57 protein-coding genes, 1 tRNA gene and 1 pseudogene (2 of these 59 running past the window's edge) are annotated in these 55341 nt (G+C 61.7%); 32 read left to right on the plus strand and 27 right to left on the minus strand.

The annotated features are described in order from the left end of the window. Positions 1–485, plus strand: the end of a protein-coding gene (locus BVG79_RS05710) for a beta-glucosidase (RefSeq protein WP_085786038.1). The gene continues 1975 nt to the left of window position 1, outside the view; the window shows 485 of its 2460 coding nt (coding positions 1976–2460); its start codon lies beyond the left edge, outside the window; its stop codon occupies positions 483–485. Here BVG79_RS05710 and BVG79_RS05715 read toward each other — a convergent pair. After that, positions 482–1351, minus strand: coding sequence for a LysR family transcriptional regulator (locus tag BVG79_RS05715; protein WP_085786039.1), 870 nt, complete (start codon positions 1349–1351; stop codon positions 482–484). The genes BVG79_RS05710 and BVG79_RS05715 overlap by 4 nt on opposite strands. 90 nt (positions 1352–1441) lie before the next feature. On the opposite strand from BVG79_RS05715, the gene BVG79_RS05720 reads away from it, so the two are divergent. Further along, positions 1442–2938 (plus strand): CoA-acylating methylmalonate-semialdehyde dehydrogenase, encoded by a 1497-nt coding sequence (locus BVG79_RS05720; protein ID WP_085786040.1) that lies wholly within the window; start codon positions 1442–1444, stop codon positions 2936–2938. Positions 2939–2965: 27 nt separating this feature from the next. Here BVG79_RS05720 and BVG79_RS05725 read toward each other — a convergent pair whose 3' ends face one another. Genes BVG79_RS05725 through BVG79_RS05735 form a run of 3 tightly spaced genes read right to left on the minus strand, consistent with a single transcriptional unit; the run spans position 2966 to position 5177 of the window. Beyond that, positions 2966–3676 (minus strand): copper homeostasis protein CutC, encoded by a 711-nt coding sequence (locus BVG79_RS05725; RefSeq protein ID WP_085786041.1) that lies wholly within the window; start codon positions 3674–3676, stop codon positions 2966–2968. A 4-nt stretch (positions 3677–3680) separates the two neighbouring features. Then, entirely contained in the window at positions 3681–4631 is a 951-nt protein-coding gene (locus tag BVG79_RS05730) for an ROK family protein (RefSeq protein ID WP_085787273.1), read from the minus strand. Between the two features lie 57 nt (positions 4632–4688). After that, complete coding sequence (locus BVG79_RS05735; RefSeq protein ID WP_085786042.1) at positions 4689–5177, minus strand: Lrp/AsnC family transcriptional regulator; 489 nt, start codon at positions 5175–5177, stop codon at positions 4689–4691. A 121-nt stretch (positions 5178–5298) separates the two neighbouring features. Between BVG79_RS05735 and BVG79_RS05740 the strand changes: the two genes are divergently transcribed. Next, positions 5299–6234, plus strand: coding sequence for a DMT family transporter (locus tag BVG79_RS05740; RefSeq protein WP_085787274.1), 936 nt, complete (start codon positions 5299–5301; stop codon positions 6232–6234). A 25-nt stretch (positions 6235–6259) separates the two neighbouring features. Here BVG79_RS05740 and BVG79_RS13895 read toward each other — a convergent pair. The 4 genes and pseudogenes from BVG79_RS13895 to rpsB all read right to left on the minus strand — a co-directional run bounded on the left by BVG79_RS13895 (position 6260) and on the right by rpsB (position 9811). After that, a pseudogene (locus BVG79_RS13895) lies at positions 6260–6956 on the minus strand (ABC transporter ATP-binding protein). After that, positions 6956–7522, minus strand: coding sequence for an iron chelate uptake ABC transporter family permease subunit (locus BVG79_RS13900; RefSeq protein WP_085786043.1), 567 nt, complete (start codon positions 7520–7522; stop codon positions 6956–6958). Before BVG79_RS13900 ends, BVG79_RS13895 begins: the two are co-directional and overlap by 1 nt. Positions 7523–8044: 522 nt before the next feature. Next, positions 8045–8953: a translation elongation factor Ts gene (gene tsf, locus BVG79_RS05755; RefSeq protein WP_085787275.1), complete on the minus strand. Its 909-nt coding sequence runs from the start codon at positions 8951–8953 to the stop codon at positions 8045–8047. A 72-nt stretch (positions 8954–9025) separates the two neighbouring features. Continuing rightward, a complete protein-coding gene (gene rpsB / locus BVG79_RS05760) occupies positions 9026–9811 on the minus strand; it encodes a 30S ribosomal protein S2 (protein ID WP_085786044.1) in 786 nt (261 codons plus the stop codon). 186 nt (positions 9812–9997) lie between these two features. Between rpsB and BVG79_RS05765 the strand changes: the two genes are divergently transcribed. The 5 genes from BVG79_RS05765 (at position 9998) to BVG79_RS05785 (ending at position 15840) form a co-directional block, all read left to right on the plus strand. Beyond that, positions 9998–10891: a PfkB family carbohydrate kinase gene (locus tag BVG79_RS05765; RefSeq protein WP_085786045.1), complete on the plus strand. Its 894-nt coding sequence runs from the start codon at positions 9998–10000 to the stop codon at positions 10889–10891. After that, on the plus strand, positions 10888–11796 hold the full coding sequence (locus tag BVG79_RS05770; RefSeq protein ID WP_198167898.1) for a pseudouridine-5'-phosphate glycosidase: 909 nt from the start codon (positions 10888–10890) through the stop codon (positions 11794–11796). Before BVG79_RS05765 ends, BVG79_RS05770 begins: the two co-directional genes overlap by 4 nt. 270 nt (positions 11797–12066) lie before the next feature. Beyond that, entirely contained in the window at positions 12067–13881 is a 1815-nt protein-coding gene (locus BVG79_RS05775; protein WP_085786047.1) for an extracellular solute-binding protein, read from the plus strand. Between the two features lie 83 nt (positions 13882–13964). Next, positions 13965–14624 (plus strand): DsbA family oxidoreductase, encoded by a 660-nt coding sequence (locus BVG79_RS05780; RefSeq protein ID WP_085786048.1) that lies wholly within the window; start codon positions 13965–13967, stop codon positions 14622–14624. A gap of 37 nt (positions 14625–14661) precedes the next feature. Continuing rightward, positions 14662–15840: an MFS transporter gene (locus tag BVG79_RS05785; RefSeq protein ID WP_236951434.1), complete on the plus strand. Its 1179-nt coding sequence runs from the start codon at positions 14662–14664 to the stop codon at positions 15838–15840. Positions 15841–15866: 26 nt separating this feature from the next. On the opposite strand, the gene hflX is transcribed toward BVG79_RS05785, so the two are convergent. From hflX to tgt, 4 genes are all read right to left on the minus strand, one after another. Continuing rightward, positions 15867–17150: a GTPase HflX gene (gene hflX, locus BVG79_RS05790; RefSeq protein ID WP_418268951.1), complete on the minus strand. Its 1284-nt coding sequence runs from the start codon at positions 17148–17150 to the stop codon at positions 15867–15869. A 6-nt stretch (positions 17151–17156) separates the two neighbouring features. After that, positions 17157–17390, minus strand: a complete 234-nt coding sequence (gene hfq / locus BVG79_RS05795; protein ID WP_085786051.1) for an RNA chaperone Hfq — start codon at positions 17388–17390, stop codon at positions 17157–17159. Between the two features lie 131 nt (positions 17391–17521). Then, positions 17522–19936 (minus strand): endopeptidase La, encoded by a 2415-nt coding sequence (lon, locus tag BVG79_RS05800; RefSeq protein ID WP_085786052.1) that lies wholly within the window; start codon positions 19934–19936, stop codon positions 17522–17524. Between the two features lie 178 nt (positions 19937–20114). Next, the gene (tgt, locus tag BVG79_RS05805; protein WP_085786053.1) at positions 20115–21245 is read right to left on the minus strand and encodes a tRNA guanosine(34) transglycosylase Tgt; all 1131 of its coding nucleotides are present in this window, start codon (positions 21243–21245) and stop codon (positions 20115–20117) included. Positions 21246–21391: 146 nt separating this feature from the next. On the opposite strand from tgt, the gene BVG79_RS05810 reads away from it, so the two are divergent. The 7 genes from BVG79_RS05810 (at position 21392) to infC (ending at position 26613) form a co-directional block, all read left to right on the plus strand. Then, a complete protein-coding gene (locus tag BVG79_RS05810; RefSeq protein WP_085786054.1) occupies positions 21392–21754 on the plus strand; it encodes an SUF system Fe-S cluster assembly protein in 363 nt (120 codons plus the stop codon). 10 nt (positions 21755–21764) lie between these two features. After that, a complete protein-coding gene (locus BVG79_RS05815) occupies positions 21765–22109 on the plus strand; it encodes a HesB/IscA family protein (protein WP_085786055.1) in 345 nt (114 codons plus the stop codon). A gap of 108 nt (positions 22110–22217) precedes the next feature. Next, complete coding sequence (gene tpiA / locus BVG79_RS05820) at positions 22218–22961, plus strand: triose-phosphate isomerase (RefSeq protein ID WP_085786056.1); 744 nt, start codon at positions 22218–22220, stop codon at positions 22959–22961. A gap of 46 nt (positions 22962–23007) precedes the next feature. Further along, entirely contained in the window at positions 23008–23931 is a 924-nt protein-coding gene (locus tag BVG79_RS05825; protein ID WP_085786057.1) for a cation diffusion facilitator family transporter, read from the plus strand. Positions 23932–23948: 17 nt separating this feature from the next. Beyond that, positions 23949–25115: a cytochrome P450 gene (locus BVG79_RS05830; RefSeq protein ID WP_085786058.1), complete on the plus strand. Its 1167-nt coding sequence runs from the start codon at positions 23949–23951 to the stop codon at positions 25113–25115. 69 nt (positions 25116–25184) lie between these two features. Beyond that, positions 25185–25973, plus strand: a complete 789-nt coding sequence (locus BVG79_RS05835) for a ferredoxin--NADP reductase (protein ID WP_085786059.1) — start codon at positions 25185–25187, stop codon at positions 25971–25973. 142 nt (positions 25974–26115) lie between these two features. Next, positions 26116–26613, plus strand: a complete 498-nt coding sequence (gene infC, locus BVG79_RS05840) for a translation initiation factor IF-3 (protein ID WP_472382587.1) — start codon at positions 26116–26118, stop codon at positions 26611–26613. Positions 26614–26664: 51 nt separating this feature from the next. Here infC and BVG79_RS05845 read toward each other — a convergent pair whose 3' ends face one another. Beyond that, positions 26665–27126 (minus strand): peptidase S1, encoded by a 462-nt coding sequence (locus BVG79_RS05845; RefSeq protein WP_085786061.1) that lies wholly within the window; start codon positions 27124–27126, stop codon positions 26665–26667. 268 nt (positions 27127–27394) lie between these two features. On the opposite strand from BVG79_RS05845, the gene pyrC reads away from it, so the two are divergent. The 4 genes from pyrC to alr are packed head-to-tail and all read left to right on the plus strand — an operon-like array spanning position 27395 to position 31715. Then, positions 27395–28438 (plus strand): dihydroorotase, encoded by a 1044-nt coding sequence (gene pyrC, locus BVG79_RS05855; RefSeq protein WP_085786063.1) that lies wholly within the window; start codon positions 27395–27397, stop codon positions 28436–28438. Positions 28439–28454: 16 nt separating this feature from the next. Further along, positions 28455–29129 carry an orotate phosphoribosyltransferase gene (locus tag BVG79_RS05860; protein WP_085786064.1) on the plus strand — a complete coding sequence of 225 codons (675 nt, stop codon included), beginning with the start codon at positions 28455–28457 and terminating at the stop codon, positions 29127–29129. A 12-nt stretch (positions 29130–29141) separates the two neighbouring features. Beyond that, entirely contained in the window at positions 29142–30644 is a 1503-nt protein-coding gene (locus BVG79_RS05865; RefSeq protein ID WP_085786065.1) for a replicative DNA helicase, read from the plus strand. Positions 30645–30677: 33 nt separating this feature from the next. After that, a complete protein-coding gene (gene alr, locus BVG79_RS05870; protein WP_085786066.1) occupies positions 30678–31715 on the plus strand; it encodes an alanine racemase in 1038 nt (345 codons plus the stop codon). Between the two features lie 3 nt (positions 31716–31718). Here alr and speB read toward each other — a convergent pair whose 3' ends face one another. Continuing rightward, positions 31719–32678 carry an agmatinase gene (gene speB, locus BVG79_RS05875; RefSeq protein ID WP_085786067.1) on the minus strand — a complete coding sequence of 320 codons (960 nt, stop codon included), beginning with the start codon at positions 32676–32678 and terminating at the stop codon, positions 31719–31721. 3 nt (positions 32679–32681) lie between these two features. Then, positions 32682–33842 carry a M20 aminoacylase family protein gene (locus BVG79_RS05880; RefSeq protein WP_085786068.1) on the minus strand — a complete coding sequence of 387 codons (1161 nt, stop codon included), beginning with the start codon at positions 33840–33842 and terminating at the stop codon, positions 32682–32684. Between the two features lie 62 nt (positions 33843–33904). Between BVG79_RS05880 and mazG the strand changes: the two genes are divergently transcribed. Together mazG and BVG79_RS05890 are read left to right on the plus strand one after the other, a co-directional pair. Then, positions 33905–34744: a nucleoside triphosphate pyrophosphohydrolase gene (gene mazG / locus BVG79_RS05885; RefSeq protein WP_085786069.1), complete on the plus strand. Its 840-nt coding sequence runs from the start codon at positions 33905–33907 to the stop codon at positions 34742–34744. 54 nt (positions 34745–34798) lie between these two features. Then, a complete protein-coding gene (locus tag BVG79_RS05890) occupies positions 34799–35467 on the plus strand; it encodes an outer membrane protein (protein ID WP_085786070.1) in 669 nt (222 codons plus the stop codon). A gap of 9 nt (positions 35468–35476) precedes the next feature. On the opposite strand, the gene BVG79_RS05895 is transcribed toward BVG79_RS05890, so the two are convergent. After that, on the minus strand, positions 35477–37288 hold the full coding sequence (locus tag BVG79_RS05895; protein WP_085786071.1) for an ABC-F family ATP-binding cassette domain-containing protein: 1812 nt from the start codon (positions 37286–37288) through the stop codon (positions 35477–35479). Positions 37289–37319: 31 nt separating this feature from the next. Next, on the minus strand, positions 37320–38114 hold the full coding sequence (locus BVG79_RS05900; protein ID WP_085786072.1) for a GNAT family N-acetyltransferase: 795 nt from the start codon (positions 38112–38114) through the stop codon (positions 37320–37322). Between the two features lie 78 nt (positions 38115–38192). On the opposite strand from BVG79_RS05900, the gene msrB reads away from it, so the two are divergent. After that, positions 38193–38615 carry a peptide-methionine (R)-S-oxide reductase MsrB gene (gene msrB, locus BVG79_RS05905; RefSeq protein WP_085787276.1) on the plus strand — a complete coding sequence of 141 codons (423 nt, stop codon included), beginning with the start codon at positions 38193–38195 and terminating at the stop codon, positions 38613–38615. A 30-nt stretch (positions 38616–38645) separates the two neighbouring features. Here the strand turns inward: msrB and BVG79_RS05910 are convergent, their stop codons facing one another. Then, the gene (locus tag BVG79_RS05910; protein WP_085787277.1) at positions 38646–39140 is read right to left on the minus strand and encodes an outer membrane protein assembly factor BamE; all 495 of its coding nucleotides are present in this window, start codon (positions 39138–39140) and stop codon (positions 38646–38648) included. A 124-nt stretch (positions 39141–39264) separates the two neighbouring features. Between BVG79_RS05910 and BVG79_RS05915 the strand changes: the two genes are divergently transcribed. The 8 genes from BVG79_RS05915 (at position 39265) to BVG79_RS05950 (ending at position 44577) form a co-directional block, all read left to right on the plus strand. Then, a complete protein-coding gene (locus BVG79_RS05915) occupies positions 39265–39819 on the plus strand; it encodes a YceD family protein (protein WP_085786073.1) in 555 nt (184 codons plus the stop codon). A gap of 183 nt (positions 39820–40002) precedes the next feature. After that, entirely contained in the window at positions 40003–40209 is a 207-nt protein-coding gene (gene rpmF / locus BVG79_RS05920) for a 50S ribosomal protein L32 (protein WP_085786074.1), read from the plus strand. Between the two features lie 28 nt (positions 40210–40237). Further along, positions 40238–41380: a phosphate acyltransferase PlsX gene (plsX, locus tag BVG79_RS05925; RefSeq protein WP_418268948.1), complete on the plus strand. Its 1143-nt coding sequence runs from the start codon at positions 40238–40240 to the stop codon at positions 41378–41380. Positions 41381–41433: 53 nt separating this feature from the next. Then, positions 41434–42405 carry a beta-ketoacyl-ACP synthase III gene (locus tag BVG79_RS05930; RefSeq protein ID WP_085786076.1) on the plus strand — a complete coding sequence of 324 codons (972 nt, stop codon included), beginning with the start codon at positions 41434–41436 and terminating at the stop codon, positions 42403–42405. Positions 42406–42475: 70 nt separating this feature from the next. Next, positions 42476–42775: an integration host factor subunit alpha gene (gene ihfA / locus BVG79_RS05935; protein WP_085787278.1), complete on the plus strand. Its 300-nt coding sequence runs from the start codon at positions 42476–42478 to the stop codon at positions 42773–42775. Positions 42776–42783: 8 nt separating this feature from the next. Then, a complete protein-coding gene (locus BVG79_RS05940) occupies positions 42784–43275 on the plus strand; it encodes a MerR family transcriptional regulator (protein WP_085786077.1) in 492 nt (163 codons plus the stop codon). A gap of 77 nt (positions 43276–43352) precedes the next feature. Beyond that, positions 43353–43429, plus strand: a tRNA-Pro gene (locus BVG79_RS05945). Positions 43430–43506: 77 nt separating this feature from the next. Beyond that, the gene (locus tag BVG79_RS05950) at positions 43507–44577 is read left to right on the plus strand and encodes a 2'-deoxycytidine 5'-triphosphate deaminase (RefSeq protein WP_085786078.1); all 1071 of its coding nucleotides are present in this window, start codon (positions 43507–43509) and stop codon (positions 44575–44577) included. Between the two features lie 5 nt (positions 44578–44582). Here BVG79_RS05950 and BVG79_RS05955 read toward each other — a convergent pair whose 3' ends face one another. Further along, on the minus strand, positions 44583–45278 hold the full coding sequence (locus tag BVG79_RS05955) for a DUF1223 domain-containing protein (protein ID WP_085786079.1): 696 nt from the start codon (positions 45276–45278) through the stop codon (positions 44583–44585). Between the two features lie 289 nt (positions 45279–45567). On the opposite strand from BVG79_RS05955, the gene acnA reads away from it, so the two are divergent. After that, positions 45568–48324, plus strand: coding sequence for an aconitate hydratase AcnA (gene acnA / locus BVG79_RS05960; RefSeq protein WP_085786080.1), 2757 nt, complete (start codon positions 45568–45570; stop codon positions 48322–48324). Positions 48325–48378: 54 nt separating this feature from the next. Here the strand turns inward: acnA and BVG79_RS05965 are convergent, their stop codons facing one another. From BVG79_RS05965 to yajC, 8 genes are read right to left on the minus strand one after another with little or no spacing between them, the layout of a single operon-like run. After that, positions 48379–48912, minus strand: coding sequence for a DsbE family thiol:disulfide interchange protein (locus BVG79_RS05965; protein ID WP_085786081.1), 534 nt, complete (start codon positions 48910–48912; stop codon positions 48379–48381). Further along, on the minus strand, positions 48909–49067 hold the full coding sequence (gene ccmD / locus BVG79_RS05970) for a heme exporter protein CcmD (protein WP_085786082.1): 159 nt from the start codon (positions 49065–49067) through the stop codon (positions 48909–48911). The genes BVG79_RS05965 and ccmD overlap by 4 nt, the downstream gene beginning before the upstream one ends. A 3-nt stretch (positions 49068–49070) precedes the next feature. Beyond that, entirely contained in the window at positions 49071–49808 is a 738-nt protein-coding gene (locus BVG79_RS05975; RefSeq protein ID WP_085786083.1) for a heme ABC transporter permease, read from the minus strand. Between the two features lie 51 nt (positions 49809–49859). Then, on the minus strand, positions 49860–50516 hold the full coding sequence (gene ccmB, locus BVG79_RS05980) for a heme exporter protein CcmB (protein ID WP_085786084.1): 657 nt from the start codon (positions 50514–50516) through the stop codon (positions 49860–49862). Further along, the gene (ccmA, locus tag BVG79_RS05985; protein WP_085786085.1) at positions 50513–51136 is read right to left on the minus strand and encodes a heme ABC exporter ATP-binding protein CcmA; all 624 of its coding nucleotides are present in this window, start codon (positions 51134–51136) and stop codon (positions 50513–50515) included. The genes ccmB and ccmA overlap by 4 nt, the downstream gene beginning before the upstream one ends. A 3-nt stretch (positions 51137–51139) precedes the next feature. After that, positions 51140–52117 (minus strand): protein translocase subunit SecF, encoded by a 978-nt coding sequence (gene secF / locus BVG79_RS05990; protein ID WP_085786086.1) that lies wholly within the window; start codon positions 52115–52117, stop codon positions 51140–51142. A gap of 1 nt (position 52118) precedes the next feature. Beyond that, complete coding sequence (secD, locus tag BVG79_RS05995) at positions 52119–53783, minus strand: protein translocase subunit SecD (RefSeq protein WP_085786087.1); 1665 nt, start codon at positions 53781–53783, stop codon at positions 52119–52121. Positions 53784–53824: 41 nt separating this feature from the next. Next, positions 53825–54109 (minus strand): preprotein translocase subunit YajC, encoded by a 285-nt coding sequence (gene yajC / locus BVG79_RS06000; protein ID WP_085787279.1) that lies wholly within the window; start codon positions 54107–54109, stop codon positions 53825–53827. 186 nt (positions 54110–54295) lie between these two features. Here yajC and serS point away from each other — a divergent pair, with 186 nt between their 5' ends. Then, positions 54296–55341: the 5' portion of a serine--tRNA ligase gene (gene serS / locus BVG79_RS06005; RefSeq protein ID WP_085786088.1), read on the plus strand. The gene runs 247 nt beyond the window's last position; the window shows 1046 of its 1293 coding nt (coding positions 1–1046); it begins with the start codon at positions 54296–54298; its stop codon lies off the right edge, out of view.

Raw genomic sequence — 55341 nt, forward strand, 5'->3', positions numbered from 1 at the left:
CCGGCGTCGATGGCCACGTCCGCTATGGCGAGGGGTTGCTGATCGGCTATCGCTATCACGAAGCCCACGCGCTTGCGCCCGCATTCCCGTTCGGCTTTGGCCTTGGCTACACCCAGTTCCGCATCGGAACGCCGCTGCATGACATCTGCCCAGATGGCACGGGGACGGTGCAAGTACAGGTAGAAAATACCGGCGCGCGGGCAGGGGCCGAGGTTGTCCAGCTGTATATCGCGCCGCTTGATGCGCCTGTGTCGCGCCCGCCATCGGAACTGAAGGGCTTTGCCAAGCTGCATCTGGCCGCAGGGGCGGTGGAGGCCGCTAAAATCGCCCTCACACCGCGCGATTTCGCCTATTTCGACACCGACCGCCAGCTCTGGCACGTCGCCGCTGGCGATTACGAGGTTCGCATCGGCACATCCGCCGCCGACATCCTGCATCGCTTCACCGTAACGCTTGACGCGCAGGATATTACCCTGCGCGCCTAGAATATTGCCTTGTCGCGCTGGACGATGGTCGACAGAAAATTGGCCACCAGCGCGACACGGCGCAAGTTGCGCAGATCCTCGTGCACGACGGTCCAATAGCTGCGCGTTACGATGTGTTCGGGCAAAACCGCCACCAAACCGGCATCATCGCGCGCCATAAAGCGGTGCAGAACGCCGATGCCAGCGCCCGCGCGCACCGCCTCGGTCTGGCCCATCGCGGATGAAATGGCCAAAGTCGTCCGCCAGTTTTTCAAGAACGCCGCCGTATAATCCAGCGAGCTGGTGTAGATCAGATCATCCACATAGCCCACCAGCGGGTGCGCCAGCAGGTCGTCCGGCGTTGCGGGCAGGCCGTGGCGCGCCACATAGCTGCGCGCGGCATAGAGGCCCAGCCGATAATCCGTCAGTTTGCGCGCGATCAGGCGGCCCTCGCGCGGACGCTCTAGCGTGACGGCGATGTCCGCCTCGCGCCGCGACAGTGAAAAGGCGCGAGGAACGGGCACCAGCTCGATCCGCAAGCCGGGGTGCTGGGCCAGCAAGTCGCCCAAGCGCGGTGCCAGATAGGCAACACCAAACCCGTCGGGCGCGCCAACGCGTACCGTCCCCTCGACATCGCCGCCGACAGCGGCTGTCGCCGCCAAAGTCGCGCTTTCCATCGCCTCGGCGTGGCGCAAAAACGCCTCACCCTCGGCTGTTAGCGCGCTGCCGTTCGTGCGGCGCTGAAACAGCGTATTGCCAAGCGCCCGTTCCAACGCCCCCAAACGGCGCGCGACTGTGGCATGGTTCAGCCCCAGCGCCTTGGCCGCGCCCAGCATCTGGCCATGCCGCGCCACGGCCAGAAATATCCGCGCATCATCCCAGTTCATTATGTCTATTTTTGCACAACAGCATGCCTACATTATAGCATTGCTGTGCGCGTTTCATAGCGCAATACTGCTAGAAACAAGGAGGATCCCATGCGCACCATCGGGCATTTTATCGACGGCGTCGAAACCACGGGCGATAGCACCGTTTTTCAAGACGTTTTCAACCCCGCAACCGGCGAAGTGCAGGCCCGCGTCGCGCTGGCCACGCCCGCCGATCTGGCCGCTGCCGTCGCATCGGCTGCCGCCGCACAGCCCAAATGGGCCGCGACCAACCCGCAGCGCCGCGCCCGCGTATTCTTCCGCTATGTCGCACTGATCAACCAGCACATGGACGAACTGGCCGAGCTGTTGTCGCTGGAACACGGCAAAACGGTTGAGGATTCCAAAGGCGACATCCAGCGCGGGCTGGAAGTGGCCGAATTTGTCGCGGGCGCGCCTCATCTCCTCAAGGGCGAATTCACCGATGGCGCGGGCCCAGGGATTGACATGTATTCCATGCGCCAACCTGTCGGCATCGGGGCAGGGATCACGCCCTTCAATTTCCCCGCGATGATCCCACTGTGGATGCTATCGCCCGCAATCGCCGCGGGCAACGCCTTCATCCTGAAACCGTCCGAGCGTGACCCGTCGGTTCCCGTCCGTCTGGCCGAACTTGCGATCGAAGCTGGCCTGCCCAAAGGCATCCTCAACGTCATCCAAGGCGGGAAAGAGGTTGTCGACGGTATTCTGGACAACCCGCAGATCGGCGCGGTCAGCTTCGTCGGCTCGACCCCTATTGCCCGCTACGTCTATGGTCGCGCCGCGGCCGAGGGCAAGCGCGTGCAAGCCTTTGGCGGCGCCAAAAACCACATGGTCATCCTGCCCGACGCCGATATGGACAAAGCCGCCGATGCGCTGATGGGCGCTGGCTTCGGCTCGGCGGGCGAGCGGTGCATGGCCGTTTCGGTCGCCGTTCCCGTGGGCGAGGGGACAGCCGACCGCATTGTCGCCGCGCTGAAGCCGCGTATCGATAAACTGAAGGTCGGCCCCGCTACCGATGCTGCCTCCGAAATGGGGCCGGTTATCACCAAGGCCAGCCAAGACAAGATCAAGGATTTAATCACCAGCGGCGTCGATCAGGGCGCAGAATTGGTCGTCGATGGGCGCGATTTCAGCCTGCAAGGCTATGAAAACGGCTATTTCGTCGGCCCGACGCTGTTCGATCGCGTCACCCCCGCGATGGACATTTATAAAGAGGAAATCTTCGGCCCCGTCCTCAGCGTCGTGCGCGCCACGACCTATGACGACGCGCTGCAACTGGTGATCGACAATCCCTACGGCAACGGCACCGCGATCTTCACCCGTGACGGCGATGCCGCGCGTGATTTCGCCGCGCGTGTAAACGTTGGCATGGTCGGTGTGAACGTGCCGGTGCCCGTGCCGCTGGCCTATCACAGCTTTGGCGGCTGGAAGGCCAGCGCCTTTGGCGACCTAAACCAACACGGCACCGACGCGATCAAGTTCTGGACACGCACCAAGACTGTGACGGCCCGCTGGCCCAGCGGCATCAAAGACGGTGCCGAGTTCCAGATGCCGACGATGAAATAATAAAAGGCGGGGATAATCCCCGCCTTTTCATTTTATTGCAGCGCGTAGTTTTTGTATCGCATCAAATGATGTGCCGCGCCGCGCAGGGCTGTCAAAACCCAGATCCAGCACCTTGCCCGTCGGCGCGGGCAAGGCTTGCCCGCCCGAGGCATGCACTTCTGTGAACCCCAGCGCCAGTAGCGCGCCGACATTATCCGCCGTCACACCACTGCCCGGCATGATCGAGATCCGCCCCCTTGCTGCGGCCTGTATCGCCGCCAGCGCACCCAGCCCTGCCGCTGCGCTGCGCGTGCCGCCCGAGGTTAGAATCCGTTCAAACCCCAGCGCCACAGCGACATCGATTGCTTCGTCAAAGTCCGGCACCAAATCAAAAGCGCGGTGCAGCGTCAGCCCCATGCCCGCAGCGCGGGCGACCAAACGCGCCAAAACAGCGCGATCCAAACGCCCGTCAGGCAGGCTTGCGCCCAACACAACACCGGCCAAGCCAGCGTCACGGGCCGCATCGATGTCAGCCTCCATCACTGCCACGTCCTGCGCGTCGAAGACAAAATCACCCGCACGCGGACGGATCATCGCGTAAGTCGGGCAGGTCAGCTGCGCGGCCGCATGCATCAGCCCCGCCGTGGGCGTCAAGCCACCCACCGACAGCGCGGCGCACAGCTCGATCCGGTCGGCACCGGCAGCGGCAGCAACAGCAAGCCCCGCGGGGTCATCGACACATATTTCCAGCAGCGCCATGATGTCAGCCCGTCACGGCCAAATGCTGCACCGCTAGCACCGATACCCCAATCAGCCCCGCGTCGCTGCGGTGCTGCGCTTGCACCACAACTGGCGCGGCAAAGCGGTTCAGCGTGCCCTGCCGCACGACGTCGTCCAGTGCGGCCAGCAGCGTGGGGCGGTTGGCCAGCCCGCCGCCTACCGGCACGATCGATGCACCCAGCGCGTTCATCACGAACGCCAGCGGCCCGCCTAGCACCTGCGCCCAAACACCGACGGTGCGCGCGGCATCGGCATCACCCGCCTCCCATGCGTCGAGAATTTCAAAGCTAGTCAGTGCCTTGCCATGATAATGTTGATGTAATCTCTCAATACCGCGCGCGCTGCCGATGGGGTCGAGGCAACCATGCAACCCGCAACCGCAGTCAAATTGCGGCACAGCCGTGTCAACGCCGTCGACCTTGACGACCTGCGGAAGGATCGGCCCATGGCCCCATTCGCCTGCGATACCGTGCAGGCCTTGCAGTAGCTTGCCATCAATCACCAAGCCGCCGCCAACGCCGGTGCCCAAAATCGCCCCGAAGACAACCTTGTGGCCACGGCCAGCGCCAACGACGGCCTCGGCCAGTGCGAAACTATCGGCGTCATTGGCAATCAAAACAGGGCGTTGCAGCGCGGCTGATAGCTCGCCCGGCACATCATGACCCGCAAAACAGGGGATGTTCGCCGCGGCAATCTGCCCGCTGGCGGCATCATAAAGACCGGCCACCGAAATCGCCAACGGCAAGCCCGCTGCACCGCCTGCGGTCAACTGCGCCAGTGCTGCGACGAAATCGTCCCACACCGCCACAGGCGTTGGCACCTGCGCGTCAACGGCCACATCGCCCGCGGCAAAAATGCGCCCGAATTTGATAAAACTGCCACCGATATCGGCGCACCACGCGATAGGCGGGCGATCTTGTATGTCTGCGGTCATCTTGTCGTCCAAAGGGTTCATTGCGCTGCGCTACACCCCCGCATACGGCAGCGCCCGCTACCGGTGCAAGTGTCCGGTGGGTAGGGCGGTGGTATACTTGACCTGATCCAGCGCAAAACTTGACCGGATATTGGCAACCCCGGGGATCAAGGTAAAGCACTCGAGCATAAGTTCTTGATAGCGTATCAAATTTTCAACAACGACGCGCAGCATGAAATCTGCCTCGCCGGTCATTAAATAGCACTCCATCACCTCGGGGCGGCGGGCGATCGCGTCGGTAAAGACTTTAAGCGAGTCTTTATCTTGCTGCTTCAGCGTGACGTGCACGAAAACGTTGACGGCCAGCCCCAACGCCAAGGGATCCACCAGCGTCACGGCCTTGCGGATCACGCCACGCTCGCGCATGTCGGCCACGCGCCGCCAGCAGGGCGATGCGGAAAGGCCGACCTTCTCGGCCAGTTCGGCATTGCTCAGCTCGGAATTGTTCTGCAGGAGATCCAGTATCCGCAGACTGCCTTCGTCCAGAATACTGCGAGGGTCGGGCATAGTTAACCTCATAATTATCCATCTTGGGCACAATATACCTAAATCAATCGAAACATCGACAGTATTAGACCGCCTTTTTCCCCTGCGCCGCGCAATGATGCGCGAAAGAGAAGGCGAGACGATGAGCGACGCACAAAACATCCCCTTTACCCCCGCAAAACTGGCCGTACCCCGCGGCCTGCACACCGCGTTTTGGCTGGGACTGATGGTAGTGCTGTGGGGCCTCAGCTGGCCCGCAACCCAGATTGCACTGCACAGCGTGCCGCCACTGTGGCTGGCGGCCATTCGCTTTGGCAGTGCGGCGCTGTGCCTGTTCGGTTTCGTCGCGGTGCGGGGCGGGCTGCGATTCCCGCCGCGACAGGATTGGCCCATCGTCATCAGCATCGGCCTGCTGCAAATGACGGCTTTCACCGGCATGGGCATGATCGCCATGACAACAACCGAGACGAGCCACTCGGTCTTGCTGGCCTATACCACCCCGCTTTGGGCCGTGTTGATGGGCTGGCTGATGTATAAACAGGCCCCCACACGCGCGCAGTTTACCGCGCTGGCCGTCGGGTTGGCGGGCGTGCTCGTCATCATTTCCCCGTTCGAGATGGACTGGCGCGCCCCCGGCGTGCTGCGCGGGGCGCTGTTGCTGATTGGCGGGGCGATTTCGTGGTCGGTCGTCATCCTGCACGTCCGCCGCCACCGGTGGCAGGCGACACCCCTGCAACTGGCACCGTGGCAAATGACGCTGGCGACGATCCCACTGGCGACACTGGCTTTTGTGACGGAAGGCGCGCCGACATCAATCGCCATAACGCCGCAATTGCTGCAACTGCTGCTGTTTATCGGCCCCGTGGCGACGTCGGCCTGCTTTGTCATCTCGTCCGAATATGGCCGCCGCATCACGCCTTTCGCGATGGCGAACGTGACGCTAGGCGTGCCGATGATCGGCATTACAGCCTCGGTTCTGCTGCTCGGCAACCACCTGTCGCCGCTGTTCCTGCTGGGCTTGGCGCTGGTGATCGCGGGCATGGCGCTGTCGGCACGCGCCGCGCGCAAGGGGCGCTAACGGGCGACAATCATAGGCGTTCCACTCAGTCGAAGACCATACAGCCGATACCGAAAACCTGACACACCACATCCTCGGTGACCACTTGTTGGGGGGTGCAGGTTGTGATGATCGCGCCATCTTTCATTGCGATAATGTGGTCGCTATAGCGGCAGCTTGAATGATGTCGTGCAAAACGGCGACCAAGGTGCGCCCCTCGTGGCGGTTCAGGCGACAGCTCGATCTGGTGGGCGATGTCCAGAAATGTCGTCGGCTCGTCCAGCAGCAGCAGGGGCGTTTCTTGCGCCAAGGTCATCGCAATCCAGACGCGCTGCCGCTGTCCACCTGACAAGTGGCAGATCTCGCGCCCAGCCAGATCGCTGATGCCGGTCGCTTCCATCGCGCGGGTGCAGGCAGAATCGACAGCGGGCGACAAGGTCGCACACCGTCATCCCTTCAGGGGCGGTGGCGATTTGCGGCAGCAGGCCCAGCCGTTTCGCGACCTCTTTTTCCGGGTGCGTGTGAATCGCCTTGCCATCCAGATAGACCGCGTCACTTTTGGGCGGGCTCAGGCGCGCGAGCGAGCGTAGAAGCGTCGATTTCCCACACGCATTTGGCCCGATGATCACCGTAAATGCACCATCGGGAATATTGACATCCAAGCCGGACGACACCGTATTGCGGTAATACCCCTTCGTCAGGTTGCGGGCGTATAGCCGCATTTCGGGGGGTTTCATCGCCATCAGACCGTCGCCTCAGTTCCCGCGCCACGCACGCGCCAGAATAAACAAAAGACAAGCGCCGCCCCATTGCCCCTGTGATCAACCCCACAGGAATTTGAAACGGCGCCAGCAGCCGCTGCGCGACAAAATCGGCGGCCAGCAGTAACGCGGCCCCAATCGCTACGGTGCAACCCAGACGGAGCGGTGCAACCCAGATTGATACCCGCCGATCTCGCCAACCTTTGCGCCAACAGGGGGGCGGCCAAGGCGATGGAGTCAATCGGCCCGCCCGCAGAAATCGCCGCCGCCGCCAGGCAGATCGACACGCCGATCAACTGCAACGCCGCCCGCTGCGGGTTCAGCCCCAAACTGGCCGCGCTAACGCGCCCCAGTTCCAACAACTTCAACTTCGGCGCCCACAGCAGTGCCAGCGAGGCGCAAACTGCAAACCACCCGACCATTGGCAAAACTTGCGGCCAACTGACACCATTAAGGCTTCCATGCAGCCAAATCCGCGCGGCTTGGGCATCCTCCAGCGGGGCGCAGCTGATCAGATAAGCGTTGAAGCACCAGTGCCGCCCATACATCTGCCAACGCAATCGGGCGCGCGCCAACCGCAATGCTTAGCAACACCAACCAGACCAGCGCGACGCTCATGACCTCCAGCCCGATCATACGCCACAACGTGCGGGGCGGGCTGGCATTGAAGGCGATGCTGACATAGGATGTCGGGCCATTTGTTGACAAAGTTAGTATAGCTTGCTGGCCGATGTCTAGACCGGTGCTGAAATGTTCTCGATGCGTCAATCATGTCAGCTGAGGGGGGCAGGCTTCGTGATCAGCTCGTATGGCGGAATCGCAGAAGATGAGGATTTCCGCGCAAGCGTTTACAAAACAACAAGATTTGTCAGACCAAAAATCCAATGGCATTTATGTGGCCAACCAATGGTTGCCAAAATGGGCAAAGCCTACATTTCAAGTAAACGGCGCTGCAGGGGCACCAACAATATGCTCCTGTATCGGAACCATCAATAACGCATAATCAATATTATGTAATATATAAGAAAAAAGCCGCATGCAAACACATGCGGCTTTCCATTATGGCCAGATTAGCCTTGCAGGGTCTTGGCGACTTCTGCAGCGAAATCTTCTTCGACTTTCTCGATGCCTTCGCCAACGGCTACGCGAGCGTAACCGGTGATCTCGACGCCAGCGTCTTTGGCAGCTTGCTCAACAGTCAGGTCGGGGTTGATGACGAAAGCTTGGCCCAGCAGCGTGTTTTCTGCCAGGAACTTCTTCATGCGGCCCGGGATGATGTTGTTGTGGATGACTTGCTCGGGCTTGGGCTTGTCGGACGAGGAATTCTCTTCCAAAGCCTTTGCGGTTTGCACAGCCAGCTCGCGCTCGACCAGAACCGGATCAAGGGTGGCTTCCGACAGCGACAGCGGCGCGGTTGCAGCGATGTGCATTGCGAACTGCTTGCCGATTTCTTGTGCCTTGTCCTCGGGACCATTCAGCGCGACCAGCACGCCAATGCGGCCCAGGCCTTCGCCAGCGGCGTTGTGGACGTACGACACGATGGTCGAACCTTCCAGAACGTGCATGCGGCGCAGGTTCAGGTTTTCGCCGATACGGGCGATTGCGTCGGTCAGGGCTTCCTCAACGGTCTGGCCGTTCAGGTCAGCAGCCTTGACAACTTCAATGGTGTCGCCGGTTTCCAGCGCGATCTTGGTGATCTCGCGGGCCAGATTTTGGAAATCAACGTTCTTGCCGACGAAGTCGGTTTCCGAGTTGATCTCGACTGCAACGCCGCGGCCGCCCGAAACGGCAACGCCAACCAGACCTTCGGCCGCAACGCGGTCAGCCTTCTTGGCAGCCTTCGCAAGGCCCTTGGTGCGCAGCCAGTCGATAGCAGCTTCCATGTTGCCTTCGGTTTCGACAAGCGCCTTTTTGGCGTCCATCATGCCTGCGCCGGACAGTTCGCGCAGTTCTTTAACCATAGCAGCGGTGATCGACATGGTCATCTCCATCAAAGGGGTGTGTGGTGTTCGGGCAGGTTAGCACCCCTGCCCGACAGTTTCACGAAAGCCTTAAGCTTCTTCTGCAGCGGCAGCGGCAGCGGCTTCTTCAGCCAAAGCAGCTTCGGCCAGCTCTTCCATCGCGCCCAGGTCAACACCTGCAGCACCCAGTTGAGCGTCCATGCCGTCCAGAGCCGCACGGGCAACCAGATCGGTGTAAAGTGCAATCGCGCGGGCCGCGTCGTCGTTACCCGGGATCACATAATCGACGCCTTCGGGCGAGCAGTTGGTGTCGACAACGGCGACAACCGGAATGCCCAGCTTGTTGGCTTCTTTGATGGCCAGCGATTCTTTGTTCACGTCGATGATGAACAGCAGATCGGGAACGCCGCCCATTTCGCGGATACCACCCAGCGAGGCTTGCAGTTTAGCCTGCTCGCGCTCCAGACCCAGACGCTCTTTCTTGGTCAGGCCTTCGAAGCCACGATCCGAGTATTCGTCGATCTGCTTCAGGGCTTGGATGCGCTGGCTGATGGTCTGCCAGTTGGTCAGCGTGCCGCCCAACCAACGGTGGTTGATGTAGTATTGTGCCGACTTTTCAGCAGCATCGGCGATAGCCGATTGAGCCTGACGCTTGGTGCCGACGAACAGAACGCGGCCGCCACGTGCAACGGTGTCGCGCACGACTTGCAGGGCTTTGTCCAGCATCGGAACGGTCTGGGTCAGGTCCAGAATGTGGATCCCGTTGCGCGAACCATAGATGTATTCGCCCATGCGCGGGTTCCAGCGCGAGGTTTGGTGACCAAAGTGAACGCCTGCTTCCAGCAGCTGGCGAATGGTGAACTCGGGAAGAGCCATGTTCTTTCCTTTCCGGTTTATGGCCTTGGCGAAGGGTTCAGGGTCGCCCCCAACCGGTGGACCTTGCAGGATTTCTCCCCGCATAGACCCGCCTTCGCCTGTGAAGTGCCGCCCCTTTAGTCCATCGCCATCACGATGTCCATAGCCCCACTTGCGGTTTCATCACAGGCACGGCATCAGATAGCCATGGAAAAGACAGCAGACATCCTTTGCATCGGCGCCGTGCTTTGGGACATCATCGGGCGCAGCGCAAGTCACATGCGTCTGGGTGCGGATGTGCCCGGACGGATCACACGCCTGCCGGGCGGCGTGGCGATGAATATCGCTATGACACTGGCTCGTTTCGGCCTTAATCCGGCGGTGCTATGCGCCACCGGCCGCGACCCCGAAGGCGACAGCCTGTTGGCCGAGGCTGCGGCCTTTGGCATTATCACCCGCTATGCCTACCGGTCCGACGACCTGCCAACCGACCGCTACATGGCGATCGAGGGCGCGAATGGCCTGATCGCCGCCGTGGCCGATGCCCACTCGCTGGAGGCCGCCGGGGCCAAGATCCTGCGCCCGCTAGAAGATGGCCGTCTGGGCCGCGATACCGCGCCGTGGACGGGCCCCGTCGCCCTTGACGGGAACCTGACAGTCGACCTGCTGCACACCATCGCCCATTCGCCCCTGTTCAGGAACGCGGACCTTCGCGTCGCCCCCGCCAGCCCGGGCAAAGCTGAACGCTTGCTGGCGCTGATCGGCCACCCTCGCGTCACCCTCTATGTCAACCTTGAAGAGGCCGGGCTTTTGTGCCAATGCGAGTTCTCCGACAGTAGCTCGGCCGCTTTGGGGCTGATGCAACGCGGCGTTAGGCATGTTCTGGTGACAGACGGCGGGCGTGCAGCGGCGGACGGGTTTGACGGTGATGTTATCACCCATTGCCCGCCTTCGGTGCTAGTTACGCGCGTGACTGGTGCAGGTGATACATTCATGGCGGCGCATATCGTGTCCGAACGCGCCGGAATGGACAGGGCCAGCGCCCTTGCCCGTGCTTCGAAAGCCGCCGCTACATACGTTTCGGGAGATACACCCCTATGACGACACTTCCCATGGTTTTCGCCCCCGAGGTTGAAGCCGCCCGCGCCGCAGGCAAGCCCATCGTCGCGCTGGAATCCACCATCATCACCCACGGCATGCCGTTTCCGCAGAACGTGGAAACCGCCCGCCTGGTCGAGGCCGAGGTGCGCAGCCAAGGCGCAACCCCCGCAACCATCGCCATCTTGGGCGGCACGCTGCATATTGGCCTAACCGATGCCGAGCTGGACCAACTGGGCCAGATGAAAGACGTGATGAAGGTCAGCCGCGCCGACATGCCCGTCTGCATCGCCCAAGGGCGTAACGGTGCCACCACCGTCGCCGCCACGATGATCGCCGCGCATCTGGCCGGTATCAAAGTCTTCGCCACCGGCGGCGTCGGCGGCGTGCACCGCGGGGCCGAAACCAGCTTCGACATCTCGGCCGACCTGCCCGAGCTGGGCCAAACGCCCGTCACCGTCGTCTGCGCTGGCGCCAAGGCGATCCTCGATCTGCCCAAGACCTTCGAATATCTGGAAACCTTGGGTGTGCCGGTCATCGCTTACGGCCAAGACAACCTGCCCGCCTTCTGGTCGCGCGACAGCGGCATCAAAGCCCCCCTGCGCATGGATGACCCCGCCGACATCGCCAAAGCTGCCGCCATGCGCGCCGCCATGGGCCTGCCGGGCGGCCAGCTGATCGCCAACCCGATCCCGCTTGACGCCGAAATCACCGCCGACATCCTTGCCCCCCACATCGCCGCCGCATTGGCCGAGGTGGACAGCGGCAATGTCGCGGCCAAAGCCGTCACGCCCTTCCTTCTGCAGCGTTTGTTCGAACTGACAGACGGTGCATCGCTGACGGCAAACATCGCTTTGGTGCTGAATAACGCCCGCTTGGCTGCCCGAATCGCAGCCGCAATGGCCTGATAACAGCTTGATTCTAGGGCGGGTCGGCCAAGTCCGACTCGCCCGAATCCGGCCGAAAAAGTTCGGGAAAATACCCGCAAACCTCAACGAATTAAAGAAAAAAACGCCGGCACAAGGCCGGCGCTAAGTCTTTGAGGCAGGTTTCATACAGGCAAGAAACCTATCGAGCAGTGACTTATCTTTAATCGCTTTCCGCATACGATTCCAGCTAAAAGTTTGAAATGCCTCACCTCAGCGGCTAATCTGGCGAAAACAACCGGGGCCCAGCAGATGAGAATCCTTCGATATAGTTTTGCAGGGGCCCTTTTCGCCCTTGCCAGCAGCCCAAGCGCGCTTTTGGCCGAGCCGTCCTATGGCTTGGCCATGTATGGCGAACCCGCCCTGCCCGCCGACTTCGACCACCTGCCCTATGCCAACCCCGACGCCCCCACCGGCGGCCGCGTCGTCACAGCCGAGGTCGGGGCCTTCGACAGCCTGAACCCCTATGTCCTCAAAGGCAGCGTGCCGTGGCAACTGTCCTACCTCACCGGCGAAAGCCTGATGGGCCGCTCGCTTGATGAACCCTTCACCCTTTACGGGCTGCTGGCCGAAAGCGTCGAAACCGCGCCCGACCGCTCTTGGGTCGAATTCACGCTGAACCCCGCCGCGCGCTTTTCCGACGGCAGCCCCGTCACGGTTGAAGATGTGATCTGGTCGTTCGAAACCCTCGGCACTGAAGGCCACCCGCGCTATTCCACCTTCTGGTCGAAAGTGGCCGAAATTGCGCCCGTGGGCGAACGCGGCGTCCGCATCACCTTCAACACCATCGACCGCGAACTGCCCCTGCTGGCCGCGCTGCGCCCTATTCTGAAGAAATCGCAGTGGGACGGCCTTGATTTTGCCAATAACGACGGCATCACCGTGGTGCCCGTCACATCCGGCCCCTACGTCGTCGACCGCTTTGAGACCGGCCGCTACGTCTCGCTGCGCCGCAACCCCGATTATTGGGGCGCCGACATTCCCTTCCGGCGCGGCACCATGAACCTTGACGAAGTCCGCTTCGACTTCTTCGGCAACGAAACCGCCGCGTTCGAGGCCTTCAAGATCGGCCAAGTCAACTTCACCCGCGAAACCAACGTGCTGCGCTGGCAAACCCAATATGACTTCCCCCGCACCCGCTCGGGCGAGGTAGTGCTGGCCGAACTTGCCCACCAGCGCCCCACCGGCATGACCGGCCTTGTGATGAACAGCCGCCTGCCGCAATTCGCCGACTGGCGCGTGCGCGAGGCGCTGATCCAAGCCTTCAACTTCGAATTCATCAACGAAACGGTCAACGGCCAGCCCCAGCCGCGCATCGAAAGCTACTTCGGCAACTCGCCCCTCGGCATGACGCCGGGCACGGCAACCGGCCGCGTCGCCGAAATGCTCGCCCCCTTTGCCGACACCCTCATCCCCGGCACGCTCGAAGGGTATACCTTCCCTGTCTCGGACGGCTCGGAACGCAACCGCGCCGGTATCACCCGCGCGCTTGATATGTTTGCGCAGGCGGGTTGGAACGTCGGCAGCGACGGCGTCATGCGCAACGCCGATGGCACTGCGTTCACCTTCGACATCGTCGTCGAAACCAGCGCGGGCGAGGTAAAATCGATCATCGACATCTACACCCAAGCCCTCTCGCGCCTCGGCATCACCGCAAATGTCATCAGCGTCGATCCCGCCCAATACCGCGAGCGGACCGATAAATACGACTTCGGCATGACCTACTTCCGCCGCGGCCTCACGCTTAGCCCCGGCAACGAACAATACCTTTATTGGGGTTCGGAAGGCGCCGATACCATCGGCGGGCGCAACATGATGGGCGTCAAATCCCCCGCGATCGACGCCATGATCAACCAACTGCTGACCGCCGACAGCAACGATGACTTCATCGCCGCCGCCCAATCGCTCGACCGACTGCTGACGGCGGGGCGCTACGTCATCCCGCTTTATCAATGGAACGTCTCGCGCATCGCTTACGACGCCACGCTGCACTATCCCGAACACCACCCCATATTTGGCGACTGGCCCGGCTGGATGCCCGAAGTCTGGTGGTCCGCGGCCCCCTAAAACCGCAACGTTCAAGGAAATGTGAACTTGCATTGATACCGTCAGGGGACTACCAAGACCGGCACCCCTGACGGAACTTCCCTATGATAAAGCTCGATATCCTCGGCGACCCGACCGATTCATGGTCTATGATCGCTCTTGTGGCGCTGCAGGCCGCCTTGGCCGAAGCTGACGAAAACCCCTTTGTCATCGAATGGCACCCGCTGCGGCGTTTTGCCCAGCTCGACCCCGCAGGGGCCCCGCGCCACACCATCCTCGAACCCGCTCTCGGCGGGCGCGAGGGGCTGGCCAAACACGACGCCGAAATCACCGCCGCTGCCACCGCACTGGGGCGCGAGGTGAACCTGCACAAGGTCACCCACCTGCCGAACCCCATGAACGCGCTGCGCCTGATCCACTGGGCCGGCCTCGAGGGGCACCAGATCGACGCGGTCGAGGCCCTGCAAACCGCCTACTTCCGCGACGGTGCCGATATCGGCGACACCGATGTCCTCGTGCAGATCGCCACAACCCTCGGCATGGATGGCCTCGCGATCCGCCGCCTGCTGGCCGGCCCCGCCGATGCAGCCGATCTGCGCGCCCGCGAGGCTCATTCGCGTAAAATGGGTGTCAAAGCCGTCCCAACCTTCATCGTCGACCAGCACCACGTTCTCGCCGGCGCCCAAACACCTGCCCTCTGGCTCTCAGTCATCAAGGAACTTACGGACAGCGACCACCCTCCGGCAAACGCTGTGCTGCATTAAACACATGGAACACCGAACCCCCACAAATCCACTATCAATGGTCGAATTCGTCGCTTTGATGGCCCTACTGACAGCCGTCGTCGCCTTCTCGATGGATTCGATGCTACCGCAGATCTCGCAAATCGGCCTCGAACTCAGCCCCGAACGGCCGAACCTCAGCCTGCTGGTCATCACCACCTTTACGCTCGGCCTCGGTTGCGGGACGCTGTTCGTCGGCGTGCTGGCCGACAGGTTCGGCCGCAAAGCGGTCATCCTTAGCGGCCTTGCCATCTATGCCATCGGGGCGGTGATCTCGTGGTCGTCGCAGTCCATCGTGCCCATGCTGATCGGCCGGTTCATCGCAGGCATGGGCGGCGCGGCCCCGCGCATCGTCACTATCGCCATGATCCGCGACATCTACTCGGGCCGCGAAATGGCCCGCATCATGTCGTTCGTGATGACGGTCTTCAGCCTCGTGCCCGCACTCGCGCCCTCTATCGGCGCGCTGCTGGCCCATGCCGATGGCTGGCGCACGGTGTTCCTATCTTTCGTCCTTTTCGCACTGATCGCGGGCGTCTGGGTCAGCCTGCGCCAACCCGAAACCCTGCCGCTCCCCGAACGCCGCCCCATCAAAGGCACCGTCATCTGGGCCGGCGTGAAAGAGGTCTTCGCCCACCCTATCGTGCGCCTGTCGCTGATCATCCAAGCGCTGTTCTTCGGCACGATGTTCACGCTGCTCTCCACGGCCGAGCCGCTTTACCATCGGGTCTACGGCGTCACCAACGCCTTCCCGCTGTGGTTTGGCCTCAGCGCCGTCATTGCAATGGGCTTCAGTCTGCTGAACGCACGCATCGTCATGCGGTTTGCCGTGCGCAATATCATCATGACAACGCTGTCGGTGCAGGTCGCCATCTCGCTGCTCTATCTGCTGATCCGCACGCTGCACTTGCCGCAAGAAGTCGAATTCGTTTTCTTCTTCATCTGGACAGCCTCGATCTTCGCCCAAGGCGCGCTGACGATGGGCAACCTCAACACCGTCGCCATGATGCCGATGGGCCATATCGCCGGCCTTGCCGCATCGGTCTTGGCCGCGGCAGGCACCATCGGCGGCACGCTGATCGCAACCGCAATCGGCCAAACGATCACCGACAGGCCCGAACCGGTGGCCATCGCGGTGGTGGTTATCGCCAGTCTCTCGCTCTTCCTCGCGCGCGGGCTTCCGAACAAAGTGCTATAAGAAAAGGGGCCGCAAGGCCCCTTTTTTCAACGCCCCTCGCGGGTTTTATAAAAGCGCGCTTTCTGAACCTCGGTCCATTTCAGCGCCAAACTCATCCCGAAATCGTCGCGTGTCTCGGACTGCACAACCCCTTCGGCATAAAGCCAAGCGCGCATCCGGCCCGCATCATGGGGCAGGCGCAAAACCTCCTCCAGATAGGGCGGCGCCAGCATCGCCTCTATGTCGGCCAGCAAGGTATCAGCGCCCTCGCCCGTCAGGGCCGACACCACCACGCGCTGATCTTGCCGGGCCGCTTGCGCCTGCCATGCCGCGCGAGCGTCCTCGTCCAGCAGGTCGATCTTGTTCAGCACTTCGATCATCTTCGCATCCTCGGGGACGCCGATGGCCTGCAAAATCGTCATCACATCCTGCGCCTGCTGCGCCGTCTGCGGGTGGCTAATGTCGCGCACATGCAGCACCAAATCGGCGTCCAGCACCTCCTCCAGCGTTGCGCGGAAGGCGGCAACCAACTGCGTCGGCAAATCCGAAATGAATCCCACCGTGTCCGACAGGATCACTTCCTGCCCGCTTGGCAAGGCCAACCGGCGCATGGTCGGGTCAAGCGTCGCAAACAGCTGATCCTTGGCCAACACCTCGGCCCCAGTCAAGCGGTTGAACAGACTAGACTTTCCGGCGTTGGTATAGCCGACCAGCGCCACAATCGGGTAAGGCACCTTGGCCCGCGCCGCGCGGTGCAAGGCGCGGGTCTTCTGCACTTTCTCCAACTGGCGCGCCAAGCGCAGCAACTGCTCGTCAATGGCGCGGCGGTCAGACTCGCGCTGCGTCTCGCCGGGCCCACCGACAAAACCAAAGCCACCGCGCTGCCGCTCCAAGTGGGTCCAGGCGCGCACCAGCCGCGTGCGCTGATAGGCCAGCGCGGCCATCTCGACTTGCAAAACCCCTTCCCGCGTCCGCGCCCGATCCGAGAAAATCTCCAAAATCAGGCTCATCCGGTCGAGGATCTTCACCCCCCATTCGCGTTCCAGATTGCGCTGCTGCACGGGGGTCACGGCGCCATCAATCAGCACCAACTGCACGTCATGCGCCTGAAAACGCTCTTTCAGCTCCGCAACCTTGCCGCTGCCAAACAGCATTCCGGCATGCATCTTGGGCAGGCGCACAATTTCGGCGCCCAGAACATCAAGCCCCGGCAGCGCAGCTGCCAGGGCTTTTGCCTCATTCAAAGCGGGCTCGGCCTCGCGACGGTCAAAATCGGATTTCACATCCGGATGAATGATCCACGCGGGCGTATCGAGTTGCTGGTGGTTCAGCAAAATTTATTCTTCACCTTCATACAGGGAAACGGGCTGCGCCGGCATGATGGTCGAAATCGCACTCTTGTAAACCAACTGCGACTGGCCATCGCGGCGCAACAGCACGCAAAAGCTATCAAACCAGGTGATGACACCCTGCAGCTTCACGCCATTTACCAGAAAAATCGTTACAGGAACTTTAACCTTGCGGACGTGGTTCAAAAACGCATCCTGCAGGTTCTGCTTGTCGGAAGCCATGGTTTTTCCTTTGTTATTGCGGCTGTTTACAACCGGTTTGTTCTTAGTTTCAACGATGCAACATCATGCGTCAAGCAGTCAACGCAGCATGAAAATCGGGGCAGGCAAAAGCCTGCCCCGAATGTCTTGCATCAATGGGCGACGCCGCTGATGCCCTCGCCGCCGACGCGCGATTGCGCGGCAGCCAGCGCGGCAGCTTCTTCGGCCTCTTCGTCCCACTCAATCGGCTCGGGTTGGCGCACCAGCACCCGTGCCAACACTTCCGAAACGTGGCTGACGGGAACGATCTCCATCCCCTGCTTTACATTGTCGGGGATGTCGGCCAAGTCCTTCTCGTTCTCGACGGGAATGAACACGGTCTTGATCCCAGCGCGCAAAGCCGCCAGCAACTTCTCTTTCAGGCCCCCGATCGGCAGCGCATTCCCACGCAGGGACACTTCCCCCGTCATGGCAATATCGCGGCGCACCGGAATACCCGTCATCACCGACACCATCGACGTGACCATCGCCAGACCAGCCGAGGGGCCGTCTTTCGGGGTCGCGCCATCAGGCACGTGGACGTGGATATCGACCTTGTCGAACCGCGTAGGCTTCACCCCCAACTGCGGCGCGATCGAGCGGACATAGCTGGCCGCAGTCTCGATCGACTCCTTCATCACGTCACCCAACTTACCGGTGACTTTCATCCGCCCCTTACCGGGCAGACGCAGCGCTTCGATCTGCAGAATATCGCCGCCAACCGATGTCCAGGCCAAGCCGGTGACAACACCCACCTGATCCTCTTTCTCGGCCAGCCCCCAACGGAACCGCTTCACGCCCAAGAAGTCACCAATGTTTTCCGCCGTAACTTCAATAGTTTCGGCTTCTTTCTTGATAATCTTCGTGACCGCTTTGCGGGCGACCTTGGCGATCTCACGCTCAAGGTTCCGCACACCAGCCTCGCGGGTATAGCTGCGGATGATCTCTTGCAGCGCACCGTCGGTGATGGTCAGCTCGTTGGGCTTCAGACCGTTATTCTTCAGTTGCTTGTCCACCAGATACTGGCGGGCAATCTCGCGCTTTTCGTCCTCGGTGTAGCCGGACAGCGAAATGATCTCCATCCGGTCCAGCAACGGGCCAGGCATGTTGTAGCTGTTGGCCGTGGTGATGAACATCACGTTCGACAGATCGTATTCGACCTCCAGATAGTGGTCGACGAACGTGTTGTTTTGCTCGGGGTCCAATACCTCCAGCAGGGCCGATGCGGGGTCGCCACGATAATCCTGCCCCATCTTGTCGATTTCATCGAGCAAGATCAGCGGGTTCGTCGTCTTGGCCTTCTTCAGCGCCTGAATGATCTTGCCGGGCATCGAACCGATATAGGTCCGACGGTGACCGCGGATCTCGCTTTCGTCGTGCACACCGCCAAGGCTGATGCGGATGAATTCACGCCCCGTCGCCTTCGCGATCGACTTACCCAGCGATGTCTTACCCACACCGGGCGGGCCAACCAACGTCAGGATCGGGCCTTTCATCTTGTCGCTACGACTTTGAACCGCCAAGAATTCGACGATGCGCTCCTTGACCTTTTCCAGACCATAGTGGTCCGCGTCCAAAATGGCCTCGGCCTTAGGCAGGTCTTTCTTGACGCGCGACTTCACGCCCCACGGAACGCCCAGCAACCAATCCAGATAGTTGCGCACAACCGTTGCCTCGGCCGACATCGGCGACATCGACTTCAGCTTCTTCAGCTCGGCTTCGGCCTTTTCGCGGGCCTCTTTCGACAGCTTGGTGTTGGCGATCTTTTCTTCCAGCTCGCCCAGCTCGTTGCTGCCATCCTCGCCTTCGCCCAGCTCCTTCTGAATGGCCTTCATTTGCTCATTCAGATAGTATTCGCGCTGGGTACGCTCCATCTGCGACTTCACGCGCGACTTGATTTTCTTCTCGACCTGCAGAACCGACATTTCGCCGTCCATCAGGCCGTAAACCTTCTCAAGCCGCTCGGATACGGTCAGCGTCTCCAGCAACTCTTGCTTTTGGGCAACATCAATCCCCAAGTGGCCGGCAACCAAGTCGGCAAGACGCGCCGGTTCCTTGGCCTCGGTGACAGCACCGATGGCTTCTTCGGGAATATTCTTCTTCACCTTGGCATAACGCTCGAAATCTTCTGCGACCGAGCGGATCAGTGCAGTGACGACATCGGAATCGCCCATGTCTTCGTCCAGCGGCTCGGCATGAGCCTCAAAGAAACGGTCGTTTTCGACAAAGTCCGTGATGCGCACACGCGTCTTGCCCTCGACCAACACCTTCACGGTGCCGTCGGGCAGCTTCAGCAGTTGCAGCACGCTGGCCAACACGCCGGTGCGATAGATTCCGTCAACGCCGGGGTCATCCACGCCTGCGTCCTTTTGGCTGGACAGCAGGATCTGGCGATCCTCGGACATGACCTCCTCCAGCGCCCGCACCGACTTCTCGCGCCCCACAAACAGCGGCACGATCATATGCGGGAACACCACGATGTCGCGCAGCGGCAGCACCGGGTAGGAAGGGCTGAAGTGATCGTTCATCTGAATTCCTTTCCTAGGCAGGATGGACAAGGCCCCGAATGCGGCAGCCCTAGCGCCATCCCCTCTTTAACCAACCAGATTTGGTGGCGGTCTGCCACCATTTCAAGGTAGCTCTCGCTCACCTTGAACAAGCCCAGTCGGTTCTGCAAGTGTTCTGTTGTTGTTATCGCGCAGCCGATCAAATCGGATCGATATCGCCCTGCGCGCGCTTAGCGTGGAAATCCGCCTCGAACGCCGCAAAGCGTCCTTCGGCAATCGCCGCCCGCATCCCTGCCATCAATTCCTGATAATAATGCAGGTTGTGCCACGTCAGCAGCATCCCCGATATCATCTCTTGCGCGCGGAAGACGTGGTGCAAATAAGCACGACTATACTTACTGCAAGCCGGACAGCTGCAGTTTTCATCCAGCGGGCGCGGATCGTCGGCATGGCGGGCATTCTTGATATTCACCTGCCCGCGATGGGTCCACGCTTGCCCCGTACGGCCCGAACGGCTGGGCAGCACGCAATCCATCATATCGACCCCGCGCTTGACGGCGCCCACAATATCATCAGGCTTGCCCACACCCATCAAATAGCGCGGCTTATCGGTCGGCAGCATGTCGGGCGCGTAATCCAGCACGCCGAACATGGCCTCTTGCCCCTCGCCCACGGCCAGACCGCCAATGGCGTAACCATCAAATTCAATTGCCCGCAGCGCCTCGGCGGACTCGCCACGCAATGCTTCGGTCACGCCACCCTGTTGAATGCCGAACAGCGCATGGCCCGGCCGGTCGCCAAACGCATCGCGCGACCTCTGCGCCCACCGCATCGACATCCTCATGGATTGCGCCACCGTGTCTTCGGTCGCGGGCAGCGCGGGGCATTCGTCAAATGCCATCACAATATCCGACCCCAGCAGCTTCTGGATCTCCATGCTCCGCTCTGGGCTGACGAAATGGCGCGAGCCATCAACATGGCTCGAAAACGTCACGCCTTCCTCGGTCAGCTTGCGCAGCGACGACAGCGACATAACCTGAAACCCGCCCGAATCCGTCAAAATCGGCTTTTCCCAGTTCATAAACCGGTGCAACCCGCCCAAACGGTCGATCCGCTCGGCGGTCGGGCGCAGCATCAGGTGATAGGTGTTGCCCAGCAAAATATCCGCACCCGTCGCCGCGACCGATTCAGGCATCATCGCCTTGACCGTCGCCGCCGTGCCAACAGGCATGAAGGCGGGCGTGCGAATATCCCCCCGCGGCGTGCTGATCACACCCGTTCGTGCCTTGCCATCCGTGGCATTCAGGGTGAAACTGATACCGCTCGCCATCTGTCATCCTCGCTATTCGAGGGGGGCTTTTAGACCGCAAGTCTGCCAAACGCCAGCCCAGCAAAGCGCCCGAATGTGATGGCCGCCGCCTTTACCTTTCGGCCCCCGCTTCCTATATCTGCCCCAACACCGTTACGAGGGTTCCCATGTCCGACATCGACCAACTCGAGGAAGGCGCACCGCTGATCGCCCCTTCGAACACCGACCACCCGCTGTATGACGCTATTGTCGAGGCGTGCCGGACGGTCTACGATCCCGAAATCCCCGTGAACATCTACGATCTGGGATTGGTCTATTCCATCGCCATCAACGACGAATCCGAAGTCGCCATCAGCATGACGCTGACGGCCCCCGGCTGTCCCGTCGCGGGCGAAATGCCCGGTTGGGTCGCCAGCGCGGTCGAGCCGCTGCCCGGCGTCAAACAAGTCGATGTCAACATCGTCTGGGAACCGCAATGGGGCATGTCCATGATGTCCGACGAAGCCCGCCTCGAGCTGGGCTTTATGTAAGGATCACACCATGTTCGCAATTCCGGGCAAGCAAGCCGTCACCCTGACCCCCGCCGCCGCCACGCGCATCCGCACGCTGATGGATCAGGCAGGCCACAAGGGGCTGCGGCTGGGCATTAAAAAGGGCGGCTGCGCAGGCATGGAATACACCATGGAATACGCAGCCGACGTAAACCCCCTCGACGAGGTGGTCGAACAAGAAGGTGCGCGGGTGATGATCGCCCCCATGGCGCAAATGTTCCTGTTCGGCACCCAGATCGATTACGAGGAAACTTTGCTACACACCGGCTTCAAATTCAACAACCCCAATGTTGTCGAAGCCTGCGGCTGCGGCGAGTCGATCAAATTCGGCTGAGCTTTTTAGCTGATTGCGTTTTACTTCCAACCTGTTAGGGCTATCAGCCTTTCGCGCATCCCCCACGCCTGCTAGATGAAACCGATAGCGTTTTCAGGGGGGGTGCGGATGCGTCGCAAAGTAGCAGCGGGTAACTGGAAGATGTTCGGCATCAAGGCCGACCTGACCGAAATTACGGCCATCGCCGCCGCAGCCGACCCCGCGGTCGACACCCTCATCTGCCCCCCAGCAACACTGATCACCGCCGCAGTTCCCGCTGCCAAGGGCACCGTGCTGATCGGCGGGCAAGACTGCCACCACCTGCCTCAAGGCGCCTTTACCGGCGAGACTTCGGCCGCCATGCTGGTGGATGCAGGGGCAACCCATGTGATCGTCGGCCATTCCGAACGCCGCCGCGACCACCTTGAAAGCAACGAAATGGTTCGCGCCAAGGCCGAAGCCGCGATCGAGGCCGGCCTGATCGCCCTGATCTGCGTCGGCGAAAGCCTGGAGCAGCGCGAGGCCGGCACAACGCTTGTCGCCATCGCAACCGAACTCGACGGCTCACTGCCCAATACCAGCACCGCCGCCAACACCATCATCGCCTATGAACCCATCTGGGCGGTCGGCACCGGCCACATCCCGACGCCCGACCAGATCGCCGAGGTCCACGGCCGCATCCGCGCCATCCTGCGCCAGCGCCTTGGGGACGAGGCCGACGGCATCCGCATCCTCTACGGCGGCTCGGTCAAAGCCTCGAACGCGGCCGAGATTTTCGCCGCTCCCGACGTTGACGGGGCCTTGGTCGGCGGCGCCAGCCTGAAGGCCAGCGACTTCGCCCCCATCATCGCTGCACTGGCCGCCAGCGCCTGATCACAGGCTTGAAAACCAGACAGAAGCCTGCGACACCCAGTCTATCATGACTGAACAAACCATCCTGCGTCGCTCGATCATCGCCACATTCATCATCGCTGCCTACGGCGTGACACTGGGGCTGTGGTCGGGCTCGGCCGCCGTGATCTTCGACAGCGCCTATTCGCTGGTCGATGCGTCGATGACGGTGCTCTCTCTGACCGTTGCCTCGCTCATCCTACGCTCGGCCGCGCCTGACGGGCTGTCGAACCGCCTGCGCAGTCGCTTCAGCATGGGGTTCTGGCACCTCGAACCGCTGGTGCTGGCACTCAACGGCATGATGCTGATCCTCATCTCGGCCTACGGGCTGATGAATGCGATCATCAGCATCGGCCACGGCGGGCGTCAGCCCGATTTCGGCATAGGCCTGATCTATGCCGCCACCTCGCTATTCGTCTATTTCGGAATGATGGCATGGGAAATCGGCCATAACCGGCGCATCAAATCCGAATTCATCGCCCTCGACATCCGCAGCTGGATGATGGGCGGTTCGATCACGGCGGCGCTGCTTGCGTCCTTCGTCATCGCCCTCGCGCTGGAAGGCACCCGTTACGCGTGGATGGTGCCTTACGTCGACCCCGCGATCCTCACCGTGATCTCGCTCGCGCTGCTGCCGCTGCCCATCCCCATCGTGCGGCAGGCCTTCGCCGAAATCTTCCTGATGACCCCGATGGAACTGAAGGCCGAGGTCGACGCCGTCGCCGCCCGCGCGGTGGCACAGCACGGCTTCGCCGATTACCGCGCCTACGTCGCCAAAACCGGCCGCGGCCTGCAGATCGAGCTTTACTTCATCGTCGCCCCCGAAACCCCCGACCGCAGCCTGCGCGCGTGGGACGACCTGCGCACCACCATCGCCGCCGAAATCGGCCACGACAGCCCCGACCGCTGGCTGACAATCGTCTTCACCGCCGACCCGAACTGGGCCGAATAGCAACCGCCAAGGACGCCATGGACCGCATATCGCAATCGCCCACCGACCCCGCTTTCGTCGCAAACCCCTATGCCTTCTACGACAAGGCCCGCGCCGCCGGCGATATGTTCTACTGGACCGATTACGACCTGCCCTGTGCCGTCACCCACCGTGCCGTCAGCGCATTGCTGCGCGACCGGCGCCTCGGGCGCGAGGCACCACCCGAATGCGCGCCGACCTACCCCGACTTCACGCGGGATTTCTACGCCCTCGAAGCCCATTCCATGCTCGAGGTCGAGCCCCCGCGCCACACCCGCCTGCGCGGCCTCGTACTGCGCGCGTTCACCTCGCGCCGCATCGCCGCCATGGCGCCCGAGATCGAGACCCTTTGCCACAGCCTGATCGACGCCTTCCCCCCTGGGCCGTTCGACCTGCTGACACATTACGCCCAACACGTCCCCGTCACGGTGATCGCGCGCCTGCTGGGCGTGCCCGACAGCACCGCCCCGCGCCTGCTGGATTGGTCGAACCGCATGGTCGGCATGTATCAGGCCCGCGCGACCGAGGCTGTCCAGCGCGACGCCAACGCCGCCGCCGCCGAATTCCGTGCCTTCATGGTCGACTACATCGCGCAGCGCCGCGTCACCCCCGGCAACGACCTGCTCACCGAACTGATCGCCGCCGAGGAAGACGGCGAAAAACTGACGACGGACGAACTGATCACAACCTGCATCCTTCTGCTGAACGCTGGGCACGAGGCGACCGTTCATACCATCGGCAACGGCATCAAAACCCTGATCGAGCAGGGAAAACCCGCAATTGATGAGACTTCGGTCGAGGAAATCATCCGCTTCGACCCGCCCCTGCATATGTTCCTGCGCTGGGTCTACGAAGATGTCGACCTTTTCGGCCACACATTCCGGCGCGGCGACCGCATCGCCTGCCTGCTGGCCGCTGCCAACCACGACCCCGCCGCCTATGACGCACCCGCCACCTTCAACCCCGCGCGCAAGGGGCCGCAAAACACATCGTTCGGCGCCGGCATCCACTTCTGCGTCGGCGCGCCCTTGGCCCGGCTGGAGCTGGTCATCGCGCTGCGCACGCTGATGGCTCGCCTGCCCGCGCTGTCGCTGGCCGAGGCGCCCCGGTATTCCAACGTCTACCACTTCCACGGCCTGCAGCGGCTGATGGTCACCGCGCGCTAGCGGCCCCTTTCCCTTCGCCCCCACGCGGCCTATAACCCAACCAAATCAGTTTGGATAAGGACGCAGCCCATGGCAGAAGGCAGCAAGATCATCTCGCCCGATGTGCAGAAGGTCACAAAGGTCACGCATTACTCGGACGGGCTGTTCGCCTTCCGCGTCACGCGGCCGCAATCGCTGCGCTTCCGCTCGGGCGAATTCGTGATGATCGGGCTACCGGGCGACAACGGCAAGCCGATCCTGCGCGCCTATTCCATCGCATCCCCCGCTTGGGACGAGGAGCTGGAGTTCTATTCCATCATCGTCCCCGACGGCCCCCTGACATCGCGCCTGCAACACATCAAAGAAGGCGACGAAATCATCCTGCGCCCCAAACCGGTCGGCACCCTGGTGCTGGATGCGCTGACAGGCGGCAAGCGGGTGTATTTCTTTGCGACCGGCACCGGCTTTGCGCCCTTCGCCTCGTTGCTGCGCGACCCCGAAACCTACGAGCGTTTCGAGGAAGTCATCATCACCCACACCTGCCGCGAGGTGGCCGAGCTTACCTATGGCCGCGAACTGGTCGAAAGCCTCGCTGACGATCCGCTCATCGGGGAATTCGCGGGCCAAGTGAAGTACTATCCCACCACCACCCGCGAAGACAGCGCCAAGATGGGCCGCATCACGACCCTGATCGAGTCGGGCGAGATGTTTGCCGACCTCGGCCTGCCCCCGATGGATCCGGCGACCGATCGCGCCATGGTTTGCGGCAACCTTGCCTTCAACCTCGACATAAAAGCACTGCTGGAAAAAGCCGGTCTGCGCGAGGGGGCGAATTCCGATCCCGCCGAATTCGTCATCGAAAAGGCGTTTGTCGACTGATTACGCCGCTTTCCGGCCCGATTTCGGTTGAAAGCCGCGGGCCGGACTACTATTTTGCCCGCCAAAGCTTAACGTCAAAAGGATCAAAGCCATAGGACGCAGACCGCATAACGCGCCCCCAACGCGCGAAACCGGCCCCCGGATCAACGAACGCATTCGTGGGAGCGACATCCGCCTGATCGGCGCGAATGGAGAAAACATCGGCGTCGTATCACCTGAACGCGCGCTGGTACTTGCAGAAGACGCCGGCCTCGATCTGGTCGAGATCTCGCCGAACGCCGTGCCCCCGGTCTGCAAGATCATGGACTATGGCAAGTACAAGTACGAGACCCAGAAGAAAGAGGCTGAAGCACGCCGCAATCAGAAGGTCATCGAGATCAAGGAAGTCAAATTCCGCCCGAACACCGACACGAATGACTACGAAGTCAAAATGCGTGCCGTGCTGAAGTTCCTGGGCGAAGGCGACAAGGTCAAAGTCACGCTGCGCTTCCGCGGCCGTGAAATGGCCCACCAAGACCTCGGGCGCAAACTGCTCGACCGCGTGGCCGAAGATGTGAAGCTGCACGGCAAAGTCGAAAGCATGCCGAAGCTGGAAGGCCGCCAGATGGTCATGATGATCGGGCCGGCGCCCGCCAAATAAGGCAGGCATCTCATGTAAAAAGGGCCGCGTCTTCGGACGCGGCCCTTTTCATTAGTAAGGCAACTCGGTGATGATCAGTTGACCTTCGGGGTAGCTATCGGGTGCAATGGTGCCAACCCAGATGTCGTAAAGGCCAGGACCGGCGTTGGGGATAACGATCGCGGGGTTAACCCCTTTATAATCGTCGTTATAATACCATTCATAATCAGGGCCGTTGACGATTAGGACAGTGTCCTCGCTTGCCTCGAAAGCGATGGTCAGCTGACCGTTGCCTTCCCAATACAGGTCATAATCGGGCGCTTCACTGATGAAACCGGCACCAGGCTCGTTCCGGCAATCAACCAGACTGACAGGGCCGCCCGCAGCCATCTGGATTGCGTGCGGATCGGGCGTAAAGCCGGCCGACAACGTGGCTTCGCCGTAGGTCGGCGGCAGTTCCCAGTCGGTGCAGGCCATGGCCGACGTCGCGCTCAACATAGCTGCGGCAAAGAAACCGGTAACGATAGCTTTCAAGTTTATTCTCCAATGCGGAATGTAGCGTCTCCAAAAACCCTTTTACAATCAAACGGTCAAGTATGCATTATAGCGATAGACCTTCCCCGCGGGGATAACGCGCGTTGCAGGCACGATCTGTTTATCGCTCCTCTGATTGCGGTGCATTGACGCAATCAAAGCGTGGAAACCAAAAACCGCCTGCGCTATACCTTTGGAACCCTTGCCCTTGGGCGCGAAAACCCGCATGGGCTTCCCGTATTCACCCGATTTTCCAAAAGCGATGGCTATGACACAGACGATCACCCTGCGCCGCCCAGATGACTTCCACCTGCACCTGCGCGACGGGGCGATGCTGCAAGCCGTACTGCCAGAAACCACGCGCGACTTCGACCGTGCGCTGATCATGCCCAATCTGGTGCCGCCGGTTGTCACCGCCGCGCAAGCCGCCGCCTACCACGCACGCATCATCAGCGCCCTGCCCGCCGGTTCGACCTTCAAACCCTTGATGACACTGTATCTGACCGAAGATACCGACCCCGCCGATCTGGCCCGCGCCCACGCCGAGGGCATCGCCATTGCCGTCAAGCTCTACCCCGCTGGGGCCACGACGAATTCGCATTCGGGCGTCCACAACTTTGACAAAGTGCGCGGCGCGCTGGAAAAGATGGCCGAAATCGGCATGCCCCTGTGCACCCACGGCGAGGTGACCGACAGCGATATCGACATTTTTGACCGCGAGGCCGTCTTTATCGACCGCGTTCTGGAGCCGATCCGCCGCGCCACCCCGGGCCTGCGCGTGGTGATGGAACACGTGACGACGCGCAATGCCGTCAGCTATGTGCGCAGCGCCGACGCCGATCTGGCCGCGACCATCACGACGCACCACCTGATCATCAACCGCAACCACATTCTGGCCGGCGGGATCAAGCCGCACTACTATTGCCTGCCCGTCGCCAAGCGCGAAACCCACCGCCTTGCGCTGGTCGAGGCGGCGACATCGGGCGATGCACGGTTCTTTCTCGGCACCGACTCGGCGCCGCATACCGATGAAAACAAGCTGCTGCCCTGCGGCTGTGCGGGTTGCTTCACCGCGACCAACACCATGTCGTGCTTGGCCGAAGTGTTCGAACGCGAAGGCGCGCTGGACAAGCTGGAAGGCTTCGTCGCGCTGCACGGCGCAGCCCATTACGGCCTGCCGACCAATTCGGGCACGCTGACGCTGGTGAAATCGGACACGCCGGTCACCTTCCCCGACCATATCGAAACCGGCGTTGGCCCCGTGACGGTCTTCAACCCCGGCTTCCCGCTGCACTGGCGCGTTCAGGACTAAAGAAAGGCAAGAAAAGATGATCCCTACCTCGTTCCCGCCCAAGGAAGAAATCGCCCGCCTGTCGGCCCGCATGCTGCTGGAAATCGGCGCCGTGCACTTCAACGCGCGCGAGCCCTTCATCCACGCCAGCGGCAAAAAGGCCCCGACCTATATCGACTGCCGCAAGCTGATTTCCTACCCGCGCATCCGCTCGACCCTGATGGACTTTCTGACCATCACCGTCATGCGCGACGCAGGGTTCGAGGCGTTCGACAACATCGCGGGCGGCGAAACTGCAGGCATCCCGTTTGCGGCTTTTGTCGCCGAACGCATGGCCCTGCCGATGACCTATGTGCGCAAAAAGCCCAAAGGCTACGGCCGCAACGCCCGTATTGAAGGCGCGATGACCGAAGGCCAGCGCGTGCTGCTGGTCGAGGATCTGACCACCGACGGTGGCTCGAAGCTGTCGTTCGTCGATGCCATCCGCGAGACCGGCGCGACCTGTGGCCATACGGCGGTAATCTTCTATTATGACATCTACAAAGGCGTGCACGAAACGCTGGGCGATGCGGGCATCAAGCTGCATTATCTGTGCACATGGTGGGACGTTCTGGCCGAGGCCCGCGCGCAAAACCTGTTCGACACCGAGACCTTGGCCGGCGTCGAAAGCTTCCTGAACGATCCTGCCGCTTGGCAGGCCGCACACGCATAAGGACCCACGGGCATGAACGACATCAGCGCCTTTTCCCCTGATGGCACACCACTGGCGCAAGCACCGGCCGAAGACCCCATGCCCCAAGCGATCGAGGCCGAGCAGCAACTGCTCGGCGCGATCCTGACGAATAACGAGGTTTATGACCGCGTGGCGATGATCATTCGCCCCGAGCATTTCTATGACCCCGTCCACGCCCGCATTTTCGAGGTCGCAGCCCAGCGGATCACCCGCAATGCGCTGGCATCGCCCGTGACTCTGAAGCCGTTTTTCGAGGATGACTCGGGCCTACGCGAGCTGGGCGGCACCGCTTATCTGGCCCGCCTTGCCGGCGCTGCGATTTCCGCCTTTGCCGCGCGCGATTATGCGCAGATGATTTACGATCTGGCCGTGCGGCGCGAGCTGATCCGGCTGGGGCAAGACATTTCGGCGCAAGCCAAGACGTTCGAGGCCGAGACCGACCCCAAAGAGCAGATCGTATCTGCCGAGCAGCGGCTGTATAAACTGGCCGAGCAAGGCAATGCCGAGTCCGGTTTTACCAGCTTCCTCAGCGCGTTGCGCGAGGCTGTTGAGACGGCGAATGCAGCCTACCAGCGCGATGGCGGCTTGGCGGGTTTGTCGACGGGCCTTGCAGATTTGGACAAAAAGCTGGGCGGCCTGCACAATTCCGACTTGCTGATTTTGGCGGGTCGACCGTCGATGGGTAAGACATCGCTGGCGACGAACATCGCGTTTAACGTGGCCAAGGCCTACCAGCGCGGCATTCGCCATGATGGCAGCGAAGGCGCGGTCAACGGCGGTGTCGTCGGCTTTTACAGCCTTGAAATGTCGGCCGAGCAGCTGGCCGCCCGTATCTTGTCCGAGGCCGCTGAGATCCCGTCCGAGCAGATCCGGCGCGGTGATATGACCGAGGCCGAGTTCCGCCGCTTTGTTGAGGCGGCAAAGGCGCTGGAATCCTGCCCGCTGTACATCGACGACACGCCTGCGCTGCCGATCAGCCAGTTGGCCGCCCGCGCCCGCCGCCTGAAGCGGACGCACGGGTTGGATGTGTTGTTCGTCGACTACCTTCAGTTGGTGCGCCCCGCCAGCGCGAAAGACAGCCGCGTGAACGAAGTGTCGGAAATCACGCAGGGCCTGAAGGCTATCGCGAAAGAATTGAACGTGCCGGTGATCGCACTGTCGCAGCTGTCGCGTCAGGTGGAATCGCGCGAGGATAAACGCCCGCAGCTATCCGACCTGCGCGAGTCAGGCTCGATCGAGCAGGACGCCGACGTGGTGATGTTCGTGTTCCGTGAGGAGTATTACAAAGAACGCGAAAAGCCCGGCGATCACGAGATGGACAAGATGGCCAAGTGGCAAGAGGATATGGACCGTCTGCACGGGCGCGCCGAGGTGATCATCGGCAAGCAGCGTCACGGGCCGATCGGGTCGGTTGACCTCAGCTTCGAAGGGCGTTTCACGCGCTTTGGAAATCTTATAAAACCGTGGCAGGAAGGCGCGTCGGGCGACTTCTAACCGACACGACCCAAAGAAGAAAAGCGGCAGGACATGACTACAGGAACTTTGACAATCGATCTGGATGCCATTGTTGCCAACTGGCGCGCGCTGGCGGCGATGACCCGTGCCGAGACCGCTGCGGTGATGAAGGCAGACGCCTATGGCACGGGCGTGCCCCGCGTAGCGGCGGCGCTGGCGGCGGCGGGGGCGCGCAAATTCTTTGTCGCTGTGGCCGAGGAAGGCGTTGCGCTGCGCGAGGCCGCAGGCCCTGGGGCCGAGATTTTCGTGCTGTCGGGCCATGGCGAGACGGACACAGCGCTAATCCGGCAGCTGAATTTGACGCCGGTGTTGAATTCGCCCGCACAGTTGCGCCGCCAGTTCGACACGCTGCCGGGGCGCCCGTTTGCCATTCAACTGGATACCGGCATGAACCGTCTGGGGTTCGAGTGGGATGATTGGGCCGCCGTCACGGACGAGGTTTTGGCCGCAGGCCCCCGCCTGATCATGAGCCATCTGGCCTGCGCCGACGAGGTTGACCACCCGATGAACGCCTATCAGTTGGACCTTTTCAACCAGATGACCGAGGGCATGCGCGTTGCACGTTCGCTGGCGGCGACGGGCGGTATTTTGTTGGGGCCGGCCTATCATTTCGATGTGGTGCGCCCGGGCATTGGCCTTTACGGCGCCGCGCCCTTTGGTGCAGGGAAAAACCCGCTGCGGCTGGACATTCCCGTGATCCAGACGCGCGCGCTGATCGAGGGCGAAGTTGTGGGTTATGGCAACACATGGCAAGCCAAGCGCCCAACCCGCGTGGCGACGCTGGCGGCAGGATATGCCGACGGCTTGCAGCGCGCGTTGGGGAACGGCGCGCAGTTTTGGCATGGCGAGCAGCCCTGCTCGCTGATCGGCCGAATCTCGATGGATCTGATCACGGTCGATATTACCGATCTGTCCGACGAGCCTGCATCGCTTTGCCTGATCGGGCCGCAGCAAGGTGTTGATGTCTTGGCAGAAACTGCCAAGACGATTGGGTACGAGATTATGACATCGATGGGCGCGCGCTATAACCGCCAATATATTGGCGGCTAAGGCCTAGCGGCGCGTCCAGCCATAAAGGGCGATCAGCTCCATCGCGACGTGGGCGCCGGCAACGGCGGTCACGCCCGATGGGTCGAAGGGGGGCGAGACCTCGACGACATCGCCGCCGACCAGATTGATACCCGCCAGATCACGCAAAATGGCGGCGGCCTGCCAGCTGGCAAGGCCGCCCCAGACGGGCGTGCCCGTTCCCGGTGCAAAGGCGGGATCGAGGGCGTCGATATCGAATGTCAGGTAGACGGGATTGTTGCCGACCTGCGCCTTGGCCTGCGCGACAACCCATGCGCTGCCCCGTTCGTGGACAGTGCGGGCGTCGATATACGGCATGCCGAGGTAATCCACGCATTCGGTGCGGATGCCGATCTGCAATGAGCGGGTGACGTCGACCAACCCCTCGCGCACGGCTTTGTACATGAAGGTGCCGTGGTCGATCCGGTCGGGGTCGTCGTCTTGCCAGAGGTCGGAATGCGCGTCGAAGTGCAGCACCGAGAGCGGGCCGAACTTTTCAGCATAAGCCCGCAGGATGGGCAGCGTGATGAAATGGTCGCCCCCCAGCGTGATCGTGCCGACGCCAGCGGCCAAAATGCCGCGAATATGCGCGGTAAGCGCCGCCGGAAAGGCGGCGGTTTTCGCGTAATCGAAGGCCAGATCACCGTAATCGACCACGGACAGCGCCGACAGTGGATCATACCCCCAGCCGTAAGGCGGGTCGTAGGGTTGCAACGCCGAGGCCTCGCGCAGGGCGCGGGGGCCAAAACGTGGGCCGGTGCGGTGCGTGACCGCCTGATCGAAGGGCACCCCCGTGATCGCCAGATCGACCCCGCTCAGGTCCTTGGTATAGCAGCGGCGCAGAAAAGAGACCGCACCACCGAAGGCATTTTCATGTGAGAGCCCACGCAAAGATTGGCGTGTAAACGCCTGATCAACTTGCGATTTGGCATCTTCGAGCGCCATGGATCAGCCCTTTAACGGCAAGGCGCGTTCTGCCATGCGGGCCAAGAACGATGCGCCGTAGGGCGCGGCCTCGTCGTTGAAATTATAGGCGGGGTTGTGAAGGCCCGCGCTGTCGCCATTACCGACGAACAGGTAGGCACCCGGGCGCTTTTCGAGGAAATACGAGAAATCCTCGGCCCCCATCCCGCGCGAGCCGTTCGGGTTGACCCCGAGGCCGACCTCGCCCGCGACTTCGGCAGCGATGGCGGCTTTGGCGGCGTCGTTAATGGTGGCGGGATAGTTGCGGTTGTAGGTCAGCGTCGCCTCGACCCCATAGGCTGCAGCTTGGCCCGCGACGATTTCTTCCATCCGCGTGATGACCATGGCCTGCACGTCTTTGTTGAAGGTGCGGACAGTGCCGTTGATATAGGCGGTTTCGGGGATGATATTATCGGCGCTGCCGGTGTGGATTTGCGTGACCGACACGACAAGGTCCTCGACCGGATTGTGATTCCGGCTGACTATCGTTTGAAACGCTTGGACAATTCCGACGGCTGCGACGATGGGGTCGCGGGTTTGGTGCGGTTTGGCACCGTGGCCGCCGCGTCCGGTAATGTTGATGTCGAACGTGTCGACAGCGGCCATGATCGGGCCGGCTGTCGTCATAAAATGGCCAAGCGGCAGGCCGGGCTGGTTGTGCAGGGCGTAGACTTCGGCGATGGCAAAGCGGTCGAGGACGCCTTCATCGACCATAACGCCCGCGCCGCCGCCGTTTTCTTCCGCAGGCTGGAAGATCAGCGCGACGGTACCTGCGAAATTGCGCGTCTCGGCCAGATATTTGGCGGCGCCCAGCAGCATGGTCGTGTGGCCGTCGTGGCCGCAGGCGTGCATTTTTCCGGGGGTGGTCGAGGCATAGTCGACGCCGGTAATCTCGGTCAGCGGCAGCGCGTCCATATCGGCGCGCAGGCCGACGACGGGGCCAGCCTCGCGCCCGTGAATCAGGGCGATGATACCGGTTTTCGCGATGCCGGTGTGAATTTCATCCACCCCGAAGCTGCGCAGCTGCTCGGCCACGAAGGCCGCAGTTTCCACACAATCAAAGCTGATTTCGGGGTTTTGATGCAGGTGACGCCGCCAGCGGGTCATCTCGTCGGAAAAACTGGCGATACTATTGATAACGGGCATGGGTTCACCTTCGATAAAGCACGGTCTATGCTGGACTATCGCCTTTTGACACGAGTATCGCAATGGTCCCGAACACAGTCCTTATCCATGACGAAACCGCCGATCTGGCGACGCAGATCCAGCGGCTGGAACATATCATGGCGTGCCTGCGCGATCCGGTCAGCGGATGCCCGTGGGATATTGAACAGACCTTTGCCAGCATCGCGCCCCACACGATTGAGGAAGGCTACGAGGTTGCCGACGCCATCGCGCAGGAAGACTGGCCCGAGCTACGCGGCGAGTTGGGCGATTTGCTGTTTCAGACCGTGTTTCACGCCCAAATGGCGCGCGAGGCAGGCCATTTCGCTTTGGTTGACGTGGTGAAGGCAATTTCGGACAAGATGGTTTTGCGCCATCCGCACGTGTTCGGCGCGCAGTCGAACGCGAAATCCGCCGACCAGCAGGTGGAAGATTGGGAAGTCATCAAGGCGGCCGAGCGCGCGGGCAAAGCGCAAAAGGGCGTTTTGGATGGCGTCGCGCTGGGGCTGCCTGCCCTGATGCGCGCGACGAAGCTGCAAAACCGCGCCGCGCGCGTTGGGTTTGATTGGCCCGACATTGGGCAGGTACTTGGAAAGCTGACCGAGGAAGCGGGCGAGTTGGCCGAGGCGCGCGACAGTTTGGGCCCCGACGATCTGGACGAGGAATATGGCGATATGCTGTTCGTCATGACCAATCTGGGCCGCCATCTCGGGCTGGACCCCGAGGCTGCGCTGCGGCGCGCCAATGATAAGTTTACCCGCCGCTTTGCATTTATCGAGGCTGAACTGGCCCGCGCGGGGAAAACGCCGCATGACGCGTCGCTGGAAGAAATGGACGCCCACTGGAACACGATCCGCCGCGCCGAGAAGGCTGCAAAAGGTTGACGTAACTACGCAATCACGGTTGAATGGCGCAGAATCCCAACCTCAAGGTACGCCATGAAACTGCCGCTTATTGCCCTGTGCGTCGCCAGCACGCTTCCCCTTGCCGCAGCCGCACAAAGCTATGGCGGGCCACGGATTGTGACGGGTAGTCCTGTTTTGGCATTTTCGGGCCTTTATGCCGGTGTTTTGCTGGAACGCGGCAATGGCGAAATGGATGCGACCGGCGATCTGGCAGATGCGTTCGAGCTGGCGCTGGGAACCAAGAAGTTTAGCTCGCCCGCCGGGATGGCGGTTGGTTTGCGCGCCGGTTTTGATATTCGCAGCGGCAACATGGTTTACGGTGCGCTGGTCGATGTAAAGCGCAGCTGGTTTGAGGACCGAACTGATCGCGTTATTGCCCAATCTGCATCTGTCGTTAGCTGGGAGACCAAGGTCGATAGCACCACCACCGCCGCCCTACGCGTTGGATATGACGTGGGCGGTGTGATGGTCTACGGCTTGGCTGGCTATAGCTGGATGGATGCCAGCTTGACGATGCCCGCCGGCACCTATGATGACACCGTGGGCGCACTGACCTACGGTGGCGGTTTTGAGACGCAGATCGGCTACAATCTGTCGGGCTATTTGGAACTGCGCAGCTTTAGCGGCAAGTTCGAGAACGATGTTGTGACCGCAGATCTCGATTTTTCTAATATTACCATAGGTGTTAACTACCGCTTTTAAAGCGGTAGATTAACCCGCCTTTTCTTCCAACTCTAGCCACTCGACCTCGGCGGCGTCGAGGGTTGCTTGGCGTTCGGCCAGCATTTCGGACGCTTTGCGGAACTTCACCGGCTCGCGGGTGAACAGATCGGCGTCCGAGAGTAGATCGTTGAGCTTGCCGATTTCGGCGTTCAGCTTGTCCATGACACCCGGCAGGGCTTCGAGGCGTTTCTTTTCGGTAAAGCTGAGACCGGTCTTCTTCGGTGCGTCGGGCGTTGCGGCGCGGGCGGCGGGTTTTGCCTTGGGCGCGTCGGCCATAGCGGTTGCTTCGTCGATGCCGCGCTGCGCGAGATAATCGCTCCAACCGCCGGCGAAGGCTACGGCTTGGCCGCCGCCTTCCATGGCAATGGTGGTGGTTGCGACGCGGTCGAGGAAGTCGCGGTCGTGGCTGACCAGCAGCACGGTGCCGTCATATCCGTCGAGGATTTCTTGAAGCAAATCAAGCGTTTCGATGTCGAGGTCGTTGGTCGGCTCGTCCATGACCAGCACGTTGCTTTCGCGGGCCATCAGGCGGGCCAGCAGCAGGCGCGCTTTTTCACCCCCCGAGAGCGAACGCACAGGCGCGCGGGCTTGCCCCTCGTCGAACAGGAATTCCTTGAGGTAGCCGACGACGTGCTTGGGTTGACCGCGCACCAGCACCTGATCGGCCTTGCCCGACACGCGCATTTCGGGGTCGCTTGTCAGGCTTTCCCACAAGGTCGCATCGGGGTCGAGCGCCGCGCGGGTTTGGTCGAACACGGCGATCTGCAGGTTGGTGCCGTGCTTGACCGTGCCGGAATCAGGTTCAACTTTACCGAGCAACATATTGATAAGTGTTGTTTTTCCGGTTCCATTCGGGCCAACGAAGGCCACGCGGTCGCCGCGCATCACCGTTAGGTCGAAATCCTTGACGATGATTTTTTCGCCGAAAATTTTGGTCAGGCCTTCGGCCTCAATCACCTTGCGGCCCGAGGTCGAGCCGCTTTCCAGCGCCATTGCGGCAGTGCCTTGGCGACGGATCTGGGCCGAGCGTTCGGCCCGCAGGTCTTGCAGGGCGCGCACGCGGCCCATGTTGCGTTTGCGGCGGGCTGAAATGCCCTCGACCGCCCATTTCGCCTCGGCCTTGATTTTGCGGTCCAGCTTGTGGCGGGCGGCGTCTTCGTCTTCCCAAACGGCATCGCGCCAGATTTCGAAATTTTCGAAGCCGCGATCTTGGCGGCGCACTTCGCCGCGATCCAGCCACAGCGTGGCGCGGGTCAGGTTACGCAGGAAGGCCCTGTCGTGACTGATGATGACATAGCCGGCCTTGGTGTCTTTCAACTGCTGCTCCAGCCAAGCGATGGCCGAAATGTCGAGGTGGTTGGTCGGCTCGTCCAGCAGCATCAATTCGGGCGCTTCAGCCAGAAGTTTGGCCAGCGAGGCACGGCGACGCTCGCCGCCTGATGCGGTGTCGGGGGCGCGGTCGGGGTCGAAGCCCAGACCTTCGGCAACCAGCGCAACGCGGTATTCCTCGCCCTCGGGCAGGCCGGATGCGGCGTAATCGCCCAGTGTGGCGAAGCCCTCGAACGAGGGGTCTTGCTCCATATATCCGACGCTGACGCCTGGGCCGCGCACGGCTTGGCCACGGTCAGGTTCGATCAGACCTGCCATCAGCTTCATCAAGGTGGATTTACCCGAGCCGTTGCGCCCGACCAGCGCGATACGATCGCCCGGCTGAACGTTGAGGCTGAGGTCATGAAAGACGGGATCGCCCCCGAAAGTCAGGGAGATGTCGCCAAGTTGGAGCAAAGGTGCACGTGCCATGCGCGGCTGCTAAAGCTTGCGCGGCGCTGTTTCAAGCCCCTTCAAGCGCGGCCGTGCCGATTGTGGTTCGCCCGCGTGCGATGATCTGGCGCAGACCTTGCAGCCGCACTGGCGGGACGCCGCGCCATTCGACGTTGGTGAAGACGTGGATCGTATCCAAATCGTTGTCGATCACCGCGTGGTCGCTGACCCATCCATTCATTTGAAGGTAGGATCGCAGCAGGGGCGGAAGTTGGCGGCGGGCCTTAAGCTCGTCCACGGGGGCGCCGCGCAGCGCATCGCCATAGGGGTAGATCTGCGGCGCGCGGCGGCCGGGGCGCTCGTGCGGTTGCCCTAGGTGGTGGGCGGCCAGAAAGGTCAGGCCCGCGACGTGCAGCTGCGGGTCGGCCCCCTTGAATGAGGAACAGCCGATCATGCGCCCCACCCCGTTTTCATCGGCAATCGACAGCAGCGACGCCCAGATCAGTTTGACGACGCGCGGGTCGTGGCAATCGGGGGCAAGGCAGAACCGCCCCAGTTCCAGCGCAGCGCCCTGCAGCGCCATCACCGGCAGCAGGTCGTAAAACTGGCCGGTATAGCTGTGCGACAGGCTGATCGCATCGTGCAGCACTATGATGCGCGTGTAGCCGACCAATTGCCCTGTCGTCATGTCGACGACCATCAGGTGTTTGCAATGCGCATCGACCGCGTCGCTGTCGCGCCCATCGCCGCCTTCGGCATGAAAGCTGGCCCAACGCAGCGCCTGCGCCGCGTCAACCAGCGCGGGATCTTCGGAAAAACCGGCCCAGTACTGTGCACTTGTGATAGGATTGAAAAGCACTTGCATACGGCTGCCTCCACAAGACTTGGCGGATTGCGCCGCCGCTTGGCATAAAACGTGCCGATACCTATATTCATGTTCAATATGACAGAAGGGGAAACGATATTGAACAAAATAGTAAAGACTGAAGCCGAATGGCGGGCCCAGCTGTCGGAACTTGCTTATGAAGTGACCCGCAACCACGCGACCGAGCGTCCCTTTACCCATGACGACTTTCCCGAAGTCGCGGGGACGTATTATTGCGTGTGCTGCGGTGCGCCGCTGTTCAAGGCTGATGACAAGTTCAACGCGGGTTGCGGCTGGCCGTCATTTACGCAGCCCAGCGAGGGGGCCGAGGTAGGCGAATCCGTCGACCGCAGCCACTTCATGGTGCGGACCGAGGTGCATTGCGACCAGTGCGGCGCGCATTTGGGGCATGTGTTCCCCGATGGACCGCTGCCAACGGGGTTGCGCTATTGCATCAACGGCGTCGCGCTGCGGTTCGAGGAAGAGAACGCGAAGGGCTAAGCCCCCCGCTTTCCCATCGTTCGGCGGGGATTATTCCTCGCCGAGCATGCTGGCGGCGTTGACGCGGCCGAAGTTGCCCAGCAGCTGGCGCACGAATGTGGCGTCATCGCCCAGATCGTCGGTGACACGGCGCGACAGGGTGACGACATTGCCGTCGGCCAAGCCGTAGCGGGTGATATTGCGCACAACGCCCGCGTTATCGAAGGTGACGGCCAAGACCTGACGGTCGATTTCGCGCGGGGCGAAGGCGCCGTAAGTTTCGAATCGGCTTTGTACATAGTAGAAGGCCGCCGCGTTTTGCACGCTTTGGGCCGCAGGCTCGCCAATCGCGGCGATTACACTGGCGCGCGTGTCGCGGCCCACCGTCAGCGCGCTGACCATTTCGTCGGTCGGCACATAGCCGTGGTTGCGATACATCGGCACGCAAGCCACCGTTGCCACCAGCGCACCGGCCGCCAGTGCGATACGCATGCTGCGCATCAGACCGGCCTTGACCTTGCGACGTTGCGAGATTTCAATTTCCATCGCGTCAAAGCCCCCTTGCCGCAAACATTCATGCCACATATCCCGCATGTTACAAAAGGCATTACATGACAGATGCAGGGTTTTTCAAGAAACTCTGTCACGCCTGACCCTGAAGGAGCGTTCCATGACCGACCAACCGGCAATCCCCCGCCACATCGTCCGCCTGCCCGAGGTCTCTGGTCGCAAGGCGCACCACTTTGACATCCAGCCCGATTACGCCGCCCGCACCGCGATTGCTGCGGCGCTGGATATCAACGCGATCAAAAAGCTGCGCTTTGAAGGCACGCTAACGCCCAAGGGCCGCCATGACTGGCATTTTGCGGGCCACTTGGGCGCGACCGTCGTGCAGGACTGCGTTGTGACCTTTGCCCCCGTGACCACGCGCATCGACCAAGAGGTCGAGCGGAACTATCTGGCCGATTACAGCGAAGCGGCCAGTGGCGAGGTCGAAATGCCCGAGGATGACACAATCGAACCCCTGCCCCAGAACCTTGACCTGGCGGAAGTCATGATCGAGGCCCTGTCGCTGGCCCTGCCTCTTTTCCCACGTGCGCCAGGGGTTGCCCCCCTGAACATCGATACCGACCCCGATTTCGATGAAAACGACGGCCAGACCCGCAAACCCTTTGCTGGATTGGCCGGATTGCGCGACAAATTGACAAAAAGTGACGGCGAATAACCCTATCTTGTGGTGGTGCGGCAAGATTTTCCTTGCCAAACACCGCGCGAAGGTTATGTAGCGGTCTTCATTCACGTCGCTTCTCGACACTGGGATTCAAACGCGTTAAAGACGCGCCAGATCGCGAAAGCGACCATTCGAAATCAGGGCCTTGTATGCGCCCATCTAACCGGGGTTTGTGACATGGCTGTCCCTCAGAATAAAATCTCCAAGTCGCGCCGCAACATGCGTCGTGCGCATGACTTTTTGGTCGCTGCTAACCCGAACGAGTGCAGCAACTGTGGCGAGCTGAAGCGCCCGCACCACGTTTGCCCGTCGTGCGGCCACTACGACTCGCGTGAAGTCGTTGCCGTTTCGGCCCAAGTCGATATCGACGAAGACGCGGCATAAGCAAACGCTTGACTGGCCGGCTATGACGATGGATCCCCAAAGTGGCGCTTCCGCGCAGGCCAGCCAGACCGCGGCACCCATGGGTGCTGGCGATGACGGTCGCGAGATTGTAATTTCTGTCGACGCCATGGGCGGCGACAAGGGGCCTGCGGCTGTTGTCGCGGGCCTCGGACTGTTTATGAAGGATCGTGCGGATGCGCGTATCCTGTTGCACGGTGACACTGCGACGCTGACCCCACTGGTCGCCGCGCTGCCCGTGAAAGACCGCATTACGATCATCCACGCCGATGATGTGGTGCAGATGACTGATAAACCCGCCCATATCGTGCGCACCGGCAAGGCTACATCCATGTGGTCGGCGTTGGACTCTGTGCGTGACGGGGCGGCTGCGGCGTGTATTTCCTGCGGCAATACGGGCGCGCTGATGGCGCTGTCGACGATGCGGCTGCGCCGCGCCGTTGGCGTCAAGCGCCCTGCCATTGCCTGCATGTGGCCGTCGCTGAACCCATCAGGCTTTAATATTCTGCTGGATGCGGGTGCCGACCTGAAGGCCGATGCGCCCGATTTGCTGAACTACGCCTTTATGGGCGCGTCTTATGCGCGCAACGGGCTGAATTTGGAAGGGCCGCGCGTTGGCCTGCTGAATGTCGGCACCGAAGAACACAAAGGCCGCGCCGAGTTGCGCGAGGCCCACGAGCTGTTGCTACAGGCGCAGGGCGCTGGCGGCTTCACCTATGTCGGGTTTGTCGAGGGCGGTGACATTCCGTCGGACAAGGTCGATGTGATTGTGACCGACGGCTTCACGGGCAATGTCGCGCTGAAGACCGGCGAAGGCACCGCCCGCTTGGTCGGCAAGATGCTGCGCGATATGTTCGGCACGAATATCCTGTCGAAACTGGCCGCGATTCTGGCCTATGGTGCGCTGAAGAAATTCCGCCACCAGATGGACCCTCGCCGTGTAAACGGGGGTGTATTTCTGGGCTTGAACGGGACGGTTGTGAAAAGCCACGGCTCCTCGGACGCTACCAGCTTTGCGGCAGCGATCTCGCAAGCCTATGATTTGGCCCGTATGGGCTTTACCGAACGGGTCGCAGCGCGGCTGGCCACCAGTGCCAGCTTTACGCAGGGACTTGAGCAGTCTGACGATTCGGCGGACCCCGCCGACGCATGACAATACGCCGCCGGACCGACCGGCGGCCACGACGCAATAACGGAGCCAAAGCAATGCCGCTACGCGCAGTAGTCAAGGGTGTGGGCCATTACCTGCCCGCTCGGGTCGTGCCGAACGCCGAATTTGAAGCGTCGCTGGATACCACCGATGAATGGATCCGCAGCCGATCGGGGATCGAGCGGCGCCACTTTGCCGCCGAGGGCGAAGGCACGGCGGACATGGGCGCAGCAGCCGCCCGCGCAGCGCTGGAAAACGCTGGTTTGGTTGCGGGCGATATCGACGCGATCATCGTGGCGACGGCGACCCCTGACCTAACGTTCCCCTCGACCGCGACCATGGTGCAGCAGCGTCTGGGTATGACCAGTGGATTCGCGTTTGACGTGCAAGCCGTTTGCGCGGGGTTCATTTATGCGCTGAGCAATGCCAATGCGTTGATCGTTTCGGGTCAGGCGCAGCGGGTGCTGGTGATCGGGGCCGAAACGTTTACGCGCCTGCTGGATTGGACCGACCGCGCGACTTGCGTGTTGTTCGGCGATGGCGCGGGTGCGCTCATCCTCGAGGCGCAGGAAGGCGACGGCACCAGTGCCGATCGCGGCATTCTGGCGACCGACCTGCATTCGGATGGCAGCTACCGCGACCTGCTGTATGTCGATGGCGGCACATCGACGGGCCTGACCGGGCATTTGAAGATGGAAGGCCGCGAGGTTTTCCGCCACGCTGTTGAAAAGCTGGCACAAACTGCGCAGACCGCTGTTGCGAAAGCGGGCCTTGCCGAGGAAGATATCACGTGGGTCGTCCCCCATCAGGCCAACATCCGCATTATTCAGGCGACCGCCAAGAAGCTGGATGTGCCGATGGAAAAAGTGATCGTGACGGTGCAAGATCACGGCAACACCTCTGCCGCGTCGATCCCGCTGGCGCTGTCGGTTGGCAGTGCCGAAGGCAAGCTGAAGGCCGGTGATGTCGTCGTGGTCGAGGCAATCGGTGGCGGGCTGGCGTGGGGCGCAGCCGCGATCCGCTGGTAACTGTCTAATTGTCTTAGTTGACTTGAAAAATACATCTGCCCTAGTCTTTGCCTGAAAGCAGGAGATGGCCATGTCTGAAAAAACACTGACGAGAATGGATCTTGCAGAAGCCGTCCACGCCCAAGTGGGCCTGTCGCGCAACGACAGCGCCAGTTTGGTCGAGTCGGTTCTACAGCATATTTCCGACGCACTGGTTGCCGGTGAGTCGGTCAAGATTTCGTCGTTCGGGACGTTCTCGGTCCGCGACAAGTCGGCGCGTGTGGGGCGCAACCCCAAGACGGGGATCGAAGTGCCGATCAACCCGCGCCGCGTTCTGACCTTCCGGTCGTCGCACCTGATGAAAGAGCGCGTCGCGCACGGCGATTCCTGAGGGTCGTCGTGGCGGCAAGTCGCGATAAGGCCGAAACGGCATTCCGCACCATCAGCGAAGTCGCCGAATGGTTGGATTTGCCGACGCATGTGCTGCGGTTTTGGGAAAGCAAGTTTTCCCAGATCCACCCCGTCAAAGGCGCGGGTGGGCGGCGGTACTATAGGCCCGACGACATGGCGCTTTTGTCGGGAATCAAGGTCTTGCTGCGCGATCAGGGTTTGACGATCAAGGGTGCGCAGAAGTTGATTCGCGAACAAGGCGCGAAATATGTGGCCTCGCTGGGCGAACAACCCAAGGGTCTGGCGTTTCGCCCCGTTCCGCAGCCGCGCAAGCAGACGCCTGTCGTTAAGGCTATCGTCTATCGCCCCATCCCCGAGGCGCGCCCTAGCCTGCTGTGGACGGCCAGCCATATCGCGCCTGATGTGCGCGATGGCGCAGCATTGTCCGAGGCGTTGTCGCGGCTGGAGGCTTTGCGCGCCAAGATGTTGAGTGCCGCGTAAGGCTATGAAAAAGCGCCGCAAGGTAAGGTGAAATTACCCTTGAACTTCGCGGCGAAACCACTGATAAGGCCCTTAGTCGGGCTATAGCGCAGCCTGGTAGCGCGTCCGTCTGGGGGGCGGAAGGTCGCAGGTTCAAGTCCTGCTAGCCCGACCATAAAAAAGCCCATCAAGGTTCTTGCCTTGATGGGCTTTTTCATATCCGCTTCATGTGATTTGCAAATGCGAGGCCCGATGACAGGCGTTCTGCCCAACCAACAGATTCAAGCCATGATCGCGGCAGGTGCCATTCAAACGGCCGCCCCGCTGGTGACGGGGCAGTTGCAGCCGGCCAGCCTGGACTTGCGCTTGGGCGCGGTGGCCTATCGGGTGCGCGCGTCGTTTTTGGCCGGTGATGGGCGCAGCATTGCGGCCCGCCTGCCCGCGTTTGAGATGCACCGGATGGATTTGACCGATGGAGCGGTGCTGGAAAAGGGCTGCGTTTATCTGGTGCCGCTGCAAGAATCGCTGGCCCTGCCCGACGATGTCTCGGCGGTGGCGAATGCGAAAAGCTCGACCGGGCGGCTGGATTTGCTGACGCGGACGATCACCGATGGCGGGACCGAGTTCGACCGTATTCCTGCAGGCTACCATGGCCCGCTTTATGCCGAGATTTGCCCGCGGTCGTTTTCGGTTCTGGTGCGCAGCGGCATGCGGCTGAACCAAATCCGGTTCCGGTCGGGCAGCGCGCGGTTGGATGACGGGGCGCTGCGGGCGCTGCACGCCCGCGTGCCGCTGGTGGATGGCGCGCCGGTAATTTCGGACGGGCTGGCCTTTTCGGTCGATCTGGCGCCGACGGACGGCGATTTGGTGGGCTATCGCGCCAAGCCGCATACGGGCGTCATCGACTTGGACCTTATCGGCCATTACGACCCCGCCGCCTTTTGGGAGGAGATCCGCACGCGCGACGGGCAGATCATTCTGGACCCCGGCGCGTTCTATATTCTGGTCAGCCGCGAGGCGGTTTGCATCCCGCCCGACTATGCCGCCGAGATGGCCCCTTATCTTGCGATGGTGGGCGAGTTTCGCGTGCATTACGCAGGCTTTTTCGATCCCGGTTTCGGCTATGCTGCAGCGGGCGGCGCAGGCTCGCGCGGGGTGTTGGAGGTGCGGTGCCATGAATCGCCCTTTGCGCTAGAGCATGGGCAGATTGTCGGGCGGCTGGTATACGAGCAGATGGCCGCGACGCCCCAGCAGCTATACGGACAGGGCATCGCTTCGAATTACCAAGGTCAGGGCCTGAAGTTGTCGAAGCACTTCCGCTAGGCGGATTACTTGACCTCGGCCGCCGCGATAATGCGACCGGGGCCGCTTTCTTGCAAAATCACCACTGCGGGGGCGTCGCCCTCGATCGGTTGGTCGATGTCAAGCGGGGCGGCACCTGTCCACGCCCCCAGCTGGTCGAGGTCGGTCACGATATTGACGTAGGTCAGGGTCTGGCCCGCGTTCTCGCCCCCTTCGATCTGGACGACCGCTTCGGGGATGTAGCGCACTAGCTGGACGATCAGGTCGGCCCCATCGCCCTGCCGAGTGGCCGCGATATGCAGGGTGTTTCCATCGCGCAGCGCCTGTAATTGCACGGGGCGCGGGGCCTCGCGCGCGGCGGAAATCGCGTTCATCACGGCCATTCCATCGCCGCCCAGAACAGCGCGCGCGCCGTCGACCACCATTTGCGGGGTGTAGATGTACCGCTCGCGCCGGATGTCGGCATAGGCGTTCTGGCGCTGGGTGAAGGCGGCCTGCCCGAAGGCATCGACCCAACCGATATAATCCCAATAATCAACGTGCATGGCCAACGGGATCACCCCCGGCATCTCACGCAGTTTGGAAAGCACCACATCTGCCGGGGGACAAGCCGCGCAGCCCTGCGCCGTGTAGAGTTCGACCACAACGGGCGAGACGTCTTCGGCGGCGGCAGCGCTTGCCGAAACGGCAATCGCAGCGACCAATCCCAGCATGTACTTCATCGGCGGCGACCCTCTTGTAACCTCTGGCGCAGTGCTAACCCATCGCATGCGGGTTTGCCAATCAAGCCCCCGCGACCGCGTTGACGCAACGGATCACCCTTTCGCGCGGTCGGGGTGATCGTTCCTTGCGCCGATTGCTGCGAAAGTTTTGATCGAAAGGCCTTTTCGGCGTTTGTATACCAGTGTATACCCTTGAATTGTCCAGTCATGGATGCCGCCGGTGTTGATAAGCCTGCGGCCATCGTGCAAACCGTTAGCAGCCCAGCCACAAAGCCAGAAGGGGATCCCTATGCCCATCACTGTTGGCCTCGATAACGCCAAAAGTCGGCGCAAGCTGACCGTCGGCGGTCAGAGCCTGTCGTATTATTCCATCGCCGCCGCGCAAGAGGCAGGCCTTGGGGATTTCTCGCGTTTGCCCGCATCGTTGAAGGTGGTGCTGGAAAACCTGCTGCGCTTTGAGGACAACGGGTTCTCGGTTGCGGTGGACGAGATCGCCGCCTTTGCGGAATGGGCCAAGAATGGCGGCCAGAACCCGCGCGAGATCAACTATCGCCCTGCCCGCGTGCTGATGCAGGATTTCACCGGCGTGCCCGCCGTGGTCGATCTGGCCGCGATGCGCGACGGTATTTTGGGCCTGGGCGGCGACGCACAAAAGATCAACCCGCTGAACCCGGTCGATCTGGTCATTGACCACTCGGTCATGATTGACGATTTCGGCAACCCGCGGGCGTTCCAGCGCAACGTCGATCTGGAATATGAACGGAATATGGAACGCTACCAGTTCCTGAAATGGGGCCAAAACGCCTTCCGCAACTTCCGCGTGGTGCCACCCGGGACTGGCATTTGCCACCAAGTGAACCTGGAATATCTGGCGCAGACCGTCTGGACCGATGTGGACCAGAATGGCGAGCTGGTCGCCTACCCCGACACGCTGGTTGGCACCGATTCGCACACGACCATGGTGAACGGTTTGGCCGTTCTGGGCTGGGGCGTCGGCGGGATCGAGGCCGAGGCCGCGATGCTGGGCCAGCCCGTGTCGATGCTGATTCCCGAGGTTGTGGGCTTCAAACTGACCGGCAAGATGGTTGAAGGCACCACCGCGACTGACCTGGTGCTGAAGGTTGTGCAGATGCTGCGCAAACACGGCGTGGTCGGCAAGTTCGTCGAGTTCTATGGCGAGGGGTTGGACCACCTGCCTTTGGCCGACCGCGCGACGATTGCCAACATGGCGCCCGAATACGGCGCGACCTGCGGCTTCTTCCCCATCGACGGCGAAACGCTGCGCTACCTGCGCAACACGGGCCGCGACGAAGATCGTATCGCCCTTGTCGAGGCTTATGCCAAGGCAAACGGCATGTGGCGCGATGAGGGCTACGACCCGATCTACACCTCGACCCTCAGCTTGGACATGGGCGAGATCGTTCCGGCGATTTCGGGCCCGAAGCGGCCGCAGGACTACTTGGCCCTGACCGACAGCGCCCGTGCGTTTTATAAGGTCGTGGCGGATTACCGCGGCATCGACGTGACCGATGACGCCAAGGATATGACATCCGAAGGCGGCGGCATTGTCGCGGCGCCGGTGGATGCGCGCAAGACCGTTGGGGTCGAGGGCAAGGATTTCACCATCCGCGACGGATCGGTTGTGATTGCCGCGATCACCAGCTGCACCAACACGTCGAACCCCTATGTGATGATCGGCGCGGGTCTGGTGGCGCGCAAGGCGCGCGCCTTGGGCCTGAACCGCAAGCCGTGGGTGAAGACATCGCTGGCACCCGGCAGCCAAGTCGTGGGTGAATACCTGCAAGCTGCTGGTCTGCAAGAAGATTTGGATGCTATAGGGTTTAACCTTGTGGGCTATGGCTGCACGACCTGCATCGGCAACACCGGCCCGCTCGGTGACCCGGCCATTTCCAAGGCGATCAACGAAAACGATCTGGTCGCAACCGCTGTGCTGTCGGGCAACCGCAACTTTGAGGGCCGCATCAGCCCCGATGTGCGGGCGAACTTCCTTGCCTCGCCGCCGCTGGTGGTGGCCTATGCCATTGCGGGCGACCTGAACATCGACCTGACGCAAGACCCCATCGGCCAAACGCCCGAGGGCAAGGACGTGTTCCTGAAAGACATCTGGCCGACGCAGCAAGAGATTGCCGAGCTGGTCGAAGCGACCGTCACGCGTCAAGCGTTCTTGACCAAATATGCCGATGTGTTCAAAGGCGACGAAAACTGGCAGAACGTCGAGACGACCGATACCGAGACCTATACGTGGCCGGCGACGTCGACCTATATCCAGAACCCGCCCTATTTCCGCGGGATGTCGCCCGAAAAAGGCACGATCCAGAATATTCGCGGCGCGCGTATTTTGGCGATCTTGGGCGACATGATCACCACCGACCACATTAGCCCCGCCGGTTCGTTCAAGGCGACGACACCTGCAGGCCAGTATCTGCTGGAGCGTCAGGTCGCGGTGAAGGACTTCAACTCGTACGGCTCGCGCCGTGGCAACCACGAGATCATGATGCGTGGCACCTTTGCCAATATCCGCATCAAGAACGAGATGCTGGACGGCGTTGAGGGCGGCTACACGCTGGGGCCTGATGGGCAGCAGACCAGCATCTACGATGCCTCGATGGCGTATCAGGCTGCCGGCGTTCCGCTGGTGATCTTTGGCGGCATCGAATATGGCGCGGGGTCCAGCCGTGACTGGGCGGCCAAGGGGACGAACCTGCTGGGCGTCAAAGCCGTCATCGCCGAAAGTTTTGAGCGGATCCACCGTTCAAACTTGATCGGGATGGGTGTGGTGCCGTTTGAATTCCTGCCGGGCGAGAATCGCAAGACCCTGAACCTGAAGGGTGACGAGGTTGTCGAGATCGAAGGGCTGGAAGGCAAGATCGAGCCGCGCTCGCTGGTGCCGTGCCACATCACCTATGCCGACGGCAGCGTGAAAACCATCCAGATCAAGAGCCGTATCGATACCGCGGTCGAGATTGAATATCTGGAAAATGGCGGTGTTCTGCACTACGTGCTACGGAACTTGGCCAAGCAGTAAAAATAAAAGCCCCGCAATAAGTTGCGGGGCTTTTTTAATGCGATGTATTCAGAATTAATTGGCGAGGGCTGCCGTCAGGGCGGGCATAAAGCGACGCTCGTACAGACCGCCGACCAGCGGGCCCGCGATACGCTGGATGATTTTGCCGTCGCCGCCGACAAGGAAAGTTTCGGGCACGCCGTAGACGCCCCATTCCAAACCAAGGCGGGCCTGCGGGTCGGTTCCGATCGCCGTGAACGGGTTGCCGAGTTCCTGCAAGAACGCTTGCGCGTCGTTCGGGTCATCCCGGTAGTTCACGCCGTAGACAGGCAAACCGCCTTCGGCCAGCGCCATCAGTTGCGGATGTTCCAGCCGGCAAGGTGCACACCAGCTGGCCCAGAAGTTCACCACTTTTACCTGCCCGTCACGCAGCGCCGCATCTGTCAGCGGGGGCAGATCACCCAGCGGCGCGATGTCTGTTGTCGGCACCGCCTGCCCGATCAGCGTCGACGGCAAGCCGTCATTCTCGCGCAGCATGCCGACGACGAAGAATCCGGCAATCGCCGCGAAGACCAGCGGCGGGATCAGGACAAGCGGGTTGATTTTCATTTGTGCAGGCTACCTTCGCCTTCAAGTTGTTTCAGCGCTTTGCGCGCCTTGCGGTCTTGCGTGATGCTAAGCCACACAAGGCCGATCAGCACGGCCAGCGCCACACCATAGGCCGAAAGGACGGCGACGGCGTATTTTCCAAGATCGGGAAACATGTCTTACACCCCTTCGCGCGTGGCGCGGTTCAGCAGCGCGCGGGCGCGCCGTTTACGGACTTCGGTTCCGGTGCGCATCAGCAGCAGCCCCAGAACCAACAGGAAGAACCCGGCAATCGCGATCAGCAACGGCTGATAAAAGACCGAGGAAACTTCGGTGTTCTTGTCGGTGGTGATGACTGATGCGCCTTGGTGCAGGCCCTGGTTCCAGAAGCTGGCAGCATAGCGCGACAGCACCGCAAAGACCGAACCGACGATGCACAAGATGGCGGTCAGGTCAGCAGCGGTATCGGGATCCTCGATCGCGGCCCAGAGGGCCATGTAGCCGAGGTAGAACAAGAACAGAATGAGGAATGATGTCAGACGCGGGTCCCACGCCCACCATGTACCCCACATCGGCTGGCCCCAGATGGCGCCCGTGGCCAGCGCGATCAGGGTCATGCTGACGCCGATCGGGGCCATGGCCTTTGCTGCCAGCGCGCTGACATGGTGGCGGCGGATCAGCCAGATCAGCGAGGCCACCAGCATCATCACCCACGCGTTGATCGCCATCATCGCGGCGGGCACGTGGATGTAGATGATTTTGACGGTTGAGCCCTGACGGAAGTCATCAGGCGTGAAGAAGAACCCCCACACCAGCGCGACTGTCACCGCCACAATGCCAGCCCCTGTGATCCACGGCATGACGGGCTGCGTGGTTTTCAGGAACTTGGTCGGATTTGCATATTCCCAGATCGACATGCCTTTTCATACCCCAAGGTTATGGGCGGCTCAATCGCGCCCGAGACGTGATCACCGCAGATTGACCCGTAGCACGGCCGCGGCGGCAAATGGCAGCAAAGCGACCGATCCGAGGCTGATCGCCCCCAGCAAAAGGATCGGTGTAAGCACGGTGAAACCTTCGGTGCCGCGACGGGCAACTTCGGCACCGTAAATAAGCGTCGGAACGTAAAGCGGCAGCACCAGCAGCGACATCAGCAGCCCGCCGCGGCGTACGCCGACAACCAGCGCCGCGCCAAAGGTGCCGATCATCGACAGCGCGGGCGTGCCCAGCAGCAGCGACAGCGACAGCCACCCGAAGCCCGCTGGCGGAAGGTTCATCAACACACCCAAAACCGGCGCGACCACCACCAGCGGCAGCCCCGTGGTGACCCAATGCGCGGCAGCTTTGGCCAGCGAGACCCCCTCGAGCGGGATGGGCGCGGTGGCGATCAGCGGTAGCGAGCCGTCTTCGTGGTCAAGCGCGAAGATGCGGTCGAGCGAGAGGAGCGCGGCCAACAGCGCGCCTACCCAAAGAATTCCCGGGGCGACGCGGGCGTGCAGTTCGACCTGCGGGCCGATGCCGAACGGCACCAGAATCACCACGATCAGGAAGAAAGCCAGAGCTAGGCCGAAGCCGCCGCCAGCGCGCACGGCAAGGCGCAGGTCACGGATGAAAAGGGCGATCACAGGAAAGCCTCGTCACTGCCGCGCAGCGCGGTGGTTTGCACGGGATCGGCGCGGAAGGTGGCGATGTCGATCTCGCGCGCCTCAAGGCCGAGGTCGATATGCGTCGCGATTACCGCGATGCCACCCCGTGCAAGGTGACGATCGCGCACCCAGTTGCCAAAGCGCTGCACAGATGCGCGATCAAGCGAAACGGTCGGCTCGTCCAGAAACAGAATTTTGCGGCCGATCACGCCAAGGCGCGCAAGGCCGAGGCGGCGCTTCTGCCCCGCCGAAAGGTTAGCGGCCAGACGGTCGTGCAACGCGGCAAGATCGAAGTCGTCGAACACGCCTTCGTCCAGCGGTGCGCCATAGAGGCTGGCCCAGAATTGAAGATTTTCGCGCACGCTGAGGGCGGACTTCACCCCGTCGGCGTGGCTAGCGTAGGCGCTATCGCCTTGCGGCATTTCGATGTCGCCCGCGTCGGCTGGCTGCAAACCGGCCAGAACCCGCAGCAGTGTTGTTTTGCCCGCGCCGTTCGGGCCGCGCAAAACAAGGGCCTCGCCCGCTGCCAATGTGAAATTGACGCCGGAGAGCACGGGAAGCCCCCCCCGGCTGCAAGCAAGGCCCGTGACCGTCAGCATGGCTTACTCGGTCGAGGTCGGGAATTGCGTCCCGCTGGGGCCGGTGGTCGGCTTTTTGTCCCAGTCGCGCTTGACGCCCAGCCACAGCACGCATTGCGCACAGATGAACACGGTCGAGTAAACGCCGACCAGCGCGCCGAACAGCATCGCGAAGGCAAAGCCGCGGATGACGTCGCCGCCCCAGATATAGAGGGCCAGCAGCGCCAGCATTGTCGTCAGCGTGGTCATGACCGTGCGGCTGAGGGTTTCATTCAGCGCGATGTTCAGGATTTCACGCAGCGAGGACTTTTGGTCGCGGCGCAGGATTTCACGCACGCGGTCGAACACCACCACCGTATCGTTGATCGAAAAACCGATGATCGTCAGCAGCGCGGCCACGATGGTCAGGTCAAACTTGACCTGCAGCACCGAGAACAGCCCGACGGTCAGCACCGCATCGTGGAACAGGCCCACCACAGCGGCTGCGCCGAACTGCCATTCGAACCGCAGCCAAACGTAGGCCATGATCCCGATCAGCGATGCTGCAACAGCCAGCAGCGCGGTTTGGATCAGCTCGCCCGAGACTTTAGGCCCTACGGTTTCGACGGCGGTGAAGACCACTTGCGGGTCAACGGTGCGCAGGGCGGCCTCTACCTCGGCGATCATCGCGTTCGAGGCATCGGTATCTTGGGCCGACTGGATCCGCACCTGTTTAACGAATTGATCTGCGCGGAAGCTAGGGTCGAAAACCTCCGTGATGGTCACGTCGCTCAGCTCCAGCGAATCGAGGGCCGAGCGGTATTCCGACATCTCGACGTTCTGGCTGGATTCCGTGCGGATGGTGGTTCCGCCCAGGAAGTCGATGCCGTAGTTCATGCCCATCGTCAGCACGGCGATGATCGAGGCCACCGCCAGCGCGAACGAGGCGTAGGTGGGCATGCCGCCCCACTTGAAAAAGTCGATCGAGGTCTTGGTGGGGACCAGTTTCAGACGGAACGCCATCTTACAACTCCAACTTCTTCGGTTTGCGCAGCTCGAACCAGTGCACCAGGATCAGGCGCGTCACAAATACGGCGGTGAACAGCGATGTCAGGATGCCGAGGCCCAGCGTGACGGCAAAGCCGCGCACGGCGCCGGTGCCGATGACATACAAGATAACGGCGATCATCAGCGATGTGATGTTCGAGTCGGTAATTGCCGACAGGGCTTTTTCGTACCCCAATTCAAATACACGGCGCGGGGCTTTGCCGCGGGCGATTTCCTCGCGCATCCGTTCGAAAATTAGCACGTTGGCGTCGACCGCCATGCCCATGGTCAGCACGATACCGGCGATACCCGGCAAGGTCAGCGTGGCGCCGATGACGGACAACAGGCCCAGCATCATGGTGACGTTCAGCACCAGCGCGACGTTTGCAACCATGCCGAAGAACAGTCCGTAGGATAGTACCATGTACCCCATCACCAGAATACCGGCGATGACGGCGGCGCGGACGCCCGCGTCGATACTGTCTTGGCCGAGTTCCGGCCCGATGGTGCGTTCTTCCAGGAAGGTCAGGTCGGCGGGCAGCGCCCCTGCCCGCAGCAGCACCGCCAGATTGGTCGTTTGTTCGACGTTGAACGTGCCCGAAATGCTACCTGAGCCGCCCGGAATGGGTTCGCGGATTTGCGGGGCCGAGATGACTTCGTGGTCGAGGACAATCGCAAAAAGCGAGCCGACGTGCTGCGCGGTATGTTCGCCAAAGGCGCGCGCGCCCGTGGGGTTGAACCGGAAGCTGACGACGGGGCGGCCGTTCTGGTCGAACGATGGTTGCGAATCAACCAGTTGCTCGCCCGAGACGATCTCTTGGCGGTCGAGGATGTAATAAAGGCCGGGTTGGTCGCGATCGGGCAGCACTTCCTGATCGGGGGTGACGACGGCATTGGGGTCGCCCGTGGTGCCGACAACGTTCTGGAAGGTTAGACGCGCGGTTGCGCCGATCAGATCCTTGACCTCTTGGGCCGAGCCGACGCCCGGCACCTGCACCAGAATACGGTCAGTGCCTTGGCGGATGATCGTCGGCTCGCGCGTGCCGACTTCGTCGACGCGGCGACGGATAATCTCCAGCGACTGGCGCATGGTGCGCTCGTCGGTGGCGGCGCGTTCGGCCTCGGACAGGCTGATGCTGACGACGCCATTATCGGCGCGCACATCCAGATCGCTGGCACCGATGCTGGTCAGGCTGCTGACCGGCTGGGCCAGCGTACGCACCAGTTCGACCGCGCGGGCGGCCTGATCGGCGTTTGAAATGCGCACGCGCAGCACCGAAGGATCGCCGCCTTCGACGCGCTGGACAAAGCCCAGACGGTCGCGTTCGCCCGCAAGCAGGTCGCGAACTTGCGGCCACATGGCGTCGACACGCTCGGCATAGACTTGCGAGAGCTGCACTTCGGCCAGCAAATGCGCGCCGCCGCGCAGGTCCAGCCCGAGGCTGACCAGCGCGCTTGGCATCCAAGATGGCCAAGCGGAAGCCGCTTTTTGCAATTCGTCATTGGAAACGCCGGATGAAATCTGACTCCGGGCGTCATTCGCCTGCTCGACACGGGTGTAGAACGCGTTTGGCACAGCGGCCATCACGCCCAAAATCACCACCAGCCATGTCAGGATGCGGCGCCAAAGGGGTATTTGCATTTGCGGGCCTCCGCCTGCCGTCAGTCTTGGTTAGTCGTTACTTACTTCGCAGCCGGTTCGGTCTTGTTCAGAACCTGCGAGATGGTCGAGCGCACGATGCGGACAGTCACGCCCTCGGCGATTTCTACGTCGACATCGGTCGCGTCGTCTTTGACCTTCACGATCTTACCGATCACGCCGCCTTGGGTCACAATCTGGTCGCCGCGACGCAGGGCCTTCAGCATTTCCTGATGCTGCTTCAGTTTCTTTTGCTGCGGACGGATCAGCAGAAGATACATGATCACGAAGATCAGGATCATCGGGATAAAGGCTTCTAAACCCTGCATGGCGGTCCTTTCCATTGGATGGGCGGCGAAATGCGACCCTTGAAATGTCGCGGCACCCTAATGCGGCCCGCGATGAATGGCAACCAAGCCGATTTGGCACGAAAGCCGCGATTTTCCAGTTCCCCCCGGACAAACCTTGCGGCATATGAATGCCATATCTTCGTGACCAAATTTGATAGGTGAGACATGCACGATATCCGCGCAATCCGCGAAAACCCTGCGGCTTTTGACGCTGCCCTTGGGCGCCGTGGGATCTCGCCTGTCTCGTCGCAGATCCTTGCCATCGACGAAGGGCGCCGCGCCCGCATTCTGGCCGCTGAAACAGCGCAGGCGGAACAAAACCGCGCGAGCAAGGACGTAGGCGCCGCCAAGGCTGCCGGAAACGACGCCGAATTCGAACGCCTGCGCGCGCTGGTCGCCGAGAAAAAGGCCGAGATCGCGCGCTTGACCGAAGAGGCCAAGGCCGAGGACGCCCGCCTGACCGAGTTGCTGGCGACGATCCCGAACCTGCCCTATGACGATGTGCCCGATGGCGCGGACGAAGATGACAATGTCGAGATCCGCCGCTGGGGCACCCCGCGCGTTTTCGATTTCACGCCGGTCGAGCATTACCAGATTCCGGCTGTCGCCGCATTGATGGATTTTGAAACCGCCGTGAAGCTGTCGGGTGCGCGGTTTGTCGTGCTGAAAGGGGCCGTTGCGCGCCTGCACCGCGCGCTAGCGCAGTTTATGATCGACACCCACGTCGATGAACACGACCTGACCGAGGTGCAGACCCCTGTGTTGGTACGGTCGGAAATGATGTACGGCACCGGTCAGCTGCCGAAATTCGGCGAGGACAGCTACGAGACCACCAACGGTTGGTGGCTGATCCCCACCGCCGAGGTGACGCTGACCAACACCGTGAACGACACATTGCTGGATGAAACCGCCCTGCCCATCCGCATGGCGGCCGACACGCAGTGCTTCCGGTCCGAAGCTGGCAGCGCTGGCCGTGATACATCGGGGATGCTGCGGCAGCACCAGTTCGAGAAGGTCGAAATGGTCTCGATTACGACGCCCGACCAATCCGAGGCGGAACATGCCCGCATGACGACCTGTGCCCAGAACATTCTGGAAAAACTGGGGCTGCCCTATCGCACGATGAAGTTGTGTGCGGGCGACATGGGCGCGGGCGCGCGGCGGACCCACGATCTGGAAGTGTGGTTGCCCGGCCAAGCGCGGTACCGCGA

The sequence above is a fragment of the Ketogulonicigenium robustum genome, assembly GCF_002117445.1.
Classification (GTDB): domain Bacteria; phylum Pseudomonadota; class Alphaproteobacteria; order Rhodobacterales; family Rhodobacteraceae; genus Ketogulonicigenium; species Ketogulonicigenium robustum.

What these genes read in the sequence shown, in the direction of transcription:
- BVG79_RS05715 (WP_085786039.1), bottom strand. Translation starts at nt 1,351, where the DNA reads ATGAACTGGGATGATGCGCGGATATTTCTGGCCGTGGCGCGGCATGGC.
- BVG79_RS05720 (WP_085786040.1), top strand. Translation starts at nt 1,442, where the DNA reads ATGCGCACCATCGGGCATTTTATCGACGGCGTCGAAACCACGGGCGAT.
- BVG79_RS05725 (WP_085786041.1), bottom strand. Translation starts at nt 3,676, where the DNA reads ATGGCGCTGCTGGAAATATGTGTCGATGACCCCGCGGGGCTTGCTGTT.
- BVG79_RS05730 (WP_085787273.1), bottom strand. Translation starts at nt 4,631, where the DNA reads ATGACCGCAGACATACAAGATCGCCCGCCTATCGCGTGGTGCGCCGAT.
- BVG79_RS05735 (WP_085786042.1), bottom strand. Translation starts at nt 5,177, where the DNA reads ATGCCCGACCCTCGCAGTATTCTGGACGAAGGCAGTCTGCGGATACTG.
- BVG79_RS05740 (WP_085787274.1), top strand. Translation starts at nt 5,299, where the DNA reads ATGAGCGACGCACAAAACATCCCCTTTACCCCCGCAAAACTGGCCGTA.
- BVG79_RS13900 (WP_085786043.1), bottom strand. Translation starts at nt 7,522, where the DNA reads ATGTATGGGCGGCACTGGTGCTTCAACGCTTATCTGATCAGCTGCGCC.
- tsf (WP_085787275.1), bottom strand. Translation starts at nt 8,953, where the DNA reads ATGTCGATCACCGCTGCTATGGTTAAAGAACTGCGCGAACTGTCCGGC.
- rpsB (WP_085786044.1), bottom strand. Translation starts at nt 9,811, where the DNA reads ATGGCTCTTCCCGAGTTCACCATTCGCCAGCTGCTGGAAGCAGGCGTT.
- BVG79_RS05765 (WP_085786045.1), top strand. Translation starts at nt 9,998, where the DNA reads ATGGAAAAGACAGCAGACATCCTTTGCATCGGCGCCGTGCTTTGGGAC.
- BVG79_RS05770 (WP_198167898.1), top strand. Translation starts at nt 10,888, where the DNA reads ATGACGACACTTCCCATGGTTTTCGCCCCCGAGGTTGAAGCCGCCCGC.
- BVG79_RS05775 (WP_085786047.1), top strand. Translation starts at nt 12,067, where the DNA reads ATGAGAATCCTTCGATATAGTTTTGCAGGGGCCCTTTTCGCCCTTGCC.
- BVG79_RS05780 (WP_085786048.1), top strand. Translation starts at nt 13,965, where the DNA reads ATGATAAAGCTCGATATCCTCGGCGACCCGACCGATTCATGGTCTATG.
- BVG79_RS05785 (WP_236951434.1), top strand. Translation starts at nt 14,662, where the DNA reads ATGGTCGAATTCGTCGCTTTGATGGCCCTACTGACAGCCGTCGTCGCC.
- hfq (WP_085786051.1), bottom strand. Translation starts at nt 17,390, where the DNA reads ATGGCTTCCGACAAGCAGAACCTGCAGGATGCGTTTTTGAACCACGTC.
- lon (WP_085786052.1), bottom strand. Translation starts at nt 19,936, where the DNA reads ATGAACGATCACTTCAGCCCTTCCTACCCGGTGCTGCCGCTGCGCGAC.
- tgt (WP_085786053.1), bottom strand. Translation starts at nt 21,245, where the DNA reads ATGGCGAGCGGTATCAGTTTCACCCTGAATGCCACGGATGGCAAGGCA.
- BVG79_RS05810 (WP_085786054.1), top strand. Translation starts at nt 21,392, where the DNA reads ATGTCCGACATCGACCAACTCGAGGAAGGCGCACCGCTGATCGCCCCT.
- BVG79_RS05815 (WP_085786055.1), top strand. Translation starts at nt 21,765, where the DNA reads ATGTTCGCAATTCCGGGCAAGCAAGCCGTCACCCTGACCCCCGCCGCC.
- tpiA (WP_085786056.1), top strand. Translation starts at nt 22,218, where the DNA reads ATGCGTCGCAAAGTAGCAGCGGGTAACTGGAAGATGTTCGGCATCAAG.
- BVG79_RS05825 (WP_085786057.1), top strand. Translation starts at nt 23,008, where the DNA reads ATGACTGAACAAACCATCCTGCGTCGCTCGATCATCGCCACATTCATC.
- BVG79_RS05830 (WP_085786058.1), top strand. Translation starts at nt 23,949, where the DNA reads ATGGACCGCATATCGCAATCGCCCACCGACCCCGCTTTCGTCGCAAAC.
- BVG79_RS05835 (WP_085786059.1), top strand. Translation starts at nt 25,185, where the DNA reads ATGGCAGAAGGCAGCAAGATCATCTCGCCCGATGTGCAGAAGGTCACA.
- pyrC (WP_085786063.1), top strand. Translation starts at nt 27,395, where the DNA reads ATGACACAGACGATCACCCTGCGCCGCCCAGATGACTTCCACCTGCAC.
- BVG79_RS05860 (WP_085786064.1), top strand. Translation starts at nt 28,455, where the DNA reads ATGATCCCTACCTCGTTCCCGCCCAAGGAAGAAATCGCCCGCCTGTCG.
- BVG79_RS05865 (WP_085786065.1), top strand. Translation starts at nt 29,142, where the DNA reads ATGAACGACATCAGCGCCTTTTCCCCTGATGGCACACCACTGGCGCAA.
- alr (WP_085786066.1), top strand. Translation starts at nt 30,678, where the DNA reads ATGACTACAGGAACTTTGACAATCGATCTGGATGCCATTGTTGCCAAC.
- speB (WP_085786067.1), bottom strand. Translation starts at nt 32,678, where the DNA reads ATGGCGCTCGAAGATGCCAAATCGCAAGTTGATCAGGCGTTTACACGC.
- BVG79_RS05880 (WP_085786068.1), bottom strand. Translation starts at nt 33,842, where the DNA reads ATGCCCGTTATCAATAGTATCGCCAGTTTTTCCGACGAGATGACCCGC.
- mazG (WP_085786069.1), top strand. Translation starts at nt 33,905, where the DNA reads ATGGTCCCGAACACAGTCCTTATCCATGACGAAACCGCCGATCTGGCG.
- BVG79_RS05890 (WP_085786070.1), top strand. Translation starts at nt 34,799, where the DNA reads ATGAAACTGCCGCTTATTGCCCTGTGCGTCGCCAGCACGCTTCCCCTT.
- BVG79_RS05895 (WP_085786071.1), bottom strand. Translation starts at nt 37,288, where the DNA reads ATGGCACGTGCACCTTTGCTCCAACTTGGCGACATCTCCCTGACTTTC.
- BVG79_RS05900 (WP_085786072.1), bottom strand. Translation starts at nt 38,114, where the DNA reads ATGCAAGTGCTTTTCAATCCTATCACAAGTGCACAGTACTGGGCCGGT.
- msrB (WP_085787276.1), top strand. Translation starts at nt 38,193, where the DNA reads ATGACAGAAGGGGAAACGATATTGAACAAAATAGTAAAGACTGAAGCC.
- BVG79_RS05910 (WP_085787277.1), bottom strand. Translation starts at nt 39,140, where the DNA reads ATGGAAATTGAAATCTCGCAACGTCGCAAGGTCAAGGCCGGTCTGATG.
- BVG79_RS05915 (WP_085786073.1), top strand. Translation starts at nt 39,265, where the DNA reads ATGACCGACCAACCGGCAATCCCCCGCCACATCGTCCGCCTGCCCGAG.
- rpmF (WP_085786074.1), top strand. Translation starts at nt 40,003, where the DNA reads ATGGCTGTCCCTCAGAATAAAATCTCCAAGTCGCGCCGCAACATGCGT.
- plsX (WP_418268948.1), top strand. Translation starts at nt 40,238, where the DNA reads ATGGATCCCCAAAGTGGCGCTTCCGCGCAGGCCAGCCAGACCGCGGCA.
- BVG79_RS05930 (WP_085786076.1), top strand. Translation starts at nt 41,434, where the DNA reads ATGCCGCTACGCGCAGTAGTCAAGGGTGTGGGCCATTACCTGCCCGCT.
- ihfA (WP_085787278.1), top strand. Translation starts at nt 42,476, where the DNA reads ATGTCTGAAAAAACACTGACGAGAATGGATCTTGCAGAAGCCGTCCAC.
- BVG79_RS05950 (WP_085786078.1), top strand. Translation starts at nt 43,507, where the DNA reads ATGACAGGCGTTCTGCCCAACCAACAGATTCAAGCCATGATCGCGGCA.
- BVG79_RS05955 (WP_085786079.1), bottom strand. Translation starts at nt 45,278, where the DNA reads ATGAAGTACATGCTGGGATTGGTCGCTGCGATTGCCGTTTCGGCAAGC.
- acnA (WP_085786080.1), top strand. Translation starts at nt 45,568, where the DNA reads ATGCCCATCACTGTTGGCCTCGATAACGCCAAAAGTCGGCGCAAGCTG.
- BVG79_RS05965 (WP_085786081.1), bottom strand. Translation starts at nt 48,912, where the DNA reads ATGAAAATCAACCCGCTTGTCCTGATCCCGCCGCTGGTCTTCGCGGCG.
- ccmD (WP_085786082.1), bottom strand. Translation starts at nt 49,067, where the DNA reads ATGTTTCCCGATCTTGGAAAATACGCCGTCGCCGTCCTTTCGGCCTAT.
- BVG79_RS05975 (WP_085786083.1), bottom strand. Translation starts at nt 49,808, where the DNA reads ATGTCGATCTGGGAATATGCAAATCCGACCAAGTTCCTGAAAACCACG.
- ccmA (WP_085786085.1), bottom strand. Translation starts at nt 51,136, where the DNA reads ATGCTGACGGTCACGGGCCTTGCTTGCAGCCGGGGGGGGCTTCCCGTG.
- secF (WP_085786086.1), bottom strand. Translation starts at nt 52,117, where the DNA reads ATGGCGTTCCGTCTGAAACTGGTCCCCACCAAGACCTCGATCGACTTT.
- secD (WP_085786087.1), bottom strand. Translation starts at nt 53,783, where the DNA reads ATGCAAATACCCCTTTGGCGCCGCATCCTGACATGGCTGGTGGTGATT.
- yajC (WP_085787279.1), bottom strand. Translation starts at nt 54,109, where the DNA reads ATGCAGGGTTTAGAAGCCTTTATCCCGATGATCCTGATCTTCGTGATC.